We start from the raw sequence: 56051 nt of genomic DNA on the forward strand, positions 1-56051 counted from the left end.
CCCGCCGCCTTGGCCTGGTACAAGGCGCTGTCGGCCGCATGCAGCAAGGCTTCGAATCCCGGCATGCCCACGCTGGCGGCCGCAAAACCGACACTGGCCGTTACGTTGAAGTGGACCTCGTTCGCCCTCAACGCGCTGGCGGCAACACGCCGGCGAACCCGCTCCGCCACGATTCTCGCCTGATCGAGATCGGTTTCCGGCAGCAGCATGACGAACTCCTCGCCCCCGAGCCGGCCGACGATATCGGGGCTGCGCTTGCCCTCCCGGCAGGCATCGGCGACGGCGACCAGCGCTTCGTCGCCGACCGCATGTCCGTAACGGTCGTTGACCGCCTTGAAGTGATCGACGTCGATCATCAGCACCGATAGTGGCCGGTAGTAGCGCTGAAACCGGCTCCATTCCGCCGTGGCCAGCGTCCAGAAATGCCGCCTGTTGTACAGGCCCGTCATCGAATCGATGGTCGCCAGTTCTTCCATCTGCTGCGCATTGCGAACCAGATCGGTGACGTCGCAATAGGTCAGCATCCGGCCGCCATTCTTGAGAACCGCGCAATGCGCCCGGATGTTGCGGCCATCGGTGGTTCGCAGGTCCCGCAACGGCTCGCTGCCGTCGCGTACGGCGGCAACCCGGCTGGCGTAGAATGCGTCCAGTTGGTCCGCCGTCATTCCGCGATCGTTTGCATGCGGTGAATTCCTGATCAGCGACTCGTAGGACGGACGCCTGGCGGCGTGCTCCTCGGTCACACCCCAGAAGGTTCGCATCTTCTTGTTCAGGAACTGGGCGTTGAGCGTGCTGTCCAGCATGACGACGCCTTCGGAGACGTTGTCGAGCGCACCGCGCAGCACCTCCAGTTGGTCGGCATGGCGGACGATGTCGGTCACGTAGGTATAGCTGATCATCCTGCCGCCGTTCGGCAGGTTCGCGCACTGCATCCGGATCACCTCGCCATTGGTCCGGCGCAGGTCGATCGGCTTGGCGTCGCCTGCCCGCACCAGGCGGACGCGCTCGGCGACATAGGCGTCGATGGTTTTGGCGTCGATCTCGTAGGCCTTGGTGTCGCGGCCGTGATACATCAACGCGACGAATGCCGGATTTCGATCGGCGGCAGCATCCGGCAAGTCCCACATGCGACGGAACGCGCGGTTGATGAATTGCGATTTCATGTCGGCATCGAGCAGCAGCACACCGACATCGATGACATCGAGCGCCGCGCGCAGCGCCAGCAACTGACCCCGCACGATGTGTTCGCCGCCCTTCGCCTCCTCGGCGCTGTTCCGGGCGGCGTCCTCTTTGGCCGCCTCCGCCGTCTCGAACACCAGGCCGACCTGCTTGTCGGATTGCCACGCCCGTTTGCACGGCTGCGGCGGGCCTTCGCCCGGGATCAGCAAATGCAAATGCTCGGGAATGCCGAGCACGTTTTCAACCTCGATGATCGCGCCGACATCGGACATCCGGCGGACGATGCAGTCGATCGACGATTGGCCGTAGTTGGAAATGACCCTGCCGGTCAGAAACGTACGGCCGCGGGATATGGATTTCTGTTCGCTCATGGCGGCGATTCCGGTTGGGCTCCGCCCGAAATATCCAACCGGGTAATCTTAAACTGGCTTAACCGGTATGATCCAACCGGGCTCCCAGGGCCCCGGTTTTGTCCACGTCGCTAACAACACGTTAACGCGCCGACGCGCCCTGCGCTATCAAGCAAAAAGCCGGCGGTCTTGCGACACGCCGGCTCTTCGTTTTGGATTGAGGCTGCTTACGCCTTGACCAGCGGCCCCCGCGAGGCCGGCCCCTTCGAGCCGCCGCCTCCGTTCGGGCCACCCGATTTCGGCTTGCGCTTGCGGGCGCCGGGCAGTTTCTCCGGCTTCGGCGTGACCGGCCCCTCGACGAACTCGAAGCCGATCTTGTCCTTGCCGTCCGCGCTTGCCTCGTCCTTGACCAGCACGACGCGAACATGGCCGCCGCCCTTCAAGTGACCGAACAGTACTTCGTCTGCCAGCGGCTTCTTGATGTGCTCCTGGATCACGCGTGCCATCGGACGCGCGCCCATCTGCTCGTCGTAACCATGTTCGATCAGCCAGGCCTTGGCGGGCTCCGACAATTCGATGGTGACGTCGCGGTCGGCCAGCTGCGCCTCGAGCTGAAGGACGAACTTCTCCACCACCATGCCGATGACGTCGGCATTGAGGTGGGCGAACGAGACGATCGCATCCAGCCGGTTGCGGAATTCCGGTGCGAACTGGCGGTTGATCGCTTCGTGGTCGTCGCCTTCCCGCTTGTTGCGCGTGAAGCCGAAGGCCTGGCGCGCGAGATCGGCAGCGCCCGCGTTCGTGGTCATGATCAGGATCACGTTGCGGAAGTTGACCTGCTTGCCGTTGTGGTCGGTGAGCCGGCCGTGATCCATGATCTGCAGCAGCACGTTATAGAGATCCGGATGCGCCTTCTCGATTTCGTCGAGCAGCACCACGCAATGCGGGTGCTGATCCACGCCATCGGTCAACAGACCGCCCTGGTCGAAGCCGACATAGCCGGGAGGCGCGCCGATCAGGCGCGACACCGTGTGCCGCTCCATATATTCGGACATGTCGAAGCGGATCAGCTCGACGCCGAGCGATGCCGCAAGCTGTTTTGCAACCTCGGTCTTGCCGACGCCGGTCGGACCCGAAAACAAATAGGAGCCGATCGGCTTCTCCGGCTCGCGCAGGCCGGCCCGCGCCAGCTTGATCGACGCCGACAGCGCCTCGATCGCCTTGTCCTGGCCGAACACGACACGCTTCAGGGTCTGCTCGAGATGCCTGAGCACCTCGGCATCGTCCTTCGACACGCTCTTGGGCGGAATCCGCGCCATGGTCGCGATCGTGGTCTCGATCTCCTTGATGCCGATGGTCTTCTTGCGCCGGTTCTCGGCGACCAGCATCTGCGCCGCGCCCGACTCGTCGATCACATCGATTGCCTTGTCCGGCAATTTGCGGTCGTGGATGTAGCGCGACGACAATTGCACCGCCGCCTCGATCGCCTCGTTGGTGTATTTCAGCCGGTGGTAATCCTCGAAATAGGGTTTCAGGCCCTTGAGGATCGCGATGGCATCTTCCACCGTCGGCTCGTTGACGTCGATCTTCTGGAACCGGCGCACCAGCGCACGGTCCTTCTCAAAATGCTGGCGGTATTCCTTGTAGGTGGTCGAACCCATGCAGCGGATCGTGCCGGAGGCCAGCGCCGGCTTGAGCAGGTTGGACGCGTCCATCGCGCCGCCGGAGGTGGCGCCGGCGCCGATCACGGTGTGGATTTCGTCGATGAACAGGATGGCGTTGGGATGCGCCTCCAGCTCCTTCAGCACCTGCTTCAGGCGCTCCTCGAAATCGCCGCGGTAGCGCGTACCAGCGAGCAGCGTGCCCATGTCGAGCGAGAACACGGTGGCTGCCGCCAGCACTTCCGGCACTTCGGAATCGACGATGCGCTTGGCGAGCCCTTCCGCGATCGCGGTCTTGCCGACGCCGGCTTCGCCCACGAACAGCGGATTGTTCTTCTGCCGACGGCACAGCACCTGAATTGCGCGGTTGATCTCGGAATTACGCCCGATCACCGGATCGATCTTGCCGTCGCGCGCCTTCTTGTTGAGGTTGACGCAATAGGTATCGAGCGCCTCGCCCTTTTTCTTGGCGTCCTCGTTGCCCTTGGTCTCGGTCTCCTCGTCGACGCCGCGCACCGGCCGCGCCTCGGAGACGCCCGGCCGCTTGGCGATGCCGTGGCTGATATAGTTGACCGCGTCGTACCGCGTCATGTCCTGCTCCTGCAGGAAATAGGCGGCGTGGCTTTCGCGCTCCGCGAAGATCGCGATCAGCACGTTGGCCCCGGTCACTTCTTCGCGTCCCGAGGACTGCACATGAATCACTGCGCGCTGGATCACGCGCTGGAATCCGGCGGTCGGCTTGGCATCGTCGGCGCCGTCGGTCACCAGATTTTCGAATTCGGTTTCGAGATAGTTGACAAGGCTGGTGCGCAGCTTGTCGAGATCGACGCTGCAGGCACGCATCACCGCCGCCGCATCCGAGTCATCGATCAGCGACAGCAGAAGATGTTCGAGCGTCGCATACTGATGATGCCGCTCGTTTGCAATCGCCAGCGCACGATGCAGGGATTGTTCAAGGCTTTGGGAAAAAGTTGGCATTCGCGTCCTCTATGGCCCCCAGTCATCATGATCGCCATTACCCGGTCAGGCAACAACAACCTTCATCATCCCCTGTCATATAGTTACTTACGATCGTGGCGAAAGACCGGTTCCGCAAGCGTGGTTTTCCTCTAAATTCGCCGCATCCGCGGCTGCGATATGCAACCCTCCCCCGAAAAACTACCGGGAATACGATCGGCTTCCGCCAGCACTCATCGATGCAAGACCCGTTCCTTCTCTCCAGCCGGGTCATGAGCCGCGCGCGGCTATTTCTTTTCCATCACGCATTGCAGGGGATGCTGGTGCTTGCGCGCAAAATCCATCACCTGCGTGACCTTGGTCTCGGCAATCTCGTAGGTGAACACGCCGCACTCGCCGATCCCATGATGATGCACATGGAGCATGATCTTGGTGGCTGCTTCGGCGTCCTTCTGGAAGAACTTTTCCAGCACATGAACGACGAACTCCATCGGCGTGTAGTCGTCGTTCAGAATCAGGACGCGATACAGGTTCGGACGCTTGGTCTTCGGCTTGACCTTGGTGATGACCGACGTCGACGGCCCACTGGTTCCGGTATTGCGGTTCTCGTCATTGCTCATTCGGGGAGCAGAAGCAGATGACTTTGCCGGCACGGACGAACAAGCTTTGAAGGTTGGCTGCAACATGGCTCAGGCGTTCGAATTCCAAAAAGGGGTGACCGGAGAGCGCATCCCGACGCACTCGCAAACGGCTCTGGCGTGAGCCACCGCGAAGCACCCAGCAACGCTTTTTTCCAGATCGCCGCTCCCGGTCCGACCCGTTGGCCGGATCGGCACCTGGAATATGGGTCTGCCGCCGGACCGCCGCAAGCATTGACACTGCCCTGGCGCACCTCGGCAACCGGCCCGATTCCCGGCTCGGCTATCCGGGCCAAGATTAATCGTTTCTGTGCGATTTGACAAAGGACAGCGACCGGTCGTTTAGCCGCTGCTGAGGATCGGCTGTGACCCGTTTTTAGCGGAACCGGCTTTCGCGTGTTTTAGCCGCCCGACCTGTCTCTTCGATCCCCTTACGTCGACCACCATCGCGACGCACATGCGCACTGCAATAGTGCGCCAGCGGTACGGACAATGTTCTACCTTGTTACCGAGCCCAACCAGACCTCGTCGGCTTTCAATTCGATCGGGCCGCGCCGGCCAGGCTGTGCGTCGCGAAATAACAGTCCAGCCGCGCCAGGAATTCGAGCGCCAAGAGAAACGGCAACAAGATGCCGAGAAAAAACCTCAAGAAAAAGCCCGGCCGCAACGGCCGGGCTTTTTTTATTGTCGAAGTATCAGATCGCGAACAAATTAGTGCGCGGCCGGGGTGAACTTCGCGACCAGGCCTTCGTAGGGCTTGAAGGTCTGCTTGGCGAGATCGGTGTAGAGGCTCGCGATCTTTTGGGTTTCGGCGACGAAAGTCTCGTAGGAGGAGCGCGCGAATTCGGTCTGCGCTTCGATCGCCTTGTCCAGCGACTTCACGCCGGAGAGCTTTTCAACGTACGATTTGGTGTCTTCGAACGACTTCTTGGCGTAATCGCCATAGGCGGTGGCGATCGCCTGAACGCCGCTCTGCAGGTTGCTCGCGGAAGCAGCAACCGATTCGAGATGCTCTTTGCCGTAGTTCTGAATGTCTTCAACCTTGACCATCATGGAGTCCTTTCCCAGACTGCAGGTGTAAACTGATTGCCGGGAGGTCCCGGCCCCCTGACCACCGTCCTTATATGTGCACCGCACAATAAAGTCAACAAATATTGTGCGACGCACAAATGTGGCGGATTAGCGCTAAAATCCGGGGTCTTACGCAACGGTTAATTAATCTTTTGGAAACCCGCTCGGCCTAACCTGATTCTTGGACTTGTTCGCCTTCCGACAGACAGCTTGAAAGCTGTTTGCGAACAGTATCTTAGCTAGAGCAGCGACCTGATCGGCCAACCCGGCCGCGCGTAAGGGCCGGATCGGTACTTCGAACAGGGGAGCATCAGCGGTTGTTGGGCACAATTTTGCCTCACGAGCCGGTGATCAAGACAGAAATTGGGACGGGGAAGTAAATGCTTCGTACAACCTTGGCTTCCTCACGCGCTTTGCGCGTGTGCGCCCTCGGGCTCATTACCTTCACGACCACGATACTGATCAGTAGCGAGAGCGCCGAAGCGCGCCGCTACAAGCATCGTCGACACCAGCACCACGTCGTGCGCGAAAGCTACAGCCCGCAGTTCTCCTCGATCATCGTCGACGGCAACTCCGGCGCGGTGCTCTCCTCCAATAATCCCGACGGTATCCGCCGCCCGGCATCGCTGACCAAGATCATGACGCTTTATCTGCTGTTCGAGCGCCTCGACTCCGGCAAGATGAAGCTGGACACCGAGATGGAGGTCTCCGAGCACGCCTCCGAACAGGCGCCGACCAAACTCGGCCTGAAGCCCGGCCAGACGCTTAAGGTCGAGGATGCCATCAAGGGCCTGGTGACGCGTTCCGCCAACGACGCCGCCGTCGTGATCGCCGAAGCCATTGCCGGCGATGAAGACGAATTCGCCAAGCTGATGACGCGCAAGGCGCGCTCGCTCGGCATGAGCAAGACCACCTACCGCAACGCGTCGGGCCTGCCCAATGACGAGCAACTGACCACGGCGCGCGATCAGGCGACCCTCGGCCGCGCGATCCAGGATCGCTATCCGCGCTATTACCGTTATTTCGCGACCACCGTGTTCAACTATCACGGCCAGTCGATCCGCAACCACAATCGCCTGCTCGGCAATGTGGAAGGTATCGACGGCATCAAGACCGGCTACACCCGCGCCTCCGGCTTCAACCTTGTCAGCTCGATGCGTCGCGGCAACCGCCACCTCGTCGGCGTGGTGCTGGGCGGCCGCAGCGGCGGTTCGCGTGACGCGACCATGCGCAATCTGCTGGCTGAAAACCTCGAAAAGGGCGCGACCAAGCGTACCGTGGCCGCGATCAGCGAGCGCAATCCCGCGGACGGCGCCGTCGATGTGGCCGAAGCCGAGACCGCTGCGCGTCCGGCCGAAACGGGCCAGTCCGGCAGCGCTCTCGCCGCCGCCGAACCGGGCCTCGCCGCCTTGCCCACAACCCGTTCGATCGCGCCGGTAAAGCCGTCGCTGATGGCGGCCGCCGCCGCTGCCCTGCCGCCGGCCAAGATCGAGCAGAACAAATTCGAGCAGCAAGCCAAGCCCGAGCCCGCGCCATTGACCAGCGGCGTCATCCAGAGCCAGTCGATATCGGCGATCCCGGGCTCGGCTGAACCGATGAAGCCGGTCAAGGTCAAGACGGTTCAGGTCAAGGCCGGCCCGATGAAACTGGCGTCTGCCGGCCCCTCGCAGCCGGTGGCGACACCGCCGATCACCAACGCGATCCAAGCCCGCTCTGAAGTCGCCGAGACCTCCAGCGCCGTCGTTGCAAACGTCGCCGAGGCCAAGGCCGAAGCCGCCAAGGAAGCCCTCAGGGCGGCCATGCCGCAGCAGCCGGCCGGCCACGGCACCGGAAACGGCGTGCTCGGCGTGCTACCCGCGTCCAGTCTGGCACCGGCGCACGCCTCGCACGCGCAGGCGCTGGCCTATGCCGATCCGGCGCCGCGCGCCCAGCCGCTGGCCGCGCAACAGAACGACGCCGTCAAGCCGGTCGCACCGGCGGTGGTTCGCACCGGCTGGATCGTCCAGGTCGGCGCACTCGAAAGCGAAAGCGAAGCCAAGCAGCGGATCGATCTCGCCCGCACCAAAGCGAGCGCGCTGCTCAGCAAGGCCGATCCCTTCACCGAAACGATCGTGTCCAAGGACAACCGCACGCTCTACCGCGCCCGCTTCGCCGGCCTCGATCGCGATTCTGCCGAAGCTGTCTGCAAAACGCTCAAGCGCGCCGACATTTCCTGCATGACCGTTCGCAACTGATCCGGAACTTTCCTTTGAAGTTCGCAAAGCCGGCGCCGCAAGCGCCGGCTTTGTTGTTTTCCAAACACAGTCGGCGCGGCGCGCGCGCGATCACGCCCAATCGGCCCAGCGAAAACTTCTCGTCAAGCATTTGCGGTTAGGTTTCCCTGCAAGGGAAGATCGACCACGCCGGACAACGGCGGGCGATGTGGGGCGTCAGTCAGAGACACGGAAGCAACTCTCGGTTTGTAGCGTCGGTGGCGTGAGCCGGAGTTAGCTAAAGATGCGTGCGAAGAAGAATATCCTTGGCCTCGTTTACGCGGGCAGCGAGGTACGTCGAGCCCCCCTGATCGGGATGCAGTTTCTTCATAAGGGCGCGGTGCGCCCGGCTGATGTCGTCACGCCCCGCCCCCGGCTGCAGGCCAAGGATCTGATAGGCCTCCTCATCCGTCATTTTTCCACTCGCCGCCGGGCGACGCTGCCCCCCTGCCGTGTCGCCTTGCGCGTTCTGACGCCAGGCGGGAAACCGGCGGTCAAGATAGCTTTCAAGTAAGGCGACGCTCTCGGCGTCGAAGACCGATATCATCGCGATCAACTGCGGCAGGTCGAATTCGTCGAGCGAGCGCCCGGCATTCGGTCCGTCCACGATCTGGCCCGACAATGCGCCGCTGTCGTGGTCGAGACTCATATCGAGAAACTGCGAGCGAACGCGCGAGGCCTGCCCCGAAGAACGTTGCGCACCGCCGCCGAATATTCCCCCGATACTGCTGAAGCCGCCCGGCCCAAACGGTGACCAGCCGAGCAGCCCGGCGCCGAAGATGCCGAGCGGAATAGCCACCGCAAGTTCGCCGCGCAGGCCGGTGAAGGCCGCAACCGCCAGCGCCACGATGCCACCCCCGATCTTGATCCCGCGCGCGAGCACGACGGGGTTGGCCGCACGAAACATCTGCAGCAGCATATAAAGAACGACAACGGCGACGACGCCGGCAATCAGGGTTGGCATGGTTCTAATATAGCTGCATCGGCGCCGAAAAGCATGGCGCCAGGCCCGGTGGCAACCAAAGTCGTAATCACTTCATCTGGCCGATCAGCGCGGCCGCGCCGCCGGCGGTTTTCGACAGCGCCAGCAGCGCTTCGCGCCCGCCGGCGGCATAGGCTGCGGCGGCGCGCAGCAGCTCGCGCAGCTGCGCCGCCGCGCCAGGATCGAATCTGCACCATGCGCCGCCGGTGAGCCGCGCAATCTCGCCGAAGGCCTGTTCGGCTGCGGCGTCGTGGCCTTCCTGAAACATGAATACCGGCACCTTGAGCAGGCCGAGCTCGCCGGCCCTGGCGCAGAGATCGTCGACCGCCTCCTCCATGGCGTCGCCGACGAACACCACGGCGCGCACGCCGGACGCCACCGCCTCGCGGCGCGCTTCCGACAGCACCTTGCCGATCTGGGTGTTGCCGCCCTGGCAATCGATCTTGCCCATCAACCTTGCCAGTTGCGCGGAATCGGAGATCCAGCCCGTGGCGCGGCACTCGTTGAAGCCACGGTAATAGACCAGCCTTATATCGAGGCTGCCGAGCGAGGCCGCCTCGCGAAACATGTCGGCCTGCAGCGCGCAGGCCATGTCCCAGGTCGGCTGCCGGCTCATGGTGGCGTCGAGCGCAAACACCAGCCTGCCCCTGGCGCCCGGCCGATGCGGCGACATTGCGCGCGCTTTTGCCACGAAGGCGGCGATGTCGTCCGCCGCTGACGGCTTGGTCTGCGGCAACGGGCCACCCTCGCGCGCCTCGGCCTTTGCCGAGGCAACATCGCCCGCCGATTTTGGTTTGATGGGTTCGCCGGCCATGAGCGCTCGCAGTTAAGCAGCAAGCTCTATGTGGGACGGCGTTTGGCGCCGGTCAATGCGCCGGACAGTGACGCACGCCGCACGGCCGCCTAGTTCGTGATGGGCTTGTTCTTCGGCGTCGGATTGCTGGCCAACGGGACGGACAGCGGCACCGGTCCGGGGCTCTCGGTCAGAAGGTCTGGCACCCTGGTTGGCACCGGCTTCAACGCGCCGCTCCTGTCCGACTCGTCGAGGAACTTGTCGAGCATCGACTGGATCGAGGTTTTGGCGGCGTCAGGCCCGGTGTCCCGCATGTCGTTGTGCTGGAAGCCAGTGTTCACGACGGTGATCCCGGCCTGCTCGCACTGCTCGTCGTCAGGCACCACGCCGGGGTCAGGTTTGAAATGCGTGTCCTTGGAACGGAACGACAGGATCTTGAACTTGCCGTCGGTCAGGAACGGCACGCGCAGATTGTCCAGCGTCACGACTTTCTTAATCTCGTCGGGATACTGCTTGGCGAAATACATCGAGATGTCGCCGCCCATCGAATGGCCGACCATCGTCACCTTTTCATAGTCGGCGTTGGGCTGGATCTTTTTCATTTCCTGGATGGCGAAATGGATGTTGGCCACGCCGCGCTGAATCTGCGGCAGTCGGCCGACATAGGGCTCGCCGACCTTGGTCACCATCGGCGGATCGGTCGGCAAATCATGCTGCGGACTGATCGCAAGGTAACCACGCCACGCGAAGACATTGGACAGGAACGAGTACTCGGTGTTCTTGACGGTGTTGCCGTGATTGAGGATCGCGACCGGGAGTTTGATCAACCCAACATCGGCCTGTGTTTCCTTGTCGCGGCGAACGGCGATATGGACGGCGACAAGACGATTGCCGCGATCGGGATCGTGGAACGCGATCGTCTCATGCCGGATCGCCCACTTGCTCGCGGTGAAATACGCGACAGCGAGCAGCACGGAGAGTGAAAGCAGAACGAGAATTCCACGTTTCATATTCGTCCTCGGGCCCCGCTAAGGGCCATCCCTGTTCTTGAGACTCTTTCGGTCTCTTGTTGATGATATATGTCACGATGGCGTGACATAAAGGCCAAATGTTGTGTGTTGACCGCCTTATCGTTGTGCGATGCACCTATCCATTGTGCAGCCGCTCAATCCCCACAATTTGACCCCGTTTTCCCTTACGACGCCTCCTATCAAGCTTCGGTTCGATGGTTAGGTAAAATTCTAGGGAAAACCGCGTGCTGCAAGCTTGGTTCCAGGGAACCCGTCAGCCTGCAGGTGCGGCAATACCGAAATTCCCAAAAGCTTAGACGGTCGTGTAGATGACGAGCTTCAACGCCGGGTCGTCATTGGCCTGGAAGGTTGCATACTCCAGTTTGATGCGGCCCTTTTTGGGATGGATCAAGGATTTTCGTCCTGCCGCGACACCGCTGACGTCATGGGCTTCCCACCAGCCTGCAAATTCGGGACAGCCTTCCCGCAGCCGCCCCAGCAGGTCGCGGAAGGCCGGGTCGCCGGCCCACAGGTCATGTGTCGAACGGAACTGGGCGACGATGCGGCGGGCCTCATCCGCCCATGATGCGCCGAACAACCGCCGCGTCGCGGGGTTGGTCAGCACCGACAGCAGGCTGTTGCGATCGGCCTCCGCGAGCTTGCTGAACGCAAAGATTTCCTCCGCAGCCGCGTTCCAGGCAAGAATGTCCCAGCGCCGTCCGGTGACATAGGCCGGCAGGTTGAGCTGTTCGATCGTGCGCCGGATCGCGGGCGGAACGATCTCGCGGACGAAGGGGCGTCGGTCGGCATTTTGCGTCAGCTCCGTCAGATGCCGATGTTCGGCTTTGGTCAGCCGCAACGCGCGCGCCAATGCGTCGATCGTCGCCGCCGACGGACTGACGGATCGTCCCTGCTCGAGGCGGACGTACCAGTCGACGCCGATGCCGGCGAGTTCGGCGACTTCCTCCCGGCGCAGGCCGGGCGTACGCCGGCGCCGGCCCACCGGCAGGCCGACCACCTTCGGCGTCAGCTTCTGCCGCCGCGACCGCAGAAAGTCGCCGAGTTCGCTTTGCCTGGAATTCGTGCCTGATACCGCCATGCGTGCCGTGCCTTTGAGAGGGTTTCAGAGTCCTAGGATAATACCAGGTCTTGTTGGGACCTTGAAGGCTCGTGAGAATGCGGCTTCATCGAAAATGAGGAGGCCCCATGAAGGCTGCTGTTTTGAATGCTTTCGGATCGCCGTTGGCGATCGAGACCATCCCCGAACCAAGGCTTGGTACTGGCGAGGTCATCGTCGACGTCGCGGCGAGCCGCGTGCTGGCCTACGCCAACGAGGTGCTCAGCGGGGAACGAAAATACCTTTTGGAACTGCCTATCGTGCCCGGCCCCGGCGCGATCGGTCGCATCCGTGCCACCGGCCCCGACGCGACCCGGCTTCGTCCCGGCGATTGGGTCTATTGCGATCCGACCGTGCGCTCGCGCGACAATGCGCTCTCACCCGACATCGCGCTGCAGGGCCTCACCGGCGGCAGCGAGGGAGGCCTGCGCCTGCAACGCTATTTCCATGACGGCGCCTGGGCCGAACAAATGCGGCTGCCGACGGAAAACGCCGTCCCGATCGGCGACATCGCCGAGCAGGACGCCGGCCGCTGGTGCGCGCTCGGCACGCTGCTCGTGCCCTATGGCGGGTTCCTCGCCGCGAACCTGCAAGCCGGAGAAATCGCGCTGGTCAATGGCGCCACCGGCAGTTTCGGCAGCGCCGCCGTCGCCGTCGCGTTGGGAATGGGTGCGCAGTGTGTCGTCGCGACCGGACGCAACGAGCAGGCGCTGACCGCGCTGACGCGGCGGTTCGGCGCCCGAGTCCGGACCGTGCCGATGCGCGGCCACGAGGCTGACGATCGCGCCCGCATCCTGCAGGCGGCGCCCGGCCCGATCGACTGCGTGCTCGATATCCTGCCGCCCGAGGCCAATGCCTTGCAGGTGCGGACCGCCATCCTGGCGGTGCGGCCGTACGGACGGGTGGTGCTGATGGGCGGCGTCGGCATGCAAGGCGGCGCCGGCCTTGAGCTGCCCTACCCCTGGATGATGCGGAACTGCATCACGCTCCGCGGACAATGGATGTACCCGCCGCATGCGGCCACCCTGATGGCCGGCCTGATCCGCTCCGGCTTGGTCGACCTCGATCATTTCGAGGTCACCCCGTTCGGGCTCGACCGCGCCAACGAAGCGGTGGCGCATGCCGCTGCCAATGCCGGTCCTTTCAAAATGACGGTGATAGAGCCGCGATAGGCCAACGCCCAGGCACTGATAAGTCTCAGGCGCTGATGATGTCGCCGATGATGTCGTGGACCTCAAGCGGCTTGTCGACCTGGGTGAACCATTCGGCGCGGTTGGCGGCGCGGCGGCGGCCGCGCTCGTCGAGCGGCAGCTTGAGCTGGCGCAACAGGCTGGTCACTTCCTCGCGGGCCGTGACATGGCCCATGCTCGGCCGGGTTCCCAGCGTCGCCTCGTCGATGTCGTCCAGCGCCGTCAGCCCGCGCGGGAAGAATTCGCGGTAGACCACCCGTTCGGCAAATCCGTCGATCGAGCGGAAGCCGAGCCGCAGCGAAAGGTCCTTCAGGCTGTCGGCGACCAGCTGCTTGTTGCGCGAGCCGATCATCGACAGGCGGTTGCGCACCACGATCCAGTCAGTGGTGGCGCCGTCGATCTGGCGGCGCTTGCGCCTGACGTCGCGCACCATCTCCGCATAATGGCTCTCGCCGGTCACCGAATAGGTCGCGGGATCGACGGTGCCGAGCACGTCGAAATCGAGGAAGCTGTCGTTGATCGGGGTCACCAGCGTGTCGGCCATCGAATGCGCCAGACGCATCAGATAGGAGTCGGAACCCGGCGTATCGATGACGATGAAATCGAAGGCGCGCTCGATCGCGCTGACCGCCTCCATGAACTGCTGGAACTCGGCATTTTCATTGTCGGCGATCTGCATCGTCTCGCCGAGCTTGACGCAGTAGTGCACGGGGATTTCGAGGTCGAGGCCGGTGCGACGCGCCCACGCGCTCCGGTTGGCGATGTAGCGGGTGAAGCTCTGCTGGCGGCAGTCGAGATCGATGGTGGCGACGCGTTGTCCGGCCTTCAGCAGGGCGACAGCGATGTGCAGCGCGGAGGTCGATTTTCCCGATCCGCCCTTCTCGTTGCCCAGCACGACGACATGCGCCGAACCGAATTGTCCCTGACTCGCCTGAACCAACATGACTCGACCCCCGCACAATATCTTCAACCACGCGCGGCTGCGGTCAAGTGAAATGCGCGACGACGCATTCAAATCGCACGACGTGTGTCTTAATCATGAATCGCGACGGTTGCGGTGATGCTTCCGGACTCGCGTTAGCTGCCGCAGACGTGTCATTCCCAAGCAAACTTGGCGGCGATGCTCTGGCCTTATAAGGTCGGCGCGCCCGCCGAAAGACTTGGGGCCGACGGCCCCTCACCCCGTCAGAAACTGCAATAGATCGAGGCCCGATGTCGCGAAGTCCCATCGTCGTCCGTACCGTTCCAGCCTTGCGCCGCGCCGTCGAGGCCTTGCGCGCCCGAAAGGCCGCCGTCGCACTGGTGCCGACCATGGGAGCACTCCATGACGGACATGTGTCGCTGGTGCGGCTCGCCAGGCGCCGCGCCCAAAAAGTGGTCGTCTCGATCTTCGTCAACCCGACGCAGTTCGCACCGACAGAAGATTTCGGCTCATACCCGCGCACCTGGAAGGACGATGTTGCCAAACTCGCCGCCGAGAAGGTCGAGCTGATCTGGAATCCGGACGTCAAGGCGATGTACCCGGAAGGCTTCGCCACCCGGATCGTGCCGGAAGGTCCGGCCACCGCCGACCTCGAGGATCGTTTCCGGCCGCATTTCTTCGGAGGCGTCGCCACCGTGGTCGGCAAGCTGTTCACGCAAGTCCGGCCGGACGTGGCGATCTTCGGCGAGAAGGATTTTCAGCAATTGCGGGTGGTGACGCAGATGGCCGCCGATCTCGATCTCGGCGTTCGGGTGATCGGCTCGCGCACCGTGCGGGAACGCGACGGGCTGGCGATGTCCTCGCGCAACGTCTACCTCTCGCCGGAGGAACGGCAGACCGCGCCGACGCTCTACCGCGCCATGAAGGAAAGCGCCAAGCGGCTGAAAGCCGGCGAGGATTTGGCGGCCGCGATGCAAGCCGGCCGTGAACTGATCAGCGCCGCCGGCTTCGCGCTGGACTATTTCGAGGCCCGGCACGCCGAGACGCTGGCGCCGGTCACCTCGATGAAGGACGGGCCGGTGCGGATCCTCGTCGCCGCAAAACTCGGCACGACGCGCCTGATTGATAACATCGGGGTCTAGAAAGCGTTTTCAAGCGAAGTGGTGGCCGGTTCGCGTCAAGAAAACGCGTCCATCAAGAATCTGGAGCTCCGCTTCGATTTTATCGAAACGGAGCGCCAGCCGCCGGATCGTCCTGCCTTGCGCCAGCCAAATACTCGGTCGAATATCGTCCGGGGATTTCCAGCTAGGGTCGCCAAGTAGCCATGTCTCTACGCGCTGCCATTTTCGGAGCACTGATCGGCCTCATCTCGGCCGGTTGCGCGCAAGCCCAGGATCCGCACCGGCCGGCGGTCGGCGGCATCGGTTCGCCGATCAATGCCATGATCTTTTATGTCGCGCACGGTGCGGACGGCGCCTGCGGGAAAGGCTGTTCCGAGTGGATCGCCGCCGAAGGCACCGTTCAGTGGGACACCCACAAGCGGCTGATCGCCGTCCTCGACCGCCAGGTTGGACGCAAGCTTCCCGTGATCATCCATGCCTGGGGCGATTCCAATCTCAACGTCGCGGCCAGCCTCGGGCGTATCCTGCGCGACCACGGCATCGACACATCAGCGGGGACGACCGACGTCGAGGCCTGCCATGGAAAAGACGAGACGGAATGTTTCGCGCTCAAGCGTCCGGGCGGGCCCCTCGATGCCAAGGTGACCCTGACGGACACCCGCTGCGATCTCGCCTGCGTGTTGACACTGGCCGGCGGCGTGCACCGAACCCTCCCCGCCGGCACCAGGATGGTCCTGAGCGGCATGTCGATCCGCAACCGGCTGGCGCCCAATGTCTCGGAGGAACGGCGTCAGGGCCTGACCGCCGTGTTCGGCGATCAGTTCCGCCGCTACCTCAATGACATGGGTGTCGACCCTGAACTGCTCGATATCGTCGACCGGAATCCGGAAACCAGGCGCCCGATCGAAATGCCGCCATCCGAATGGCTTCGTTTGCACATCGTCACGTCAGCCGCGATGTAGCTCGGGTGAGAGCGGGCGCGTTTTCGAGCAGGCCGCGGGCCTGAACGACAGTTAGAGCAGCCCCAGATCGCGTAATTCGCGCCGCATCGGTTCCGGCATCGCGGCCACGCTGGCGGCTGAGGACTTGGTGAGATCGGCCGGCGCGGCGTCCTCGGCGAGGTAGCGCCAGCCCTGGAACGGGCGCATCGGCCGCGGCGAGACCGCAAACACCTTGGGCTGCATCACCAGGCGGCAGCGCCCGATGCCATCCTTGTCGCGGAACGGCTCGATTGCGATGATCTTTTCGCGTGCGGCGATTTCGCCCTTGATCACCCAATAAAGCGAGCCGCCGGCCAGCAGCTCGCCATCGCGCTTCGGCGTCATCCGTGTGATGTGGACATGACGAAGCGGCAGGCCCTTTTTCTTGGCGGTTGCCATGCGTTCGGCAACCCAGCCCTTGAGTTCCTTGACTGACTCGCAGCCGACGGCAAGCTTGATGAGATGAAGCGGCATGATCCCGCCGATGTAGCGGCCCGTGCGCGCTTTGAAAAGATCACTCGTTGTTATCAGCTGTGGGCGCCGCACCCGATGGCGCGAGTTGGACCGGCGCCGCGGAGGACGGCGGCTTTGGCGCCGGCGGCGGCTTCTTGGCGGCGGCCTGCGCCCGCGTCGGGGCCGGCGGTGTCGCCGCGGCCGGACGCGGCACGGCAGGCGATGCCGGCACAGCCGCAGCCGACGGCTTCGGCGCGGCGGCGAGCGGCGGCTCGGGCGTCATGATGTTGACCGCCGGGGTGGAGGCCGAGGTCGGGAATTCGGCGTTGGTGGGCTTGCCCGTGGGGAGCGACGGCGGCAGCGCCGCGATCATGCCGGTTGCAGCCTGCGGCGTGTTCCAGGACGCCGCGTAGCGCATGACCAGGCCCTCATAGACGCGGTCTTCCATGTTGGCCGCAATCTGGCGCGGCTCGGTCAGCGAGCGGAACGCGCGGCAGGCCGACGGCGTGCAACGGTCCCGCACAGTCAGCACATAGGCCATCAACCCGTAACGGTCGCGCTCGACGGCGCGGCGCAGTGCCTGCAAGTCGGAGCCGGCCCCCTTGTTCGCGGTGGCGACATCCCCGAGCGAGGTCAGCAGCGTGATCTGCGAGGCGGCGTAGGCCACGGCCGCAGCCACCGACTCGGCCGAACCGAACAGCGCCTTCTCGCACGCGGCGAGGACGACATCGCCGGCCAGTTCGTCAATGCAGGAAAGCTGCGCCAACGGCGCGGTAGCCGTCTGAACCGGACGCGCCTCGCTCGACTGAGCCACGTTGGCCACGTTGGCCGTGCCGAAGCCGCGGAAGGCCGCGGCGCCGGCGACCCCGATCGCGAGCAGCGTGATCAGCGCAAGCACGCCGTTGGCCACGGATCTCTCCGAGCGCAGCAGCGTGATCAGAACGATGATCCCGACAAATCCACCCGTCGCCAGCGTCAGGTACAATGGAATGTTCGGCGAGCTCCAGATGTGATCCAGCGAAGCAGCCCAGTCCCAGTTCATGCGCGGTATCCCTTACGCAGCATCAAGCGCGATCGAACGACGAATGCGGCTTTGTCGCATTCGCTTTTCGGCAGAATGGTTCTGCGAACGGGGCCTTTTGACGGCGATCGAAATGGAACCCCGTCAGCCGGCCGCTTGCACACAACTGTTTCAGGAAATCGCGAGCTGGCTTTCCTTGGCGACCCGTTCGAAAGCTTCGGTCGAGCTTTTGATGCGATACTGACAATCGTCGCCATCTGTCGGAAGCAGCCGGATCACCTCATAGGTGCCGCTGGCGGCAGGACGGGCAACGTTACTGGCAGTAAAATAGACAGTCTCTCCAACGGAGTACTTATGCTTCAACGCCCTCTCCATTACGCAAGAACGCCGGCCGCGCTCACGGTCCCGCTAGCTTTCGACCGACTTGAGAACCCTGTGGCAACCTAGCACAGCCGACCGCCCAAAAGCCAGCAACATCGAGGCATGGCAAATACGCAAATTCCGCATGTTTTTCAGAGCGATAAGCGGTGATTTCGACGGTTCCCGTGAATCCGGTTACCGGGTATGGAGGTCCGGTATTCCCAAAATCGGACAGCCGCTTATAATTTATCCAAAGCTGCGAGGCGCCTTGGCGCCCCGCCCCGGCTGCCGGCCCCGCATCCCAAATCAGACCGTCTCGAAGCGTTCGATCACAATCGTTTCGGCGAGACCCGCGCGGGTCCATTCCTGGAATGCCGGCAACGATATCATCGCATCGAAATAATGCCGTGCCTCACCGCCCACCTCGATCGCATAGGTGCGGAAGCGATGCACCACCGGCGCAAACATCGCATCCGCGCCGCCGAACGCGCCGAACAGGAACGGTCCGTCCTTGCCGTAACGGCGATAGCAATCGGCCCAGATATCCTGAATGCGCGTCACATTCGCGCGTGCGTCATCCGACAGATCGATCGCACCGACCGGGCGATGCAGGTTCATGCCGCATTCATTACGCAGCGGCATGAAGCCCGAATGCATTTCCGCCGAAATCGACCGCGCATGCGCCCGGCGCGCGCGGTCCTCCGGCCACAGCTTTGCTTGCGGAAATTTCTCGGCGAGATACTCGATGATCGAAAGCGAATCCCACACCGTGACGTCGCCATCGATCAGCGCCGGCACCTTGCCCGCACGGGAAAAGCTGAGGATCCGGTCCTTGTCCGCCTTGTCATTGGTGTAGAGCGGGATGAACACTTCCTCGAACGGAATGTCATTGGCGCGCAGCGCCAGCCATGGCCGCATCGACCATGACGAATAGTTCTTGTTGCCGATGACCAGTTTCAACATTTGCGGGGAAATCCTGTTGCGATCCTGATCTTGCCATAGTGCACCGCGCGCGTTCAACCTGTACATCACGAAGCCGAGCCATCACCGGGGATCTCGCCGCATGCGCGCCTATTGGGTCGATATTGCCGCCGTCGCCTTCTTCGTCGTGGAATGGCTGGCCTACGGCTTCACGCTCGAGCACACCGCTTATGGCCGCGACAGCCTGTCGGCGCGCATGAACCGCTATCGCGAGGTCTGGGTGCGCAACATGCTCGACCGCGAGGCGCGCATGGTCGACATGCAGATCATGGCCTCGCTGCAGAACGGCACCGCCTTCTTCGCCTCCACCAGCCTGATCGCGATCGGCGGCGGGCTGGCGCTGCTGCGGGCGACCAACGATGCGCTAGCCGTGCTGCGCGAACTGCCGGTCGATCTCACCCCCTCGCCCGCATTATGGGAAATCAAATGCGTCGGTCTGATCCTGATCTTCATCTACGCCTTCTTCAAATTCGCCTGGTCGTACCGCCTGTTCAACTACGTCGCGATCCTGCTCGGCGCGATGCCGCCGTCATCCCAGCGCGACACCGCGGAAGCCGAAGCCCATGTGATGCGCACGACGCGATTGTTTGAAGCCGCGGGGCGGCATTTCAACCGCGGCCAGCGCGCGTTCTTCTTCGCGCTCGGCTATCTCGGCTGGTTCGTCAGTCCCTGGGTCTTGCTGGCGACCACCGCGCTGGTCGTGATCGTGACCTGGCGGCGGCAGTTCGTCTCTAACGCGTGGCAAGCGATGGGGCACTAGCGGAAAGCATACCGAAGAGCTGCGCCGCGGCCAACGCGCCGAGCTTACTTCCGCTTTGGCAGCATAGTGGATATTGCCGCAATTGCTGCTCGCTCGACCTGGTTGCGATAGACCCAACCGGCATCCCACGGCTGCTTAACCGTTAAACGTCCTGCCGCATCCAGCGCCGCCAGGAAACTTGATCTGCGTCAAGCGGCGGTTCTCACAACGGAGCCACGCTTGAAATTACGCGCCTCCCTTTTTGCCAAGTGCGGCTTCTCAACGGGAGTTCCACCATGAAAATCCGTCAGGGTGTGTTTGCGGGCGTCAGTCTTCTGGCCCTCGGTTGCGTCTCGGTGTTGGCTCAGCAAGTTACGGGAGTCCCAGGTTCGCCCGGTGCGACTACCACGATCGACGGAAAACAACTTCCGCCGCCCCCTCCGGCATTCGGCGGGGTGATCAAGGAGAAGGCTTCGGAGTCGACGGCGTGGTGGGCGCCACGCGTCGTGCCGCCGAAGGCGGCGCCCAACGTGTTGCTCATCATGACGGACGACCAGGGTTTCGGAGCGCCGAGCACCTTCGGCGGCGTCGTCCCCACGCCTGCCATGGATCGAATCGCAGCGCAGGGCCTGCGTTACACCAATTTTCATTCCACCTCGCTCTGCTCACCGACGCGGGCGGCGCTCATCACCGGCCGCAATCATCATTCGGTGGGATTCGGAGTGGTGGGCGAAATATCGACGGGGTTCCCGGGCTACGATTCCATCATCCCGATCGAGAAGGGGACCATCGGTACCATCCTGAAGACGAACGGGTATGCCACCTCGTGGTTCGGAAAGGACCACAACACACCGTCGTTCCAGTCGAGCCAGGCAGGGCCCTTCAATCAATGGCCCAACGGCATGGGCTTCGAGTATTTTTACGGCTTCGTCGGCGGCGACGCCAGCCAGTGGCAGCCGAACCTGTTTCGCAACACAACAGCCATTTATCCGTTCCAGGACAATCCCAGTTGGAACCTGGAGACGGCCATGGCCGACGAGGCCATCCAGCACATCAAGCAACTGAAGGAAATTGCGCCTCAGAAGCCGTTCTTTGTCTACTACGTGCCAGGCGCAACCCATGCGCCGCATCATCCGACACCGGAGTGGATAAAGAAGATCAGCGATATGCACCTGTTCGATGATGGATGGAACAAGGTGCGCGAGAAGATCTTCGCCAACCAGAAACGCCTGGGCATCATGCCCGAAAACGCCAAGCTGACGCCGTGGCCGAAAGAATTACCGGAATGGGACTCGCTCGGTTTGCTGGAGAAGAAGCTCTTTATCAAGCAAGCCGATGTCTATGGAGCTTACCTTGCTTACGCCGACAACGAGATCGGTCGGGTCATCCAGGCGGTCGAAGATCTCGGAGAGCTCAACAACACCCTGATCATCTATATCGGCGGTGATAACGGCGCTAGCGCCGAAGGCATGATCAACGGCACGCCCAACGAATTCACCACCTTCAATGGCATCCCTGTGCCGGTGAAGGCTCAGTACCTCTGGTACCCGTTCTGGGGCTCGGACGCGACCTTCCCGCATTTTGCCGCACCGTGGGCGTGGGCGATGGACACCCCGTTCAAGTGGGTGAAGCAGGTGCCGTCGCATTTCGGCGGGACCGCCCAAGGCGTGGTCATGTGCTGGCCTGGCCATATCAACGACGTCGGAGGTATTCGCCGCCAGTTCCATCACGTCATCGACATCGCCCCGACCATCCTCGAAGCGACCGGCATTTCGCAGCCCGATACGATCGACGGTATCAAGCAAAGCCCCATGGAGGGGGTGAGCATGGGGTACACATGGGACAAGTCGAACGCCAACGCCAAGTCGACGCACACGACCCAATATTTCGAGATGCTCGGCAATCGCTCCATTTATCACGACGGGTGGGTGGCGGCCACTACGCCTATTACGCTTCCCTGGGAGCTGAGCAGCGCGCCACCGCCGGATGTCATCACCGGGTACAAGTGGGAGCTCTACAACGTCCAGGACGACCCCACCCAGTACAACGACCTTGCTGCCCAAATGCCGGAGAAGGTCAAGGAGTTGCAGGCTCTCTTCGATTCCGAAGCGAAGAAGTACAACGTGCTGCCGCTAGATAACACGACGCTCTTGCGCTGGAATACACCGCGCCCGAGCCTGACAGCCGGGCAGACCGTCTTCACCTATTCGGGCGAGCTTTCGGGCGTGCCGGCCAGCGCCGCGCCGAGCATCCTGAACAAGTCCTACACCATCACCGCCGAGGTCGAGATCCCCGAGGGCGGTGCAGAGGGAATGATTGTCACCGAAGGCGGGCGCTTCGGCGGCTACGGGCTGTTCCTGAGCAAGGGTGTGGCGGGCATTCGGTCTGGCAAACCCGTGTTCCTCTACAACCTTCTCAACCTCAAGCGCACGATCTGGTCGGGGCCGGAGTTGGACGCCGGCAAGCACACTATCGTCTTCGACTTCAAGTCGGATGGTCCGGGCCTCGGCAAGGGCGGCACGGGCGTGCTCTCCGTGGACGGCAAGGAAGTGGACCGGAAGTCCATTGAACACGGCACGCCGATCACTTTCCCGGAAGATGAAACTTTCGATGTCGGCCAGGACAGCCGCACGGGCGTCGCGATGATCGAGTATCGCTACGATCCTCCGTTCAAGTTTACCGGTAAGATACACAAGCTGACGTTCAAGCTCGAACCGGAGTTGAAGGACCCGGCGCAAGCCAAGGCAGAACTCGGACCTACGGCAGCGCCAGAGCCGGATCCCATTGAAGAACCGGAGCCAAAAAAAACCGACACGAACGCCGGGAAGCGATGAAAGGCGCGCTGGCATTCGCGGCCATCAGCGAGGCGGTCACGGGATTTGCGTTGATGATTGCGCCCTCGCTCGTCGGTCAGTTGTTGCTTGGCGAGCAACTTGTAGGCGTCGCCATACCGGTTGCGCGCGTGGCCGGCATCGCCCTGATTGCCTTGGGGATCGCCTGCTGGCCTGGTCCGCCGCTCCTCGGCATGCTGACCTACAGCGCACTGGTAACGCTGTATCTTGCCTATCTCGGTTTTGCAGGTGGTTTGACCGGCATCCTTCTGTGGCCGGCGGTCATCCTTCACGCGATCCTGACCGCGCTATTGACGCGAGACCGGCTTTATTGATGCCTCAAGCCATCCGTGTTATTTCTTCGACCATCATGATGATGATCCGCAATATCGCATTGGTCTTCTTCCTCAGCCGCTAAGGCTCGCCCGCGGCAGCGGGTGGAACGAGCGCGCTCGTGCCGTTTTCGGCAACTGCGCGATCCAAAGACCGAATGAACCGGCCCATCCCCGCTTCGGGAGATGATGTCGGCTGACCAAGCGATATGAGGACTTCATGCCTTCGAATACAATTCGACAGGTGCGCGCGCTCAGCGACGCACAACTAGACCAATTTGTCCAAGACGGGTTTGTCCGGCTGGACAACGCCTTCCCTCGCCGACTTGCCGAGGAAGGCCGCGCCATCCTCTGGCACGACACGGGATGCGATCCCGACGAGAGGAAAACCTGGACGCGGCCGGTTGTCCGGCTCGGACATTACGGTGAAGAACCGTTTCGCCAAGCGGTGAATACGCCGGTGCTCCACGCGGCCTTCGACCAGCTTGTCGGGAGCGGTCGCTGGCATCCGCGCGCCGACCTCGGCTCCTTTCCGGTGCGCTTCCCACACCCCGACGATCCCGGCGACACCGGCTGGCACGTCGACCTAAGCTTCCCCGGCCCATCGGACGATCCAAACGAGCGGGACGATTTCTCCACATGGCGGGTCAACGTTACGTCGCGTGGTCGCGCCCTGTTGATGCTGTTCCTGTTTTCCGATGTTGGCACACCGGATGCTCCAACCCGCATACGGGCAGGCTCGCACCTCGATATGGCGCGATTGCTCAAACCCGCGGGCGAAGCCGGCATGTCGCACCTGGTGCTCAGCGACGTAGCGGCCGACCGTCCGGAAGCCCTGGCCGTCGGAGAGGCCGGCACGGTCTATTTGTGTCATCCCTTCCTGATCCATGCCGCGCAGCCGCACCGTGGTTTGGTGCCACGCTTCATGGCGCAGCCGCCCTTGCATCAGGCCGAACCTGTCCGGCTTGAACGGGAAGATGGCGGCTATTCGCCGGTTGAAATGGCGATCCGGCGCGCCCTGATAGAAGAGTTGGGCTGACAAGCGACTGACGCCGTCCGGATCGCGAGATCTGAACCGGGCGGCGTTCGCGAGGATTGTCAGCCGCTTGTAAAATCCTGCGGCGTGAAGCTGAGATCGAGCACCTTCCATTCGCCGTAGCGGTCGGCCGGCAGCATGGCGTAGGGCTGGCAGGCCTGCAGCGCACGGATCGCGCCCTGCATCAGCAACGGCCCCTTCATCGAGGCGCTGGCCTCGATCAAGATCGGCTCGGCGGCGAGCCTGCCGTCCGGTGTCATCAGCACGCGCAGCTTGACCCTGACGTCGTCGGTGCCGGAGAGCGAGGGCGGCAGTTTCGAGCAGGCCTTGAGGTGCCGCCGGAATGCCGCGATCAGCGTGCTCGCGATATCGGCGGCGTCGGTCGCCGGCGCGTCGAAATTATCGTCACCTTTATTGGGGCCTTGCGCGGGAGCCGACGGCAACGATGGCGAGAGGTCGGGCGGCAGGCCAAGCAGCACCTGATACTTGATCGAGACATCCGGCTCGGGCGGCTTGTAGGTCGGCGTGGCCGGTGGCGGCGGCGCCACCTGCTGCGATGGCGGCGGCTGGGCCGCGCGCGGCGTGGCGAGCGCAGCCTGCTTCTGCGGCTGCGCGGCAGGCGCAGGCGGTGCCGCCGGCGGGGGTGCGGTGTCGGCAGGCGGCTTGTCGAGCCGGGAGAAATCGGGCTGTGGCGACGGCGCCGGTTCCAGCTTGTTTTCAGCAGGCGGTTCGTCGGGAGGCGTCTGCTGTTCGGCAAGCTCCTGCGGGGTCACGATCTCGACCGGTATCTGCTCGGCGGTCACTGCGCCGAACGGATGCACTTCGGAAAACAGGACAAACAACGTCAGCAGCGACACATGCGCGATGGCAGACGCCGTGATGTCAGAGGGTATGATCCGCCGCAGCTCCATCGCATCGGAACGATGTTCGATATTCCCGTATCCCGCCAGCATAGCGCCCGCCGGCGCAACTCCTCAATCCCATTTCGGCGCGAAACCGAAATCCGTGAGCCGGCCGCTGGCGCTGCCCATGGCGGAAATCTGCTGCATCTCCTCTTCTGACAGCTCGAAATCGAAGATCTCGATGTTCTCCGAGAGCCGTTCGAGTTTCGACGTTCTTGGGATAGCCGCCACGCCCTGCTGCACCAGCCAGCGCAGGCAGATTTGCGCCGCCGTCTTGCGATGGCGTTCGCCGATCCGCTGCAGCGCGCTGTCGCTCTTGATGCGGCCCCGGGCGACCGGGCTATAGGCCACCAGCGCCATGCCGTGGCGTGCGCAGGCCTCCCTCACCTTGGTCTGGTCGAGATAGGGATGGTACTCGACCTGGTCGCATACCAGCGGCTCCGCACATGAAGCCACCGCCTCCTCGATCAGGGCCACGGTGAAATTGGATACGCCGATGTGACGCGCGAGCCCCTGTTGCCTGATCCGCGCCAGCGCGCCCAGCGTCTCCACCAGCGGCACCTGCGGGTTCGGCCAGTGCAGCAGCAACAGGTCGACCTCGGTCAGGCGCAGTCGCACCAGGCTTTCCTTGGCCGAACGCTCCAGATCGTGGGGCGCGAAATGCGTGGGCCAGATCTTGGTGGTGAGGAAGACTTGATCGCGCTTCACGGCCGAGGCGCGCAGCCCCTCGCCGACCTCTCGCTCGTTCTCGTACATCTGCGCGGTGTCGATGTGGCGATAGCCGAGCCGCAACGCCTGCTCGACGATCCGCGCGCAGGCCCGTCCGCGCAAATCCCAGGTGCCCAGCCCGATCGCCGGAATTCTTGCGCCATTGGCTTCGACAAACAGCATCGGTTGTATCCGCTGACCGGCCCCATTATGGGCTGCGGAAACAGCCGTGCCAACAGATTGCGTTTACGAGCCGGCCCGATCCCGGAATGCATTCCGGATCGTGTAAGGATACGTCAACCATGAGGCTTAAGCCGGCGACGGCTCCTCGGTGGCCAGCGCGGCGAACACGGTTTCCGGCGAATGGGCGATCACGGCGAGCAAGGCCCGCGCCGGGCCGCGCGGCGCACGCTTGCCCTGCTCCCAGTTACGGATGGTTTCGACGGGCACGCCAAGCCGGGCCGCGAATTCGAGTTGCGTCAGCTGCGCCCGGCGGCGCAGGTCGCGCACCGCCGGCAAGGCCGGGGGTTCGCCTGATGTAACGTCCGGCGCTGTGGGCGAAGCGGCAGCCCTTGCAGGTGCGGGTTCGAGTCCGGGCATCGCCGGCGCGAGCGGGAACTCCTGCCCGTCCCGCAGTTCGACGATCCGTCCGTCCGCTTTCAGCCGCAAGCGCTGCATGTTGACCTCGTGAGCCAACATCATCGGCCAAGCGCGTTAAGGCCCGATTAACGATAAAAGAGGCAACAGAGGCGCAAGCTACTTCAGCCCGAACCACAGCGTGGCGATACCGAGAAACGAGAAGAAGCCGACCACGTCGGTGATGGTGGTAACGAAGGTTCCCGACGCCACCGCGGGGTCTGCGCGTACCCGTTCCAGCACCATCGGGATCAGGATGCCGCCGAGCGCCCCGGCCACCAGGTTGCAGATCATGGCAAGGCCGATCACGATCCCCAGGCCCGGAATATTGAACCAGGCAAAAGCGGCAATGCCGGTGATGACGGCAAAGGCGAGACCGTTGACGAGGCCGACCATCGCCTCGCGCATCACGACGCGAAACGCATTATTGGAACCGAGCTCGCGGGTGGCGAGCGCCCGCACCGCCACCGTCATGGTCTGGGTCGCCGCGTTGCCGCCCTGGCTAGCCACGATCGGCGCCAACACGGCGAGCGCCACCATCTTCTCGAGCTGACCTTCGAACAGGCCGAGCACGGAAGACGCCAGGAACGCGGTCGCCAGATTGACCAAGAGCCAGTTGAAGCGGGCGCGCGCAATGGTCCAAACGCTGTCGGACAGTTCTTCGTCGCTGGTGACGCCGCCGAGTGCCTTCAAATCCTCGTCGGCTTCTTCCTCGATGACGTCGACGACGTCGTCGATGGTGATGACGCCGACCAGCCGGTTGGTGGTGTCGACGACAGGGGCCGCGACCAGATTATATTTGCCGAACATCCGCGCGACCTCTTCCTGGTCGTCCAGCACGGAGACCCGACGGCGGTCTTCGTCGATCAGATCGCGGATCTGCACCGGTCGCCGCGCCCGCAGCAGCGTGTCGAGCGAGACCGCGCCCTGCCAGTGCTTTTCGGAATCCACCGCATAGATCTCGTAAAACCGGTCCGGCAGATCGGGGGTGTCGCGCATGTAGTCGATCGCCTGCCCCACGGTCCAGTCCGGCGGCACCGCGATGAACTCCGACTGCATCCGCCGGCCGGCGGAATTTTCCGGATAAAGCAGGCTCCGCTCCAGCGGCTCGCGCTCGGCCGGCGGCAGCTTTTCAAGGATCTCTTCCTGGTCGGCCTCATCGAGGCCTTCGAGCAGTTCAACGGCGTCGTCCGATTCCAGTTCGCGAACGCCCTCCGCGACCGTCTCCGGTTCGAGTTCCTCGAGGATTTCCTCGCGGACGGAATCGTCGACCTCGTTCAGCGCCGAGAAGTCGAAATCGGTGCCCGTCAGTTCGACCAGTGTGACGCGGTCGTCGGGTTCGAGCGCCGCGATCAAATCGCCGAGATCGGCCTCGTGAAGTTCCGCCACCACCTCGCACAACAACGGCCGGTCGGCGGCGTGGATGGCGCGCGTGATCCCTTCGACAAACGCGTGACGCAGTTGCCCCTCTTCATCCCGCATCAGGAGAGGGTCGAGCACGGAGCCTTGCGCAGGTTGCGCCTCGGCAACGTCGATATTCTCGGCCATGCCGCGCCTCGCCGGTTTGACAGATATGGGAACTTGTCTGAGCTACGCTGCACGCTTACCTAATCGGTAACACCCAGCGCAATGCCAAATATGTCCAATCCCAAATGACCCGAAATTTCAGCGTGGCGCTGTGCGCAGCGGTCGCAGCGTGGATGACCTTCGTTGCGACGGCTGAGGCCGCCGAATGTCCCCGCAAGGACGCGCTCGGCACCTCGCGCGTTCTCGCGGTGGATGCCGCCACCACCCCGCGCGTGGGCCTCAAGAGCTTTCCACAGACGCTCCCGCTTGATGACCACGAGGTGGTGCTGACCTTCGACGACGGACCGTGGCCCGCGACGGACCCGAAGATACTGGCCGCGCTGGCGCATGAATGCGTGCGCGCCACCTTCTTCCTGATCGGCAAGCCGGCTTCCGAACATCCCGAGCTGGTGCGGAGAATAGCGGCGCAGGGCCATACCCTCGCGCACCACACCTGGACCCATCACAATCTCAAATACATGAAGCCGGAAGCGGCGATCGACGAGATCGACAAGGGCATCGCGGCAGTCGAAATGGCGCTTCACGGAAAGGCCACCACGACCCCCAGCACGCCGTTCTTTCGCTTTCCCTTCTTTGAAATGACGCCCGCGACACTGGACGCCTTGCAAAATCGCGGCATCGTCGTGTTCGGCGCCGACCTTTGGGCCAGCGACTGGAATCCGATGAAGCCGGCACAGCAGTTGAAACTGCTCACCGAGCGGCTGCAAGTGGCCCGCAAGGGCATCATCCTGCTGCACGATCCCAAGGCCCAGACGGCTGCCATGCTGCCGGCCTTCCTGCGCTACCTCCGCGACAACAGATATCGCGTGGTCCACCTGGTGCCGGCAGGTGCCAAAACCGTGTCCGACAAAGCACATTAGATCACGATCTTTTTGGCCGCCCCGGTTCTGTGGCCTGTATCATGTCCCGAAGCGAAATTAGGTGTAGAAATCAGGTGATTAAGGCGGCATTCATGGCGACAGATATGAGCCGTTGCGTGCTCTTGGAATGAAGCCGGGGTTCTATGATCGCTAGCGTATTTGGAGGAGTTTGGCGGCGGCCTTTCACCGCCTTGTGCGTGGGATTCCTCGGGTCAGTTGCCGCGCAGGCTGCGTCGGCGGCCGATTGCCCGGGCCATCCCGATGCCATCGGCACGTCACGCACCATCGTGGTCGATCCGCGCGCCCATCCCATCATCGGCACCATGCAATATGCCAAGACCTTGCCGCTTGAAGACCATGAGGTGGTGCTGACCTTCGACGACGGTCCGCTGCCGAAATACTCCAACCAGATCCTCGACATTCTCGCCGCCCATTGCGCCAAGGCGACCTTCTTCCTGGTCGGGCGCCAGGCCAACGGCAATCCCGAAGGCGTGCGCAAGGTGCGCGACGCCGGCCATACGGTGGCCACCCACACCCAGAACCATCCGAGCGGCATGCACCGCCTGCCGCTCGACCGCTCCCTGCAGGAGATCGAGCAGGGCATCGCCTCGGTGACCGCGGCGCTGGGAGATGGGACTGCACCCGCGCCGTTCCTCCGCATTCCCGGCCTGCGCGTGAACGATGGGATGGAGGCGTACGCCGCCTCCAAGGGGCTTCAAATCTGGAGCGCTGATTTTCCGGCTGACGACTGGCGCAACGTCTCCGCCAATCGCGTCTATGATCTCGCGATCCAGCGGCTGGAAGCCAAGGGAAAAGGCATCCTGCTGCTGCACGACATTCAGCCGCGGACTGTCGCAGCGCTGCCGAGGATTCTGCACGAGCTGAAAGTGCGCGGCTATCGCATCGTCCATGTGGTGCCGGCGACGGCTGATCGTCCGGCAACGCCGACAGAGCCAGCGCAATGGCAGCTGCATCCGCCGTCGGAGGCGGTGGCAATATCGCGCTGGCCGAAGGTCCCGAAATTTGCTTCGGCCGGCCCGGCGGCCCTTCCCGTCCCGGCATTGTCGCATCTCGATTGGCACACGAGCGATCTCGGCGCACGCGCCGCGCGGCGTGGACGCGGCGTCCCCTTGCCGCCCGCGGCCCTGTGGCCGCGGCAAATGACATTACCGCCGGTCGTCACGCTGGCCGCGCTGCCGGTTCCAGCGGCGAGCCTTTTTAAAATGCCGGAATCGGCGCGCCTGACGCTGTTGGCCTCATCCACGCACCGGGCAGCGGCTGCGCAAGCCCGTTCAACGGAAGCCTCCTCCGCAAAGCTTGCCGGCAAATCTCGCCGCCACGGCCGCACGGCCGCGGCCCAGCCGCCAGAGTCTGCCGGACACGCCGAGCAGACGCCGCAAACGCAAAGCGCTGGCACCACCCCCAAGCCGGCGGCGCAAGCCAAGCGGAACGGGCGATCGGTTCGGGTCGCCGGGTTGAAGAAACGCTGATCGGCCGGTTCCGATCGAACGGATCAGGACCGTCAGCTAATCCATCTGTTTCGATGCCTTTTTCCTAAAGCCCGCAATCAGACACCGGCTCAGTTCGTCACGATCTTGGCGACACAAAGCAGGATGACGATGGCGAGGAACAGGATGTCGATATAGGCCTTTATCTCACCGGCCTGGCGCAGCGCGCTCACTTCGGTGATGACCTGCTTGCGGGTCGACGTCGAATTCGGCCCCTCGCCCAGCGCCGCCACCAATCGACGCGCCTCCAGTTCCAGCCGCTCGATGCGTTGGAAGAAGTGAAACGACCGCAGCGCGGACGCCGCATGCATGCCGGCATAGACCAGCACGAGAACCGCGACCACCACGCGGTGCTGATACTTTTCAAGGAAATTCAGAGCGAGATAAACCAGCGCCAGGAACACGAAGTTGGAGAGGAAACGATAGAGGTAGCTCAGAAACAGCATGAAGATGCTCCGGGTGGTCTTGGTAGTGTCGAACTTACTGGAAGCGCCGAACGGCGGCGAAGCCGGCAGGAGTCAGCCGCCGGCAGGCGCGCTCAGTTTACGCGAACGGTGCGACTGTAGGGGCAACAACCCGCACCCCGCAGCAAAGGATTCGCGCGCCGTGGCATTGCGGACACGCGAACACCTCACAAAACCGATTGTATTACGCTCAAACTGCAACGCAGTGGTGCGCTCGGAGGATGCCGGATCACTCAAGGATACGAAGCTGTTACGAGCGGATGCGGACCCTGATCAGCGGCTGCGGCCACCGCAGCGTCGCCTGTGAGGCTATTCTGACTGTCGGATACCGTAAAAGAGGACCCGCCATTTGCGGCGGGTGCGAGTCTAGGGAGGAAGTAACAAACTAAGCCGATTCGCGGCACCTGCCTGTACCGCAATTCACACACGCTATTGGAAAAAACAAATCTGATCGATGTTCCGGATACGCACGGCGGCTACACCTTGCCTTCGATCATCTTGAGTTTGACGGTCTCGCAGGTCTTGCGAACGTGCTCGGTAAAGATCGCGCATTCTTCGATGCGCTTGAAGATCTTCTTGGCTTCCTCACGATACGAGGTGGCGGTATCGCGCATGAAGGCAATGGCATTATGCACTTCGGCGGTCATCGCCTCGCATTTCTTCGCCGCGCTGATCAGCTCCGCGCCCATGGCTTCGATTTCCCTGGCGGCGGCTTCGTAGTCGCGTACCACGGCCTCGGCAGTCAGCGCGCCAACGCGGGTCACCCCCTCTTCATGCTCGACGTAATCCGGCATCGGTCCCGATGGTGCCGCCTTGATCGCGGGAAGACTCCCGACGACGTCTTCTTCAAGCTTGGCTAAATCCAGCGGCGCAGTTCGGTGAAGTCGTTCGATAGTGGCCATCGGCCATTCTCCATCACTCGATGAACAACCCCCAGCACGTGAGCATGGCGACCGATTCGTGGCGAAATCCTGAGTCGAAGGAAGCGGCGAGAAGGCGGGAATGTGAATACAAGTAGCGGGGTGATGGTTGACGCGCCTCTATTCACGCGAAGCTGCATAGACCTGCGCATTGACCACACGGCGCATCCGGCTGCGCGTGGCGATTAAGGCCCGTTTAACAGTTTTGCATCATTGATAGACGACCCAGCGCAACATCTTTCAAGCCGCAAGAATTGCGGGCCGCACTCAACCTCTCTAGGAGGATCCATTGAGGACGCTTCTTGTTTGCGCGCTGGCTACGACCCTGGTCGGTTGCAGCAGCCAACAACCAACGCAGCCATCATGCGTTGGCCTGAACCCATTAGCCTGCCTGACCGCGGTTCATGTGCCGATTGAACCTGAATCACATGGCAGCGATTCCGCCACAGCGGAACCCGCGTCCCTCGTCACGTGGCACGGCGACAGCCCGCCGCGACCTCACGCGCACCACGCCATCAGTCGAACGCCCAGGCCCATCAAGGTCGCGGCGAAATCCGCGGCTGCCGTTCCCATACCGGTTCCTTCTCCGCAAGCGAGCCAGCAGACGATCGGCAATGCCGTTGCTGCCGAAGGCACTCGCGCAAACGCCACCGATCCCAATTCAGCGACCGACGTCCCGCAGACCCGAACGACCCAGGAGGAGGTAGCGGCGGCCTCCGCCGTGGCGGAACGAATGTCGGTCCCGACGTTGGATGCATCGCTGGACGCGCTGGTGGCCGTCCTGGTGGCGGGTCCCGACGTCAAGTCGGTCTCCGACCTGGCCGGCAAGACAATCGCGATCGACGATCGGTATTCCGAGCAGTCGATCAGCCGCGTCAGGACCGCGATGGCGGCGGCGGGCGCGCTCCAAGTCGAACTGAGCAAAGGCCAAACCACCGCAATCAAACGGCTCGTCAGAAAAGAGGTCCCGGCCGCGGTCGTCGGGCTGGTCTCTGTCAACGCCGCGCATAGCTTTCCTGAGATCCCGCGCTTCAGGATCTTTCAAGTCCCGCTCTCGCCGCGATCGAGCCCGGCCAAGCCGTAACCGCTCGGAAAGGCCGCACCCGTGACAAGGTGCCGGCCACGGAGCCGCCCTCCCCAACGAGGTCGCAGTTTGACCCATAGCCAGACTGTTAGCCCTCCGGCACGCCGGCCAGGCGCAAACCCTCGAAGTAGCGCTGGCGCCGCGCGAGATAGATGGGATGGTCGCCCTTGGCGTTAATGCGGTAGCGGCGGATCGTGAAGGCGGGATCGAGGGCAAGTCCTGCCTCGGCAATCGATCGCGCCTCCTTCAGGTCCCCCACCAGCGCCAGCGCGGTCGCAAAGTGAAAATGAGACAGCGCGTGATTGCGGTTGACTTCAAGGCTCCGGCGAAACCAGTCGACCGCTTCGCGGTCTGCATTGATGCTCATCTTGGCCAGCCCGACAAACATGAACCACAAGAAGGCGCGCGTATCGCGTGGGGACAGCCGAAAGGCCTCCTGAATGTGTCCCTCGACCTCCTCACTATGGCCTGATGTATATTTACCGAGGCCGATGAACCCGTGTGCATCGGCGAGATTTCGATCCAGCGCCAGAGACCGCCGGCATTGGGCGATACCGTTGGCGACGCGGCCCGTCTGAATCCGCACGGCGCCGAGCAGCATGTGGGCCCTGGGATGGTTGGGAGCATGGAGCAACGCGCTGTTCAAGGCAGCCTCCGCGACGTCGAAATGCACGTTGACGTCATCGGCCATGAAGGCCGAGCCCAGGGACACATCGACCTGCGCCGCGGCGACCGCCGCTTCGATATTACCGGGATCGAGCGCCAGGGATCGCGCGAAGAAATCGCTTGCCTGCGCCAGAAGCACGCGAGTCACGCCTCTGTTCTGGAGAGCTCTGCCCTGGAAATACAGGTCCACGGCGTCCGGGCGGGGCGATCGTTCCGCGCGTCGCGCTTCGGCGGCGATGAGTTCGGCATTCAAGGTGTTGGCCAGTCGCGACACGATCTCGTCCTGCATGTCCAGGAGTTCGGCCGCCGGCTTGTCAAAGCGATCAGCCCACACATGGCTTCCGGTCTCGGTGTCGGTCAACTGGGCATTCAGGCGAAAGCGGTTGCCGCCGCGTTGTACCGAGCCTTCCAGCACATAGCGTACGTTCAGGTCACGGCCGATCTGCCTCGCGTCGACGGCTTTTCCCTTGAAGGTGAAGGCGGTGTTGCGGCCGATGACGAACGAGCCGGCGATCCGCGACAAGTCCGTCGTCAGGCTTTCGGTCACGCCATCGACGAAATAATCCTGCGCGGAATCGCCGCCGATGTTGGCGAACGGCAGGACAATGATCGACAAATGCGGCATCGAAGACGGTGCCGGCAGCTCTTCAATATTTGACGACCTCGAAGTCGCGTCGCCGGAAACGACCGTGCCGTCAGTCGGCGCACCGTTCGTGACCAACATGTAGCCGCGGCGAGGCAAGGTTTTCAGGGCCGGCCGGCCCGCGTCTCCCAGGGCGCGCCTGATGTCGCCGATGGCCTGAACGAGGGAGTCCTCCGTGACCTCGCAGTCCGACCAGACCTCGTCCATGATTTCGTCCTTGCCAACCAGCTGCCCGGCCCGTGTCGCAAGCAGGCGCAGCACCGCCCAGGCCCGCGGACGCAGGGGGACGATGTGGCCGCGTTCGTCGCGCAACGTTTCCCGGGCCAGATCCACGGTCCGGTCGCCAACAACGATGGAATGCTGCGATGACTTCAACAACGACGGCTCGTGGAACTTGCTTTCGGAAAATTTCGGCGGAGTTTCGGGACGCAGCGACGATTGTACAGCATCATCGTACAGCCCGGGATAGCAAAACGCTCCCCGTCGAAGCCGCCAATATGAGGTACGCCTCCATGAACCGGCCCCTGATCCTCGCTGCGTTGGGTCTCTCGATCGTCGGCTTTTCGCCCGTTGCGGCGGCCGACAAGAAATATGGGCCCGGTGTCAACGACACCGAAATCAAACTCGGACAGACCATGCCGTATAGCGGACCGCTTTCTTCGCTCAGCAGGTTCGGCCGGGTGGAGGCGGCTTATCTCAGAAAGATCAACGCGTCCGGCGGGATCAATGGCCGCCGGGTCACGCTGGTCTCGCTCGACGATGCGTTCGCGCCGGCCAAGACGGTCGAGCAGACGCGGAAGCTGGTGGAGAGCGATGGCGTGCTGGCGATCGTGGGATCGGTTGGGACCCCAACCAATCTTGCGATTGCGAAATATCTCAACAGCAAGGCCGTGCCGCAAATCCTCGTGCTCTCCAGCACGCCGAAGCTCGACGACCCCGAGAATCTGCCATGGACGACCACATTCATGATTCCGCAGCCGGTCGAGACCAGGATCTACGCGGAGTATCTGCTGAAGACCAAGCCTGACGCGAAGGTCGCGGTGATCTATCAGAACGACGATCTGGGCAAGGGCAACCTGGCCGGCTTCAAGGCGGCTCTGGGATCGAGAGCCTCGGCCATGGTGGTCGGAGAGGCCGCCTACGACATCCTGGATCCAACGGTCGATTCACAAATCGTGGCACTCAAGGCCTCCGGTGCCGATACGTTGTTTCATGCCTCCAACGCACGCTTTGCCGCGCAAGCCATCCGCAAGGCGCATGAGCTTGGCTGGAAGGTCCAGCATGTGCTGCTATCCGGAGTCAGCAGCATTTCGGCTGTCCTGCGTCCGGCAGGACTTGCGGCCTCGACCGGCGCGGTCAGCGCGTTCTGGCTGAAGACAACAGAGGATCCCATGTGGGATGACGATGCCGGTATGCGGGAGTATCGGGCCTTCATGAAGGAGTGGGCACCGAACGACGATATCGAGGAATCGATTTTCCCCTATGCGACCGCCCAGATGATTGTCGAGGTCCTGAAGAAGTGCGGCGACGACCTGTCGCGGGAAAACCTCATCAGGCAGGCAACCGATATTCAAGGGTTTCAGCTGGCGACGTTTCTGCCTGGCCTGACGATCAACGTCACCCCCTCGAGCCGGATCGGCTGGAGAACGGCCAGGATGGCACGTTTCAACGGCACCAGATGGGTGCCGCTCGATGATGCCATCGGCAACTGACGATTGATCGCTTCGCAAACGAACATGTTCGATGGGTGGATCGGGGCCAATGACCGACAGACTGAATATTGCCATCGTCGGCGCAGGGATTGGTGGATTGTCTGCGGCGCTCGCGTTGAGCGCGCGGGGCATGAACGTCACCGTTTTCGAAGCCGCGGAGTCCCCGCGTGAGGCCGGGGCCGGACTGTCCATCCCTCCGAATGCAGTGCTCTTGCTCAAGCGCACGCCGCTTCGCGATGACATCGAGAGGATCACCACAAGGAGCCCGGGCCTCACGCTGCGGAGTTCACGGGGAGAGCCTATCTCGTCCGGTTCTCCCGCGGTGCTGAGCTATCAGATCCACCGCGCCGAGCTCCTCGAGATGCTGCTTGGTGCGGTGAAAGGACCAGTCCGCTTCGGACATCGCTGTATTGCCGTCGATGAAGCGCCAACCGGAGCGCGGTTGAGATTTGCCAATGGTGCCGTCTGCGATGCGGATGTGGTCATCGGTGCGGATGGCATCCATTCAATCGTTCAGCGCGAGATTGGCCTGACGGCGCGCCCGACCAGCGAAGGTATCGTGGCTTACAGGGGACTCGTGCGGGCGGAACAGCTGTCGTGGGCCGGAGAACTGCGCGGCTTGAACATGTGGATGGGGGACGGCCGCAGCTTTATTTGCTTTCCGGTGTCCCAGGGGCGCCTGATCAATATTGTCGCGTTCGTGCCGAGCCCCCTCGATATGGAAGAAACCTGGTTTGCGCCGGGCGACGTCGCGACACTCGCGGGCGAGTATCGGAATTGGGATGCTCCCGTCCGGGACCTCATCGCAGGGCTCGATCACACCTTTCGCTGGGGCATCTATGACAGGCCCCCCTTGCCCTATTGGTCGAAAGGCTGTGTCACGCTTCTTGGCGACGCCGCTCACCCGATGGTCCCGCATTTCGGCCAGGGTGCCGGGCAAGCCATTGAGGACGGTTTTGCCCTTGCCGTTCTGCTCGAGCACGCACGGCGCGACGAAATTCCGGCGAGGCTGCAGGCCTACCAGAACCTGAGGCTGGAACGCACGAGCGGTGTCCAGGCCGCCTCGCGCCTCGCTGGCAGGTTCTACCGATCCGCAGCCGGAAACCCTTCCGAACAGGGGGAGCGGATGCGGGAATGGATGTCGGCCGCGGCCTGGATATTTCCGTACGACGTGGAAGAAGCTGCGGCGGCATTGCGAGGGCTCGCCCGCTCACAACGCCAACTTTTGGCCTGAGCGGCCTTGATCGCCACCACAAATGTCCGGTGGCTATGAGAGCAAATGCCGGCCAGGAGATCAAACAGCGAGGATTAGCGGAAAAGCATTCCAGAATTCGCTGCCGGCAACGACGTGGGAACAGAACGATCGCGAAAACATTTTTCGCATTAATGACTTATGCCCTTGGTGCGCTCGGAGGGACTCGAACCCCCACGATTTTACTCACTGCCACCTCAAGGCAGCGCGTCTACCAATTCCGCCACGAGCGCTTGGGATACCGGCTGGAAGGACTAGCGTCCGCCGGATCAACGGCGCCGATGTAACAAATCAGGGATGGGGGGACAAGGCAGTTTTGCGACTGAATAACTACGAATAACTACCTGACATCAGGCGATTTCGGCAGCATTTGCTTGACTTCGACCGCGATACGGTTGCGATCGACCAGCACCACGCCGGAAGCCACCGGCAGGTTGTTGGCGAGGATCTTGACCTCGTCCGCCTCGGTGGCGTCCAGTTCGATGATGGCGCCGCGGGAAAGCCGCATCACCTGGTGGATGGGCATGGTCGTGGTGCCGAGCACCACCATGAGATCGACGCTGACTTTATCGAGAGTCGCCACTACTGAACCGCCTAAAGGGGGACTAAATTGCGTGGTTCCACCTGACCACGTTATGGTTAGCCAATGGTTAATGACCGCCAAAGCCTTGATTTGACGACATTCGCGCGAGCCCAGGGCGGCGGTGAGGTCGAATGGCGGATTTCGGCTGCTCCTGTGCCCTACCCCGAGGCCGTGGCCGAGATGGAATCACGCGCGGCCGATATCGCCGAGCACAGAGCCGCCGAACTTGTCTGGCTGCTGGAGCATCCCCCGCTCTACACTTCGGGCACCAGCGGCAAGGAAGGCGACCTGCTCGATCCCCGATTCCCGCTCTTCACCACCGGCCGTGGCGGGCAACTCACCTATCACGGCCCCGGCCAGCGGGTGGCCTATGTGATGCTCGACCTCAAGCGCCGCCGGCCGGACGTGCGGGCCTATGTGGCCGGCCTTGAAGAATGGATCATCCGCACGCTCGACGCCTTCAACGTGCGCGGCGAACGGCGCGAGGACCGCGTCGGCGTCTGGGTCAGGCGGCCGGACAAGGGCGCGGGCTACGAGGACAAGATCGCCGCGATCGGCGTGCGGCTGCGGCGCTGGGTGTCGTTCCACGGCATCGCCATCAATGTCGAGCCGGAGCTTTCGCATTTTTCCGCGATCGTTCCCTGCGGCGTCGTCGATCCACGTTATGGCGTCACCTCGCTGGTGGATCTCGGCCTGCCCGTGACGATGGAAGATGTCGACGTCGCGCTGCGGCGGGCGTTTGAAGACGTGTTCGGCGCCACAGCTGCGCGCCTGCCGGAAGCGATTTAGGCCGCTTGATCACCGGAAATCCGTGAGGGCGATCCCGAACCGATTTGATCTCGATCTACCCTGTCATGTTTCCATCGGTCGGCTCTGGTCCCGCAGCAACACAAGCCCCTCAGGAAAGCGAACCCATCCAAACTTCGAATCGCACCAGGCCGCCACCTGCGGCGCAGGGAAAGATGGGTCGGCAAAGCAACCAACCGGTATGCCGATGAGGCCGGGAAAAAGTTCGAGGCTCGTGCTTACTGTCGAGCCACATCGAGGGCAAAATACACAGTGAACGTTCCCGCCTGACGCTCCTTTGCGGGTGAAGATCGAGCTATCGCCCAGGCGGTTGATTACCTGTTCGGAGGTCCATCGGGACGAGAGAGAAAATGCGCTTCCCGAACGCCGTTGGCATCGCGTGCAGTTACAGGCTGTCACCATCGCAGGTTCGCCTTCGACAGTAACGCTTAGCTGCCCACATTGGCAGGTCGCCGTGCGCATCCCCTCATACCTCTCCCGCTACCCGTCAGTGTCGGAAAATCATACGGCGTCCAGTCGCTTGGGCAAGCAGTTTTGGTTGATACGAGTTGCTCCATGAGCTCCCCGTTGCCGATCGGCACTGATATCTGATCTGTCTTTGGCCCGAGGCTTTGTTCCGCCAGCGACTTCCTCTTTTTTTGCGATTTGGCGGCGACAGATCTTCCGCCGGGCGTGAACCGGGCGCACATATTCTGAGCAAGCGGATTTGGAACAGGGGGTCGCGATGACGACGGACAGACTTCCCTTCGAAAACCGGTGGACCAACAATGCGAATGCCCTGCAATGGAATTGCGAGCTTGACCATCTGGGCGTGGCGAACGTGCGGGCCATGTTCGTGGATCACGAAACCCGGCATCCCACCCGGCGCAACGTCGTGCAGGACGTTCCGGCCGGCTTTGTCCGGGACTGGCTGGCGTTCCAGGATCGGCGCGCCGCGCGGCAACAACTGCTTTGGCGCGCAACCGTGATTGCGCTCTCGGGTGTTGCTGCGACGGCGGCCGTGCTGGGCGTACTAAGGACGTGACACGCGCTTCCCGATAAAGTTCACGCCGCAGCCTTCCGCGGCGCCACCTCCAGCTTGCCTGCGATGTAGCGGCGCTCCTGGGTGAGGCCGCCGAAGCCGTAGGCGTCTCCCTTGACCTCGTCGACATGGGCATAGCTTTCCTCGTGCAGCGGCCCGAGCAGTTCGCCCATGCGCCGGAACAGCTCGGCCAGATAGGCCGCCTTCTCGTCCTTGGTGTTGGTGCCCTCGCTGACATGGACGTCGAGCCAGAAGCTGGCGAGGCTCTGCTCGGCGAGCGACTTTCCGCCGGCGAACCAGTCGGCGGCATCGACCGACTTCACGATGATGGCCGTGACCTTGGGGTCCTTGCGCAGGATTCGAGCGGTGAGATCGCTGACGGCAGTGGCGATTTCCGCCTTCAGCGACGGCGACTTGCGGACGCTGGAATAGGTGACGGTGATGAGCGGCATGGTCGTTTCTCCTTCGATGGATCGCGCTAGCATCGCGCTCCCATTGATGTAGACCCGGGGCCATCATTTTGGTATCTTATCTCTGTTCATAACAGTGATAACATATGTTGATGATGATATGAGCACGCTGGATATCGACACCGTTCAGGCGTTCCTGCTGGTCGCCGAACTGCAGGGCTTCACCCGCGCCGCCGAGGTGCTCGGCACCACGCAAGCCGCCGTCAGCATGAAGCTGCAGCGGCTGGAGAGCGTGGTCGGCAAGCGGCTGGTCGAGCGCTCGCCGCGGGCGGTCGCCCTGACCGCCGAAGGCGCGGCGTTCCTGTCCCACGCCCGCGCGCTGATCGAAGCGCATGACCGCGCGTTATCGGGCGAGACGCCCGCGCGCCAGCAATTGTCGCTCGGCATCTCCGATCACGCCGCGGGGCCGGAACTGGTGCCGCTGCTCGAACGGTTGCACGCGATGTCGTCGCAACTGGCGCTTTCCGTGACCATCGGCTTTTCGCGCGCGATGCTGGATGCCTACGATGCCGGCGAACTCGACGCCGTGGTGGTGCGGCAGGAAGGCAGCCGTCGCGGCGGCGAGAAGCTGACCGAGGATGAGTTCGGCTGGTTCGCCGCCAAACGCCTGGCCTGGCGCCGCGGCGAGACGCTGCCTCTTGCCACGCTGGCGCCGCCCTGCGGCGTGCGCGCGCTCGCCATCCGCGCCCTCGACAAGGCCGGCATCGCATGGACCGAGCGCTTTGTGGGCGGCGGCGTCACCGCCGTGGCCGCAGCCGCATTGGCCGGCCTTGCGGTAGCGCCGCTGGCCCGGCGGATCGCGCCGCCAGGCTTGGTCGACATCGGACCGGCCGAAGGGATGCCGCGGCTTTCTTCCTCGAAGGTGATGCTGCACTCAAAGGTCAGCGACCCCGCCAAGCGCGCGGCATTGCGGACGCTGGCGGCGACGTTCAGGAGCGCGGTTGCCTAGGCGAAGCGGTCCGTTTCGCCGGCGTAACGGACCATTTCGTTAAAAAGCCGATTTTTCGGGAACCAATGCGCGCGTTGTACGTTTGCGCCACTGAAACGGACAGTCGGATGTTCAAAAAAGATCAGCAACGGCAAAGGGATCTATACGAATCCGAACGTAATTTCCGACTCCTGGTTGAAGGCGTTGCCGACTACGCGCTTTACATGCTGGACCCTGACGGCGTGGTGACGAGCTGGAACATCGGCGGCCAGCGGATCAAGGGTTACGCGCCCGACGAAATCATCGGGCAGCACTTTTCCCGTTTCTATACCGAAGTCGACCGCGCCAACGGCAAGCCGATCCGCGCCTTGCGCATTGCCCGCGAACAGGGCCGCTACGAGGAGGAAGGCTGGCGCGTCCGCAAGGACGGCACCTTCTTCTGGGCCAGCGTCATCATCGACACCATCTATGAAGACGGCAAGCTGGTCGGCTTCGCCAAGATCACCCGGGACATTACCGAACGCCGCGAAGCCCAGCTCAAGCTCGAACAGGTGCACCAGCAGCTTGCAGAATCGCAGAAGCTCGACGCACTCGGCCAGCTGACCGGCGGCGTGGCGCATGATTTCAACAACCTCTTGATGATCATCAGCGGCAGTCTTCACACGCTGAGGAAAGCCATGGACACCGATCCCAAATGCCTGCGGGCGCTGGCGGCGATCGAAGGGGCAACCAAGCGCGGCGCCTCCCTCACCAGCCAGTTGCTGACGTTCGCACGGCGGCAGAGCGTCAATCCGCAGGCGGTCGACATCGCCGAGCGCATCTATGCGGTGCGCGAAGTGCTCAACACCGGCGTCGGCAGCGCGGTGACGCTGCAATTCGAGGTCGCCCCGGGGGTCTGGCCGGTCATGGTCGACGTCGCCGAGTTCGAGACGGCGCTGGTCAATCTCGTCATCAACGCGCGCGACGCGATGACCGGCGGCGTCATCACGATATCGGCGCGTAACGACACGCTCCGCGACGAGATCAACGCCGGCGAGTATGTCGCCATTGCTGTCGAAGACAGCGGCTCCGGCATCGCGCCCGATATTCTCAGCAAGATCTTCGATCCATTCTTCACCACCAAGCCGATCGGCAAGGGCACCGGGTTGGGACTGTCTCAGGTTCATGGCTTCGCGCATCAGGCCGGCGGAACGGTCAAGGTGGCGAGCGAACTCGGCAAGGGCACCCGGGTCACGATCCTGCTGCCGCGAAAGGAAACCGCGCCCGCGGCCGAGGACGCCAATGCGGCGGAGATCAGCGGCAGCGGCATCGTGCTGCTGGTCGAGGACAATCCGGAGGTCGCATCCGTCAGCGCCGGCCTGCTCGAACAGCTCGGCTACACCGTCCGCAAGGTGGCGAATGCCGAAGCGGCCTTGCGCGAAATCGAGCTCGACGGAATAGACCTCGTCTTCTCCGACATCGTGATGCCCGGCAAAATGGACGGCCTCGGTCTGGCGCGCCACCTGAAGGCTGTCAGGCCCAGACTGCCGATCCTGCTAGCCAGCGGCTACAGCGATGCCGCGCTGAGTGTGCGCGGCGATTTTCCGATTCTGCGCAAGCCCTATGAAATCCACGAACTCAGCCAGGCGATCGCGAAGCTGCCGCGGTGACGACACCAGGCAGGACACGCCGGAAAATATCCGGAAACATCGGGAAACATTTACGACCCCTTAACCATGCTTTGAAATGGTCCGCGGCGGTAACGGTCCCTTAACCGTCGCCCAAACGGGGAACGCGAATGACCTCGATAAACACCGGACCGAATCCGTACGCCCAACTGGGCTCGGCCTATGCCCGTGCGGCTGCCACCCAACCGTCGCTGGCCAACACGCTCAACGATGCGGAGAATGGCAATCCGCCTGACAGCTCCGCGGCGACCAATTTGACGCTGTCGGCAGCGGCGCGAGCGCGGCTCGCCAGCGGGGCGGCATCGAAGGATTTTACGACAGTGACTGCCGAGGCACGCTCAGCGCTCGATGCGCTCTACGCCGCCGCCAAGGTCGAGGGGCCGATCGGCACCGACGGCAAGACGACGGTCGACCTGTCGTCGCTCGACCGACGTTCGCTGTTTGCGGTTGCGACCAACAATGGCGGCAAGTTCAGCCCCGACGAACAGAAGGCCGCCACAACCGAACTCGGCAGCCGCTTCGACAACGTGCTGGCGCCGGCCGCGGCGACGTCGAAGCTGACAGGCGACTTCAGTTCGCTTTACAAGGCAGCGCTCGACTATCTCGATGGCGCGAGCGACGAGGAGAAGGCAACGGTGACCTGGTCGGCACAGCGGGCTGCGGTGCTCAAGGGCGTCCAGGCCACGCTGCAAAATCCGGCTGTCGTGCCCGACATCGCCAACGATCCGGTCGGTGCCTATCTGTCGCAGAATGCCGCTGGCGACAGCACCGCAACCCAGAATATCTCGACCGTCGCCAGGAAAGTCCGCGCCGCGCTCGACGCGCAGGCCAAGGCCGCCACTGCCGCTGGCAAGGAGCTGGTGTACGATCCGGGCCGCAAGACCGGTCAGCAGGCGGACCTCGCTTCGCTCGACAACCGTTCGCTGGCGGCGATCTCGCTCAACCAGGATGGCTTGTTCTCGAAGCTGGAGAGCTTTGCCGCCAAGCAGTTGCTGGCTTCGCGCAGCCGTGCCAGCATTCTCGCCGCACTCAATCAGAGCCAGACCAGCGGCGACCCGTCCCAGCTCAGCCTCGGAATCCTCAACACCTACTCGTCGATGAGTTCAGAGGAACGCCAGGCCGTGAACTGGACACCGAGCTTCCGCGACCATGCGGTCGCCAGCTACAAATCGACAAGACAGATTCTGTCGATGTTGAGGGGCGGCTGATCGCAGCGCCCCTCACAGGATCGCCTCGAACGCGCTGCGCAGCGTTTCGTGACGGAATACGAAGCCGTTGCTGAGCGCCTTGTTCGGCAGTACGCGCTGGCCGCCCAACAGCAATTCATTGGCAAAGTCACCGCCGACACGGCGCAGCAAACCGCCGGGAATCCGGAAGATCGCGGGCCGGTGCAGCCGGCGGCCCAATTCCTCGGTGAACTTCGTATTGGTCACGGGAATCGGCGCGGTGGCATTGATCGGCCCAACCAGTTCAGGCTTTGCGATCACATGCGCGATCAGCCGGATCAGATCGTCGCGCTCGATCCACGACATCCACTGCCGGCCCGAGCCCAGCGGTCCGCCGAGGCCGAATTCGAACGGTGTCAGCATCCGCGTGATGAAGCCGCCATCGGTGCCGATCACGAGGCCGATCCGCAGACAGACCACGCGCACGCCGTGCGCTTCGGCCAGACCCGCCGCGTTCTCCCAGGCGTCGCAGAGTTCGTGGCTGAAGCAGGTATGGGATTTTGCCGACTCGGTCAGCACCTGGTCCTGCCACAGCCCGTACCAGCCGATCGCGGAGCCCGAGACCAGCACCGCCGGCTTGCGTTCCAGCCGCGCGATCAGGGCAACGACATCGCCTGTCATGTTGATGCGGGAGTCGAGGATTTTTCGACGCTTGGCTTCGGTCCACAGCCCGTTGCCGATCGGCTCGCCCGCGAGATTGACGATCGCATCGATATGGGTGTTCGCCGGAAGCTGATCGAGGCTCGTGATCAGCGTGATCGGCGGCGGCAACATCTCGGCTTTCGCTGGGTTGCGCACAAGCGCGATCACCTGATGGCCTGCGCCGCTCAGGCCTGCGACCAGACGGCTGCCGATGAAGCCGGTGGCGCCGGTGACCAGCACGGTCTGCCGCGCGGGCAGTTTTTCGACCAGGCCTGCGGCGGGTGCGCAGGTCATGCGCGAAAGGCGCTTTGACGCGGTAAAATCGCGCAGGCCGCACAGCGCGGCGCCCGCGGCGGCCGCCGCCGCGATCAGGCTGAGCCAGCCCGTGTAGGCCGATGTGACGCCGGTCGGCTGCATCGCCCAATCGATCAGGACCGGCAGCAGCAGCACCAGGATGGCGCCGTAATTGATCGCGAGCAGCGTGTGATTGATGCGTTCGCTGGCCGGCAATTTCCGGCTCATGTCCTCCTCGACGAAATCCATCAGCGTGATGACGATTTCGGCGGCCAGCACCGCGATGATCAGCATCGCCAGGATGCCGTGCACTTCCAGCCAGCCCAGCACCAGGAACAGCAGCGCATAAAGCATGTTGCGCAGGCTGTGGAGCTGCAGCTCGTAGCGCTGCGAGGGACGCCAGGCGAGCCGCTCGGTCAGTTCATGGTGATAGAACGTGTCGAACACACCCATCACGACCTGAATCGCGATCAGGATCCAAAGCAGCGACGTCATGATGCGGCCTCCCGGAACAATGCGGATTGACGAATGAGTTTGCCAAAGCGCGGATGAACGATATCCAGCGTGAAGCGGAACGTGCCGCCGCCGAGATCGGAATGCATCACGGTGAGGTCGCCGGGCGTGAACCGCGTGGGCAGCGGCAATCGCAACGGCCCGATCTGCAGGGAATATCCGACGCTGCGAAACACCAGCGCCTCGTGCTCGACGGAGATGCGCAGCGCCATGGCGATGCCGTAGCCGACATATTCTTCGAGCCCGGTCGGACCGGCGAAGCGTTTGGCGGAATGGATCACCTGCGGAAAGCCGTTGCTGCGCGCACAGATGCGGGTCCAGATCTGGCCGCCGCTCGCCGCATCCTCGGTCACCGTCACGACCATCGGGACGCCGGTCTCGGCCCCAGTCGGCAGCGGCCCGCCGATCAGGCGCGCAAGCTGCGCCAGCCACCAGCCGGCGCGGCTAAAACTCGCCTCCTCGATTGTGCCGACATAGACGACGGTCTCGCCATCGGCAAAACGCTTTGAAAAACGCCGCCAGATCGCCAGCGGCAGCCGGCCCCACTCCTGGTCGGGCAACAGATTGTGGAAGCGGCGGTCGTCTAGCAGGATGGTGTTCGAGGCGGGCGTTGCGGGAAGCCTTGGTACTCTTGTAGACGCCATCACACGCTCCTGCTTTGCCCCTCTGCCCTACCTGGATTTCCCCACCGGCAAGAAACTGACGATCTTCTCGCCAAGCTTGATCAGCGCGACCAGTCTCGGCCGCGGCACGTTCAGCATCTGCATGTACCAGCGGTCGACCAGTTCAGTGAACGCCAGCATTTCCTTCAGCCGCTTGCTCGCGATCGGGCTGATGGTCGGATCGTCAGCCGCGTCCGAAACGCAGGCGCGCAGCGCATCGACCGCGGGATCGATCTCGCGCTCCTTGCGGCCGGCGGCGATCCGCGCCGCCACTTCCCAGATGTCGGTCTCCGCCTCGAAATGATCGCGGCGGTCGCCGAGGATCGGCACCCGGCGGATCAGATTCCAGGCCAGCAATTCCTTGATCGAGTTGGAGACGTTGGACCGCGCCATGCCGAGCGTCTCGGCGATGTCCTCGGCGGTCATCGGCACCTCGGCGAGATACAGCAGGCCGTGGATCTGGCTGACGGAGCGGTTGACGCCCCACTCGTCCCCCATGTCGCCCCAGTGCAGGATGAACCGCTCGACGGCGGCCGGGAGTTTCTTTTTATCGGTTGTTTCTGTCATAACAGAAATATCTGACGGAACTGCCTGAATGTCAAGTCCCGCGCGCAGCGCCAGTGTCGCGGTCGGAAACTTGCGTTGGAATGACCTCCTGCCCCCGGCTTTCGGGTTCCGGCCACGGAACCCGAACGAAATTCCGGTTCCGTCGTTTCCCGGGTCAATTCGTTAACCCTTTGGCACCGGCCGCCTCTTAGATTCCCCTCACGCATTGCCGGCAACGAGGTCTGGCACGGCCATCAAGGCGGAAGATGCCCGATCGAAACTTCCCAGGCCCCGGCAGGCTGCTGCGCCGGATATCTCCCGTAGCGGCGGTGATCGCCTTTGCGCTGGCGATGACCGCCTGTGTTCTGGGCGTCGTGATCTGGAAATCGCTCGAGGCCAAGGCGACCGCGCTCGCGGGCGGCCAGACCGACATTCAGAACCTCACGCACTCGTTGGCCGAGCACGCATCGCATACCATCCGATCAGCCGATATCGCGATGGCCGGAATGGTCGATTTGCTTAAGTATCGGGATCCGCTGCCGGAGCGGTTCAACCCATACCTGGCAGAGACGGTCAGTTCGCTGCCTCAGCTTCGCGAGATCGGCGTGCTCGATGTCGACGGCAAATGGCGATATTCGTCGTTGCCGGAAACACCAGGGCACAGTAATTCCGACCGAAGCTACTTCATCCATCATCGGGACACACCGGGAGGCGCACTGCGCATCAACGAACCGCTTCAGTCACGCTTGACCGGACGGTCCACGATCATCCTTTCGAAACGCATCGACAGGCAGGACGGCAGCTTCGCCGGTGTCCTCACCGCCGCAATCGACAGCGACTACTTCAATCGCTTCTACAAGACCTTCCAGCTCGGTCCCGACGGCAGCATCAGCCTGTTACGGAATGACGGCGCCGTCCTGATCCGCTGGCCGTTCTCCGACAGAAGTACGAATCTTTCCGGGACCGATCTGTTTTCGAGGTACCTGAAGCTCAGTTCCGTCGGGTACTACAAGATCATCTCCCCGTTCGACGGTATCGTGAAATATTTCGGCTATGAGGAAACACCGCATTATCCGACGATCGTCACCCTGGCAATGTCGGAAGACTGGCTGCTGGCGGATTGGCGGAGAACGCTACGAACCGACGCCATCGTTGCCGGCGCGCTGCTGTGCATGATCGTTCTGCTGGCCGCGCTGCTCTCCCTGCAACTGCGCTCCCGAATAAAGGCTGTGCGTGCATTGCGCCAGAGTGAGGCCCATTACCGCCTGCTCGCGGACAACATCGCCGACATCATCATCCTGATCGATGCCCGCGGCCTGTTGCGCTATGTTTCGCGGTCGGCCGAATCGGTGCTGGGATTCCGCCCGAAGGATATTGTCGGCAAATCGTGCTTCGACCTGGTGCATCCCGACGACAGGGAGAGCATCAAATCGGCGACCGCGGGGATCAATAGCGTCGACAGTGTCAGCACCGTCGTGTTCCGACACTATCGCGGCGACGGCACGCTGGCGTGGGTGGAAAGCAAGTTCAAGCTGGCGACGGAACCGGGCGATCCCACCCGGACGGAATTCCTCTGCGTCATCCGCGACGTCACCGAACGCAAGCGCATGGAAGACGAGCTGACCCAGCTCAACCGCCGCCTCACCCAGCTCGCTGCAACCGACGGACTGACCGGGCTCACCAACCGCCGCACCTTCGACGGCTTCCTGCGGCGCGAATACGAATCCTGCGACGAGATTGCGGTATTGCTGTTCGATATTGACAATTTCAAGGGTTACAACGACACCAACGGACACCAGGCCGGCGACCGTTGCCTGCAGGCGGTCGCAAAGGCGATCGGCGATACGACCTCGAATACGTCGGGCCTGTCGGCACGCTATGGCGGCGAGGAATTCGCCGTCGTGCTGCCGAATACCACGGAAAGCGCCGCCCTGAAGGTCGCCGAAAGCATTCGGCTGACGGTTCGGGCGCTGGGCATTCCGAACACGGCCTCCAGCCGCGGATACATCACCATCAGCGCGGGCGTCGCCGCCAGAAACCGCTCGACGATCGACGAGGCCGCGTTGGTGGGAGAAGCCGACACCGCGCTCTATCAAGCCAAGCGTCTCGGCCGGAATCGCAGCATCCTGTATTCCTCCCTCGACCTGCACTATGTCGAGAGCGAATCGATCCAGCACGACGGCGAGTTCACGCCGGGCGAACGGACGCGTTAGTGCAATTTCCGGCGAAAGCGCCTGCCCCCGACTTGACCCGGGTGTAAGCCCCCGTTCGCGTCAAGAAATTCCGGCGACCATTTGGCCGACTGGTGAGCCAGCTCACATTCATGCACAGCCCTCCGCGCTATCAATGCACGGGCGCCGACGCATGGAGGTCACGGATGACTGCTATCGAACGAGCGCTTTCACGCGCCATTGTCAGCATTAACGGCAACGAGGTTCTCAAACAGATCGTGCTTCTCTGCGCAGCCGGCCTGCTCGTTTCCCTGCTGATGCTGACTTACGGTGTGGATCTAAGCCCGGGGTTCTTCTAGCGCCCTCCGGATCCTATCGCGGTCCAGGCCGCCACGAGAGGTCGTCAGACAGCACATAGATCATGATCGCGGCCAGGCACATCACGACACCGATCCAGAAGATCGGGGAATGATGGATCCGTCTCCAGTCCCGTCCAGGGTGTTGCGGCGTCATTTGGTCACCTCGTGGGTGCGTATCAGCCTGTCAGGGCGGTCAGACGGTCCGCAGCACCGAGAACCGCTCGCTCGCCTCCCGCAAGTTCAGCATGTCGGGATTGCCGGATTCATCCCGCAGCGCCTCCACTCGCGCCGATGATGGCCCGCGCCGGCATGCCGCGATCATGGCGGTTACGGCTTCCGCGGGGCCTGAGAACACCGCCTCGACGCTGCCATCCCGGCGATTGCGCACCCAGCCTTCGAGATCACGCGACCGCGCCTCGTGTTCGACAAAGTAGCGATAGCCGACGCCCTGAACCCGCCCGCTGATCGTGACATGGCGGATCGCGGCGCTCACGGCTTCTTCAATCCGAGGAATGCGCCACTGCGCGCCTTCACGTCCGCCTCGCGCATCGCCCTGCCGGTCAGTTCGGACGACGCCATACCCTTCAGGTTCTTCGGCGAACCTCCCTCACGCAACGCCTTCAGCGTGTCATAGACGGCCTGGGTGGCGGCGGCGAACGGCGCGTGGCCCTGCAATGCGATCCGCACGCGCTGGCTTGCGAGATAATCGAGCGCGGTCATGTCATCGGGCGCGCCGCCGAGCACGATCGGCAACCGGGTGGCGGCGGAAATGGCTTCGAGTTCGCCGCGGTTCTTGATGCCGGTGAAGAACAGCGCATCGACGCCGGTGGCCTCATACGCCTTCGCGCGCGCAATGGCGTCATCAAGACCGGTGACGGATACGGCGCCGGTGCGGCCGATCACGACCAGCGTGGGATCGCTGCGGCCATCGAGCGCGGCCTTCATTTTGCCGACGCCCTCCTCCAGCGGGATCAGTTGCGTCCCTGACTGCGCGAACGCCTGCGGCAGCAGCGTATCCTCGATCGTCAGGCCGGCGGCGCCAGCCGTCTCCAGCTCCTGCACGGTGCGGCGGACGTTAAGCGCGTTGCCATAGCCATGGTCGGCATCGACCAGCACCGGCAGGGTCGAGGCGCGCGACATCCGGCGCATTTGCTCAGCCAACTCCGTCAACGTGATCAGCGCAATATCGGGATCGCCGAGCACCACCAGCGAGGCCACGGAGCCGCCGAACATGCCGAGTTCAAAGCCGAGGTCTTCGGCAATGCGGATCGATGTCGCGTCATAGACCGACCCGGGCCGGATGCAGGTGGGGCCGGCAAGGATCGCGCGCAGGACTTCGCGGCGTTGGCGAAAGGCCATTACAAAGGCTCCCTCTTTCGTCATTGCGAGCGCAGCGAAGCAATCCATGCTTCCGCGGCGACGCTATGGATTGCTTCGCTGCGCTCGCAACGACGGTTACGCAAATTCCAGGATCAGCGCGTCGACCGCCAGCGTGGCGCCGGCCGCCGCATGGATCTTCTTCACCGTGCCGTCGCGCTCGGCGCGCAGCACGTTCTGCATCTTCATTGCCTCGACCACGGCCAGCGTCTCGCCGGACTTGACCTCCTGCCCTTCGCTCACGGCAATCGACACCACGAGCCCCGGCATCGGACACAGCAGCTTCTTGCCGGTGTCGGCGGCCGATGTCACCGGCATCAGCCGGGCGGCCGCGGCCTCACTTTCGGTGAAGACGTTGACCGCGACGTCAAAGCCCTGATGCGCCAGGCGGATGCCGTTCGGGATCGCGCGCACCTGCATCGCCACGAAGTGGCCGTCGATGGTGCCCTGCCAGACCGGCTCGCCGGGCGTCCAGTTGGAAGCCAGATTGTGCGGATTGCCGGGCAGACCATCGGCGCCGATGAAGCGCACCGCGATGCCGTCAGCCTCGCGTGCCACGTCGAGCCCGATTTCGTCGCGATCGAGCCATACGGCGCGACGCCGCTCGCGTTGCACCAGGCGCCCGGTCAACTGTCCGGAAATCTGCCGCTTGCGTTCGCCGAGCACGTGGTCGATGGCAGCACCGACCGCAGCCAGCCGCCGCGCGACCTCACCTTCCGGCGGACGCGCGGAAAAGCCTTTCGGAAACTCCTCGGCAATGAAACCGGTGGAAAGCTTGCCCTCGCGCCAGCGCGGATGGTTCATCAGCGCCGACAGGAACGGAATGTTATGCCTGATGCCGTCGACGTAAAACGCGTCCAGCGCGGTCGATTGCGCCTCGATCGCAGCGGCGCGCGACGGCGCATGCGTGACGAGCTTTGCGATCATCGGATCGTAGTGGATCGAGATTTCGCCGCCTTCCTGCACGCCGGTGTCGTTGCGGATCGTAATGCCGTCATAGCTCGCTTCGGCCGGCGGCCGGTATTTCACCAGCCGGCCAATGGAGGGGAGAAAATTGCGGAACGGATCCTCGGCATAGACGCGGGATTCCACCGCCCAGCCGGTCAGCGTGACGTCCTTCTGCGCAATCGAGAGCTTCTCGCCGGCCGCGACCCGGATCATCTGCTCGACGAGGTCGATGCCGGTGATCAGTTCGGTGACGGGATGTTCGACCTGCAGGCGGGTATTCATCTCCAGGAAATAAAAACTCTTGTCCTGGCCGGCGACGAATTCGACCGTGCCTGCGGAATCGTAATTCACCGCTTTTGCCAACGACACCGCCTGCTCGCCCATCTTGCGGCGGGTGGTCTCGTCGAGCAGCGGCGACGGCGCCTCCTCGATGACCTTCTGGTTGCGGCGCTGGATCGAACATTCGCGCTCGCCGAGATAGATCACGTTGCCATGCTTGTCGCCCAGCACCTGGATCTCGATATGGCGGGGATCGACGATGAACTTTTCGATGAAGACGCGGTCGTCGCCGAACGACGATTTTGCCTCGGCCTTGGCGAGGTTGAAACCTTCGGCGACTTCCGATTTCGAATGCGCGATCCGCATCCCCTTGCCACCGCCGCCGGCGGAGGCCTTGATCATCACGGGGTAGCCGATCTCGTCGGCGATCTTCACCGCGTGCTTTTCGTCCTCGATGACGCCGAGATGTCCCGGCACCGTCGAAACTTTTGCCTTCGCCGCGGCCTTCTTGGATTCGATCTTGTCGCCCATCGCGGCAATGGCGCCTGGATTGGGACCGATGAAGACGATACCCGCCTTGGCGAGCTCGCGCGGAAACGCCTCGCGCTCGGACAGGAAGCCATAGCCGGGATGCACGGCCTCCGCGCCGGTCTTGCGGCAGGCCTCGACGATCTTGTCGATCAGCAGGTAACTCTCGCTTGCTGCCGGCGGGCCGATCAGCACGGCGTCATCGGCCATTTCGACATGGAGCGCATCACGGTCGGCCTCGGAATACACGGCCACCGTCTCGATCCCCATCCGGCGCGCAGTCTTGATGACCCGGCAGGCGATCTCGCCGCGATTTGCGATCAAAATTCTCTTGAACATGTTCTTCTTGCTTGAGCTTTGGGCAGGATCCTCACCCGCAATGTGACATGCGGGGACGCGGGTAACAAACCCGTCGTACAGCAAAAATCGATGGAGGCAACGGGTCTCGTATCGGCCGATGGCGCCAGGCGGCGGCAATTTATCCGGAATAGGCGTTGAAGCGCCCCCGCGCATAGGCGCGGGATACCGCCTTCATCAGCTCGCCGACCTCGGATTCCAGATATTCATTGGCGACAATCAGCGCACGGATCGTCGCCCTCGTGTCGCCGCCGCAGGCTGAAATCGCTTGATCCACCGCGGTTTCCAGCCCGTCGTCCTCTTCGAATTTCGGCTGCGAAGAGGACGTCATGGCAAATATTCCGTGTTGAGCGACGGCGCTAATGTTCCTATTTTGTTCTTACGAAGTCAATGGGCCATTCGGTAGGTGGCCACGGCGGCGCTGACAATTTTCCCCAACCTGCTTCGATGCGCGATTAGCGCGAGCGCCTTGGTTCAATCACCTCACCTTATGCTAGAAGGCGCACGCGGGTGTGGAATTGATTTGAAATGAAACAGATGCGGTTACGAATTTTTCTGGTTGCAGCGCTGCTATCGATACTTCCGGCCAGCCAGAGTTCGGCCGCCACCGCCATCGTCCGCGATGGCGGCACGCTTCAGCTTGGCAACCTCACCTACCGGCTCGACGGCATCGATGTCCCGACCGTCGACCAGCTCTGCATCGACGAGCACGCCGATAGCTGGACCTGCGGGATCGAGGCGCGCGATCAACTGACCAAATTGATCGGCGGCAGGCAGGTCCGCTGCGACGATCTCGGCCCCGATCCCGCCTTCAAGAAACGGCACATTGGCGTCTGCAAGGTCGAGGGCGAAACCACAAGTCTCAGCCAGTTGCTGGTCCGCAACGGCTTTGCCCTGAATGTCGAAGCCTCCGCCACCGGACGCTTCCAGGTGGACGAGGCCCGCGCCAAGGAAAACCGCCAGGGATTATGGAAAGGCTGCTTCGCCGCGCCGCGCGAGTTCCGCGTTGCGAAGAAGGACGGCGCCCTGCTCGGCGCCGCGTGCCGGACCGACCGCGACCGCGAAATCCGCGAGGCCTTGTTCCCGGAGGATCTGGTGATGCCGGCTGCCTGCAACATCAAGGGCAAATACGCCGTCCGCGCGCGCGTCACCGGGAACCTCGGCATCTATCATCTGCAGGCGTGCCGCTCCTATCCGGGGCTGACCAATCCGGATCGCTGGTTTTGTTCCGAGGAAGACGCGCAGGCCGCCGGGTTCCGCAGGGCCTATAACTGCCGATCAACCACAAAGAGCAAATGAAGCTGGCAAAACCGCCGCTTCCTGTGTGAAAGTACCGGCAAAGGTTGCCGGTACGCATGACCCATTCGGACACTTCGAGCGTCTCGCCTGAAATCGCCGCCGCCGAGCGCCTGCGGCAACATCTGCAGGAAATCGCCAACGAGCGCGACAGTGCGCACCGCGCGCTGCAGGAGCGCGAGGCGGAACTGGCGCGGATCCAGCGCATCGCCGGCGTCGGCGGTCTCGAAATCGACTTCCGCGGCGGCGTCAAGAATCGCCGCTCTCCCGAATATCTGCTGGTTCACGGCCTGCCGCCCGAATCGGCCAACGAGACCTACGGGGAATGGGTCGAACGAATCCATCCTGAGGACCGCGAGCGAACGATCCGGCATCTGGTTCGCACGCTGAAAGGCAAGAGCGAGGATTATTCGGCCGAATACCGCATCATCAGGCCGAATGACGGCGCGACCCGCTGGATTCGCGTCGTCGGCAAGGTCGAGCGTGACGCTAGCGGCCGCGCGCAGCGCCTGGTCGGCGCCGATTGCGACGTCACCCCCCAGGCGCTGGCGCAGGCCACGTTGCGCGAAAGTGAGGAGCGCTTTCGCCTGATCGCCGACAGCGCGCCGGTGCCGGTCTGGGTTACCAAGCTCGACCGCACGCGTTCCTTCGCCAACCAGGCCTATCTCGATTTCCTCGGGCTGCCGTTCGAGGAAGCCATCGTGTTCGACTGGCGCAAGCGGCTGCATCCGGACGACCAGCAACGCGTCGTGCAGGAATCAATCGCCGGCGAGGCTTCGCTCAAGCCATTCGTGCTGGAAGCCCGCTACCAGCGCGCCGACGGCGAATGGCGGTGGTTGCGCTCCGAATCCCAGCCGCGCTGGGACCCGACCGGAGGCCACATCGGCTTCATCGGCGTCGCTCACGACATCACGGCAGCCAAGCAGGCCGAGCACGATCTGCGCCGGCTGAACGAAATTCTCGAAATGCGGATCACCGAGCGGACGGCGCAGCTCGAATCCAGCGAAGCCCAGATGCGGGCAATCTTCGAAACCAGCCATCAGTATCAGAGCCTGCTCAACCTGCACGGCGACGTGCTGTATGCCAACAAGACGGCGCTCGCCGGAATCAGCACCGACGCCCGTGAAGTGATCGGCCAGCCGTTCTGGGAAACGCCGTGGTTTTCCGCGACGCCTGGCATGCGCGACACCGTCCGCGACGCCTTTATCGCCGTCATGCGGGGCGAAGAAATCCAGACCGAGATGATGCTGCATCTGCCAATTGGCGATCGCTATTTCGACTTCGCGATGCGCCCGCTGCACAACCAGCACGGCGCGGTGATCGGCGCGGTACCGGAGGCCATCGACGTCACCGAACGCCGCCAGGGCGAGGAAGCGCTGCGCCAGTCGCAGAAGATGGAAGCGGTCGGACAATTGACCGGCGGCGTCGCGCACGATTTCAACAATCTCTTGACCATCATCCGCTCCGCGACCGATTTCCTGCGCCGCCGCGAACTCCCCGAGGAGCGCCGCCGGCGTTATATCGACGCGATAGCCGAGACGGTGGAGCGCGCCTCCAAGCTGACCGGACAATTGCTGGCATTCGCCCGCAGGCAGCCCTTGAAGCCGCAGGTATTCAATGTCGGCACCCAGGTCGAGGCAGTCGCGCAACTGATCCGCCCGCTGGTCGGCGCCCGGATCAGGATCGACGTCGACATTGCCGCCACCAATTGTTTCGCGATCGCCGATATCGCGCAGTTCGAAACCGCGCTGATGAATCTTGCCGTCAACAGCCGCGATGCCATGAACAGCGAGGGCCGGCTGAACATCCGCGTCCGCAAGGTGGATGCCATTCCGCCGCTGCGCGCCCAGCCCGCCCGCAGCGGCGACTTCGTCGCCATCACCGTGACCGACACCGGCAGCGGCATCGCGCCCGCTTTGCTCGAGACCATCTTCGAGCCGTTCTTCACCACCAAGGAAGTCGGCAAGGGCACCGGCCTCGGCCTCAGCCAGGCGTTCGGCTTTGCCAAGCAATCCGACGGCGACATCGCGGTCGCGAGTGAGCACGGCCAAGGCGCGACGTTCACGATCTACCTGCCGCAGGCGGCTGTCCCGGCCGATGCCGTCGAGGCCGCCGCCACGGGGAGCGAACCCGCCGCGCGCGGCCGCGGCTACCGCGTGCTCGTGGTCGAGGACAATGACGACGTCGGACAGTTCTCTACCGAGCTGTTGGAAGATCTCGGCTACACGGTCCGCCGCGTCGCCAGCGCGGATGCCGCGCTCGCGATCCTTGCCCAGGACGAGTTTTCCGCTGATCTCGTGTTTTCCGACGTCATCATGCCCGGGATGAACGGCGTCGAACTCGCCGGCATCGTGCGCGAGCGCTATCCCGGCCTGCCCGTGGTCCTGACCAGCGGCTACAGCAACGTGCTGGCGGAGAATGCCCACCGCGGCTTCGAGCTGATCCAGAAACCCTATTCA

General features: G+C 63.2%; 52 protein-coding genes and 1 tRNA gene (2 of these 53 only partly in view). 22 read left to right on the forward strand and 31 right to left on the reverse strand.

The features are described from left to right. The 4 genes from ACPPVP_RS26905 to ACPPVP_RS26920 form a co-directional block, all read right to left on the reverse strand. On the reverse strand, positions 1–1550 hold the 5' portion of the coding sequence (locus ACPPVP_RS26905; protein ID WP_426526081.1) for a diguanylate cyclase. Its footprint begins 58 nt before the window's first position; the window shows 1550 of its 1608 coding nt (coding positions 1–1550); its start codon is at positions 1548–1550; its stop codon lies off the left edge, out of view. Between the two features lie 206 nt (positions 1551–1756). Further along, a complete protein-coding gene (gene clpA, locus ACPPVP_RS26910; RefSeq protein ID WP_426526083.1) occupies positions 1757–4168 on the reverse strand; it encodes an ATP-dependent Clp protease ATP-binding subunit ClpA in 2412 nt (803 codons plus the stop codon). Positions 4169–4434: 266 nt separating this feature from the next. Then, positions 4435–4767, reverse strand: coding sequence for an ATP-dependent Clp protease adapter ClpS (gene clpS / locus ACPPVP_RS26915; protein ID WP_247518623.1), 333 nt, complete (start codon positions 4765–4767; stop codon positions 4435–4437). A gap of 729 nt (positions 4768–5496) precedes the next feature. Continuing rightward, positions 5497–5835 (reverse strand): phasin family protein, encoded by a 339-nt coding sequence (locus ACPPVP_RS26920; protein WP_426538080.1) that lies wholly within the window; start codon positions 5833–5835, stop codon positions 5497–5499. A gap of 401 nt (positions 5836–6236) precedes the next feature. Between ACPPVP_RS26920 and ACPPVP_RS26925 the strand changes: the two genes are divergently transcribed. Beyond that, complete coding sequence (locus ACPPVP_RS26925) at positions 6237–8090, forward strand: serine hydrolase (RefSeq protein ID WP_426526086.1); 1854 nt, start codon at positions 6237–6239, stop codon at positions 8088–8090. Positions 8091–8346: 256 nt separating this feature from the next. Here ACPPVP_RS26925 and ACPPVP_RS26930 read toward each other — a convergent pair whose 3' ends face one another. The 4 genes from ACPPVP_RS26930 to ACPPVP_RS26945 form a co-directional block, all read right to left on the reverse strand. Beyond that, a complete protein-coding gene (locus tag ACPPVP_RS26930) occupies positions 8347–9072 on the reverse strand; it encodes a DnaJ domain-containing protein (RefSeq protein ID WP_426526088.1) in 726 nt (241 codons plus the stop codon). 67 nt (positions 9073–9139) lie between these two features. Next, complete coding sequence (locus ACPPVP_RS26935) at positions 9140–9904, reverse strand: VWA domain-containing protein (RefSeq protein ID WP_426526090.1); 765 nt, start codon at positions 9902–9904, stop codon at positions 9140–9142. Positions 9905–9993: 89 nt separating this feature from the next. Beyond that, entirely contained in the window at positions 9994–10893 is a 900-nt protein-coding gene (locus tag ACPPVP_RS26940; protein ID WP_426526092.1) for an alpha/beta fold hydrolase, read from the reverse strand. A gap of 313 nt (positions 10894–11206) precedes the next feature. Continuing rightward, entirely contained in the window at positions 11207–11992 is a 786-nt protein-coding gene (locus ACPPVP_RS26945; RefSeq protein WP_426526094.1) for a helix-turn-helix transcriptional regulator, read from the reverse strand. 107 nt (positions 11993–12099) lie between these two features. Here ACPPVP_RS26945 and ACPPVP_RS26950 point away from each other — a divergent pair, with 107 nt between their 5' ends. Further along, positions 12100–13182: a zinc-binding dehydrogenase gene (locus tag ACPPVP_RS26950; protein ID WP_426526096.1), complete on the forward strand. Its 1083-nt coding sequence runs from the start codon at positions 12100–12102 to the stop codon at positions 13180–13182. A gap of 25 nt (positions 13183–13207) precedes the next feature. Here ACPPVP_RS26950 and ACPPVP_RS26955 read toward each other — a convergent pair whose 3' ends face one another. Beyond that, positions 13208–14143: a division plane positioning ATPase MipZ gene (locus tag ACPPVP_RS26955; RefSeq protein ID WP_426526098.1), complete on the reverse strand. Its 936-nt coding sequence runs from the start codon at positions 14141–14143 to the stop codon at positions 13208–13210. A 269-nt stretch (positions 14144–14412) separates the two neighbouring features. On the opposite strand from ACPPVP_RS26955, the gene panC reads away from it, so the two are divergent. Further along, the gene (panC, locus tag ACPPVP_RS26960) at positions 14413–15264 is read left to right on the forward strand and encodes a pantoate--beta-alanine ligase (RefSeq protein ID WP_426526100.1); all 852 of its coding nucleotides are present in this window, start codon (positions 14413–14415) and stop codon (positions 15262–15264) included. A 182-nt stretch (positions 15265–15446) separates the two neighbouring features. Next, positions 15447–16205, forward strand: coding sequence for a hypothetical protein (locus tag ACPPVP_RS26965; protein WP_426526102.1), 759 nt, complete (start codon positions 15447–15449; stop codon positions 16203–16205). 51 nt (positions 16206–16256) lie between these two features. On the opposite strand, the gene ACPPVP_RS26970 is transcribed toward ACPPVP_RS26965, so the two are convergent. The 4 genes from ACPPVP_RS26970 to ACPPVP_RS26985 form a co-directional block, all read right to left on the reverse strand. Continuing rightward, entirely contained in the window at positions 16257–16697 is a 441-nt protein-coding gene (locus ACPPVP_RS26970; protein ID WP_426526104.1) for a DUF1489 family protein, read from the reverse strand. A gap of 40 nt (positions 16698–16737) precedes the next feature. Beyond that, positions 16738–17718, reverse strand: coding sequence for a hypothetical protein (locus tag ACPPVP_RS26975; protein ID WP_426526106.1), 981 nt, complete (start codon positions 17716–17718; stop codon positions 16738–16740). A 150-nt stretch (positions 17719–17868) separates the two neighbouring features. After that, the gene (locus ACPPVP_RS26980; RefSeq protein ID WP_108517906.1) at positions 17869–18072 is read right to left on the reverse strand and encodes a hypothetical protein; all 204 of its coding nucleotides are present in this window, start codon (positions 18070–18072) and stop codon (positions 17869–17871) included. A 291-nt stretch (positions 18073–18363) separates the two neighbouring features. Continuing rightward, positions 18364–19020 carry a glutathione S-transferase family protein gene (locus ACPPVP_RS26985; protein ID WP_426526108.1) on the reverse strand — a complete coding sequence of 219 codons (657 nt, stop codon included), beginning with the start codon at positions 19018–19020 and terminating at the stop codon, positions 18364–18366. Between the two features lie 100 nt (positions 19021–19120). On the opposite strand from ACPPVP_RS26985, the gene ACPPVP_RS26990 reads away from it, so the two are divergent. From ACPPVP_RS26990 to ACPPVP_RS27005, 4 genes are all read left to right on the forward strand, one after another. Beyond that, positions 19121–19798 carry a DUF599 domain-containing protein gene (locus ACPPVP_RS26990; protein ID WP_426526110.1) on the forward strand — a complete coding sequence of 226 codons (678 nt, stop codon included), beginning with the start codon at positions 19121–19123 and terminating at the stop codon, positions 19796–19798. Positions 19799–20073: 275 nt separating this feature from the next. Further along, positions 20074–22611 carry an arylsulfatase gene (locus ACPPVP_RS26995; protein ID WP_426526112.1) on the forward strand — a complete coding sequence of 846 codons (2538 nt, stop codon included), beginning with the start codon at positions 20074–20076 and terminating at the stop codon, positions 22609–22611. Then, positions 22608–22943 (forward strand): hypothetical protein, encoded by a 336-nt coding sequence (locus ACPPVP_RS27000; protein WP_426526114.1) that lies wholly within the window; start codon positions 22608–22610, stop codon positions 22941–22943. Before ACPPVP_RS26995 ends, ACPPVP_RS27000 begins: the two co-directional genes overlap by 4 nt. 217 nt (positions 22944–23160) lie before the next feature. Further along, on the forward strand, positions 23161–23979 hold the full coding sequence (locus ACPPVP_RS27005; RefSeq protein ID WP_426526116.1) for a phytanoyl-CoA dioxygenase: 819 nt from the start codon (positions 23161–23163) through the stop codon (positions 23977–23979). A 59-nt stretch (positions 23980–24038) separates the two neighbouring features. Here ACPPVP_RS27005 and ACPPVP_RS27010 read toward each other — a convergent pair whose 3' ends face one another. The 4 genes from ACPPVP_RS27010 to mgtE form a co-directional block, all read right to left on the reverse strand. Continuing rightward, entirely contained in the window at positions 24039–24929 is an 891-nt protein-coding gene (locus ACPPVP_RS27010) for a hypothetical protein (protein ID WP_426526118.1), read from the reverse strand. Between the two features lie 21 nt (positions 24930–24950). After that, complete coding sequence (locus ACPPVP_RS27015; RefSeq protein ID WP_426526119.1) at positions 24951–25769, reverse strand: aldo/keto reductase; 819 nt, start codon at positions 25767–25769, stop codon at positions 24951–24953. A 126-nt stretch (positions 25770–25895) separates the two neighbouring features. After that, positions 25896–26264, reverse strand: a complete 369-nt coding sequence (locus tag ACPPVP_RS27020; RefSeq protein WP_426538082.1) for a helix-turn-helix domain-containing protein — start codon at positions 26262–26264, stop codon at positions 25896–25898. A 78-nt stretch (positions 26265–26342) separates the two neighbouring features. Then, complete coding sequence (gene mgtE / locus ACPPVP_RS27025; protein ID WP_426526121.1) at positions 26343–27770, reverse strand: magnesium transporter; 1428 nt, start codon at positions 27768–27770, stop codon at positions 26343–26345. Between the two features lie 104 nt (positions 27771–27874). On the opposite strand from mgtE, the gene ACPPVP_RS27030 reads away from it, so the two are divergent. Both ACPPVP_RS27030 and ACPPVP_RS27035 read left to right on the forward strand, forming a co-directional pair. After that, the gene (locus tag ACPPVP_RS27030; RefSeq protein ID WP_426526123.1) at positions 27875–28669 is read left to right on the forward strand and encodes a polysaccharide deacetylase family protein; all 795 of its coding nucleotides are present in this window, start codon (positions 27875–27877) and stop codon (positions 28667–28669) included. Positions 28670–28812: 143 nt separating this feature from the next. Then, positions 28813–30159, forward strand: coding sequence for a polysaccharide deacetylase family protein (locus ACPPVP_RS27035; protein WP_426526125.1), 1347 nt, complete (start codon positions 28813–28815; stop codon positions 30157–30159). Positions 30160–30248: 89 nt separating this feature from the next. Here the strand turns inward: ACPPVP_RS27035 and ACPPVP_RS27040 are convergent, their stop codons facing one another. Beyond that, positions 30249–30623: a hypothetical protein gene (locus ACPPVP_RS27040; RefSeq protein WP_426526127.1), complete on the reverse strand. Its 375-nt coding sequence runs from the start codon at positions 30621–30623 to the stop codon at positions 30249–30251. A 494-nt stretch (positions 30624–31117) separates the two neighbouring features. Then, positions 31118–31543 (reverse strand): hypothetical protein, encoded by a 426-nt coding sequence (locus ACPPVP_RS27045; protein WP_426526131.1) that lies wholly within the window; start codon positions 31541–31543, stop codon positions 31118–31120. A gap of 751 nt (positions 31544–32294) precedes the next feature. Here ACPPVP_RS27045 and ACPPVP_RS27050 point away from each other — a divergent pair. After that, complete coding sequence (locus tag ACPPVP_RS27050) at positions 32295–32645, forward strand: hypothetical protein (RefSeq protein ID WP_426526133.1); 351 nt, start codon at positions 32295–32297, stop codon at positions 32643–32645. An 88-nt stretch (positions 32646–32733) separates the two neighbouring features. On the opposite strand, the gene ACPPVP_RS27055 is transcribed toward ACPPVP_RS27050, so the two are convergent. Continuing rightward, entirely contained in the window at positions 32734–34329 is a 1596-nt protein-coding gene (locus ACPPVP_RS27055; protein WP_426526135.1) for a winged helix-turn-helix domain-containing protein, read from the reverse strand. A gap of 137 nt (positions 34330–34466) precedes the next feature. Here ACPPVP_RS27055 and ACPPVP_RS27060 point away from each other — a divergent pair, with 137 nt between their 5' ends. Both ACPPVP_RS27060 and ACPPVP_RS27065 read left to right on the forward strand, forming a co-directional pair. Beyond that, positions 34467–35666 carry an ABC transporter substrate-binding protein gene (locus ACPPVP_RS27060; protein ID WP_426526137.1) on the forward strand — a complete coding sequence of 400 codons (1200 nt, stop codon included), beginning with the start codon at positions 34467–34469 and terminating at the stop codon, positions 35664–35666. A gap of 49 nt (positions 35667–35715) precedes the next feature. Further along, positions 35716–36900 carry an FAD-dependent oxidoreductase gene (locus ACPPVP_RS27065; RefSeq protein ID WP_426526139.1) on the forward strand — a complete coding sequence of 395 codons (1185 nt, stop codon included), beginning with the start codon at positions 35716–35718 and terminating at the stop codon, positions 36898–36900. A 166-nt stretch (positions 36901–37066) separates the two neighbouring features. Here ACPPVP_RS27065 and ACPPVP_RS27070 read toward each other — a convergent pair. Together ACPPVP_RS27070 and ACPPVP_RS27075 are read right to left on the reverse strand one after the other, a co-directional pair. Then, positions 37067–37151, reverse strand: a tRNA-Leu gene (locus tag ACPPVP_RS27070). A 107-nt stretch (positions 37152–37258) separates the two neighbouring features. Then, positions 37259–37501 carry a FliM/FliN family flagellar motor switch protein gene (locus ACPPVP_RS27075; protein WP_066505938.1) on the reverse strand — a complete coding sequence of 81 codons (243 nt, stop codon included), beginning with the start codon at positions 37499–37501 and terminating at the stop codon, positions 37259–37261. A 63-nt stretch (positions 37502–37564) separates the two neighbouring features. Between ACPPVP_RS27075 and lipB the strand changes: the two genes are divergently transcribed. Continuing rightward, positions 37565–38290, forward strand: coding sequence for a lipoyl(octanoyl) transferase LipB (gene lipB / locus ACPPVP_RS27080; protein ID WP_426526141.1), 726 nt, complete (start codon positions 37565–37567; stop codon positions 38288–38290). A 63-nt stretch (positions 38291–38353) separates the two neighbouring features. Here lipB and ACPPVP_RS27085 read toward each other — a convergent pair whose 3' ends face one another. After that, a complete protein-coding gene (locus ACPPVP_RS27085; protein WP_426526143.1) occupies positions 38354–38770 on the reverse strand; it encodes a GFA family protein in 417 nt (138 codons plus the stop codon). Between the two features lie 262 nt (positions 38771–39032). On the opposite strand from ACPPVP_RS27085, the gene ACPPVP_RS27090 reads away from it, so the two are divergent. After that, complete coding sequence (locus tag ACPPVP_RS27090) at positions 39033–39332, forward strand: hypothetical protein (protein ID WP_426526145.1); 300 nt, start codon at positions 39033–39035, stop codon at positions 39330–39332. A 20-nt stretch (positions 39333–39352) separates the two neighbouring features. Here the strand turns inward: ACPPVP_RS27090 and ACPPVP_RS27095 are convergent, their stop codons facing one another. Next, entirely contained in the window at positions 39353–39781 is a 429-nt protein-coding gene (locus ACPPVP_RS27095; RefSeq protein WP_426526147.1) for a tautomerase family protein, read from the reverse strand. A 118-nt stretch (positions 39782–39899) separates the two neighbouring features. On the opposite strand from ACPPVP_RS27095, the gene ACPPVP_RS27100 reads away from it, so the two are divergent. From ACPPVP_RS27100 to ACPPVP_RS27110, 3 genes are all read left to right on the forward strand, one after another. Continuing rightward, entirely contained in the window at positions 39900–40748 is an 849-nt protein-coding gene (locus tag ACPPVP_RS27100) for a LysR family transcriptional regulator (RefSeq protein WP_426526149.1), read from the forward strand. Positions 40749–40855: 107 nt separating this feature from the next. After that, a complete protein-coding gene (locus tag ACPPVP_RS27105; protein ID WP_426526151.1) occupies positions 40856–42376 on the forward strand; it encodes an ATP-binding protein in 1521 nt (506 codons plus the stop codon). A gap of 128 nt (positions 42377–42504) precedes the next feature. Next, the gene (locus ACPPVP_RS27110; RefSeq protein WP_426526153.1) at positions 42505–43602 is read left to right on the forward strand and encodes a hypothetical protein; all 1098 of its coding nucleotides are present in this window, start codon (positions 42505–42507) and stop codon (positions 43600–43602) included. 12 nt (positions 43603–43614) lie between these two features. Here the strand turns inward: ACPPVP_RS27110 and ACPPVP_RS27115 are convergent, their stop codons facing one another. The 3 genes from ACPPVP_RS27115 to ACPPVP_RS27125 are packed head-to-tail and all read right to left on the reverse strand — an operon-like array spanning position 43615 to position 46298. Beyond that, positions 43615–45051 carry a TIGR01777 family oxidoreductase gene (locus ACPPVP_RS27115; RefSeq protein ID WP_426526155.1) on the reverse strand — a complete coding sequence of 479 codons (1437 nt, stop codon included), beginning with the start codon at positions 45049–45051 and terminating at the stop codon, positions 43615–43617. Continuing rightward, on the reverse strand, positions 45048–45713 hold the full coding sequence (locus tag ACPPVP_RS27120; protein ID WP_426526157.1) for a DUF4166 domain-containing protein: 666 nt from the start codon (positions 45711–45713) through the stop codon (positions 45048–45050). The genes ACPPVP_RS27115 and ACPPVP_RS27120 overlap by 4 nt, the downstream gene beginning before the upstream one ends. A 27-nt stretch (positions 45714–45740) precedes the next feature. Further along, positions 45741–46298: a GbsR/MarR family transcriptional regulator gene (locus tag ACPPVP_RS27125; protein WP_426526159.1), complete on the reverse strand. Its 558-nt coding sequence runs from the start codon at positions 46296–46298 to the stop codon at positions 45741–45743. Positions 46299–46543: 245 nt separating this feature from the next. On the opposite strand from ACPPVP_RS27125, the gene ACPPVP_RS27130 reads away from it, so the two are divergent. Together ACPPVP_RS27130 and ACPPVP_RS27135 are read left to right on the forward strand one after the other, a co-directional pair. Beyond that, entirely contained in the window at positions 46544–48490 is a 1947-nt protein-coding gene (locus ACPPVP_RS27130; RefSeq protein ID WP_426526162.1) for a diguanylate cyclase domain-containing protein, read from the forward strand. A gap of 164 nt (positions 48491–48654) precedes the next feature. Next, on the forward strand, positions 48655–48807 hold the full coding sequence (locus ACPPVP_RS27135; protein ID WP_426526164.1) for a hypothetical protein: 153 nt from the start codon (positions 48655–48657) through the stop codon (positions 48805–48807). A 193-nt stretch (positions 48808–49000) separates the two neighbouring features. Here the strand turns inward: ACPPVP_RS27135 and ACPPVP_RS27140 are convergent, their stop codons facing one another. The 4 genes from ACPPVP_RS27140 to ACPPVP_RS27155 all read right to left on the reverse strand — a co-directional run bounded on the left by ACPPVP_RS27140 (position 49001) and on the right by ACPPVP_RS27155 (position 52627). Further along, a complete protein-coding gene (locus ACPPVP_RS27140) occupies positions 49001–49300 on the reverse strand; it encodes an acylphosphatase (protein WP_426526165.1) in 300 nt (99 codons plus the stop codon). After that, the gene (locus ACPPVP_RS27145; protein ID WP_426526167.1) at positions 49297–50166 is read right to left on the reverse strand and encodes an isocitrate lyase/PEP mutase family protein; all 870 of its coding nucleotides are present in this window, start codon (positions 50164–50166) and stop codon (positions 49297–49299) included. The genes ACPPVP_RS27140 and ACPPVP_RS27145 overlap by 4 nt, the downstream gene beginning before the upstream one ends. A 96-nt stretch (positions 50167–50262) precedes the next feature. After that, complete coding sequence (locus tag ACPPVP_RS27150) at positions 50263–52278, reverse strand: acetyl-CoA carboxylase biotin carboxylase subunit (RefSeq protein ID WP_426526169.1); 2016 nt, start codon at positions 52276–52278, stop codon at positions 50263–50265. A 139-nt stretch (positions 52279–52417) separates the two neighbouring features. After that, positions 52418–52627 (reverse strand): hypothetical protein, encoded by a 210-nt coding sequence (locus tag ACPPVP_RS27155; protein WP_426526171.1) that lies wholly within the window; start codon positions 52625–52627, stop codon positions 52418–52420. 206 nt (positions 52628–52833) lie between these two features. Here ACPPVP_RS27155 and ACPPVP_RS27160 point away from each other — a divergent pair, with 206 nt between their 5' ends. Both ACPPVP_RS27160 and ACPPVP_RS27165 read left to right on the forward strand, forming a co-directional pair. Continuing rightward, the gene (locus tag ACPPVP_RS27160; RefSeq protein WP_426526173.1) at positions 52834–53595 is read left to right on the forward strand and encodes a thermonuclease family protein; all 762 of its coding nucleotides are present in this window, start codon (positions 52834–52836) and stop codon (positions 53593–53595) included. A 56-nt stretch (positions 53596–53651) separates the two neighbouring features. Next, positions 53652–56051: the 5' portion of a PAS domain S-box protein gene (locus tag ACPPVP_RS27165; RefSeq protein ID WP_426526175.1), read on the forward strand. It continues 54 nt past the right edge of the window; only the first 2400 of its 2454 coding nucleotides appear in the window; it begins with the start codon at positions 53652–53654; its stop codon lies beyond the right edge, outside the window.

Source organism: Bradyrhizobium sp. McL0615, from assembly GCF_049993905.1.
Lineage (GTDB): Bacteria > Pseudomonadota > Alphaproteobacteria > Rhizobiales > Xanthobacteraceae > Bradyrhizobium.

Bases quoted from the DNA above. Each gene is read 5' to 3' on its own strand.
- ACPPVP_RS27095 (WP_426526147.1), bottom strand. From the start codon at position 39,781: ATGCCGCTCATCACCGTCACCTATTCCAGCGTCCGCAAGTCGCCGTCG.
- ACPPVP_RS27005 (WP_426526116.1), top strand. From the start codon at position 23,161: ATGCCTTCGAATACAATTCGACAGGTGCGCGCGCTCAGCGACGCACAA.
- ACPPVP_RS27160 (WP_426526173.1), top strand. From the start codon at position 52,834: ATGCGGTTACGAATTTTTCTGGTTGCAGCGCTGCTATCGATACTTCCG.
- ACPPVP_RS26935 (WP_426526090.1), bottom strand. From the start codon at position 9,904: ATGGCCGGCGAACCCATCAAACCAAAATCGGCGGGCGATGTTGCCTCG.
- ACPPVP_RS26925 (WP_426526086.1), top strand. From the start codon at position 6,237: ATGCTTCGTACAACCTTGGCTTCCTCACGCGCTTTGCGCGTGTGCGCC.
- ACPPVP_RS26990 (WP_426526110.1), top strand. From the start codon at position 19,121: ATGCGCGCCTATTGGGTCGATATTGCCGCCGTCGCCTTCTTCGTCGTG.
- ACPPVP_RS27150 (WP_426526169.1), bottom strand. From the start codon at position 52,278: ATGTTCAAGAGAATTTTGATCGCAAATCGCGGCGAGATCGCCTGCCGG.
- ACPPVP_RS27135 (WP_426526164.1), top strand. From the start codon at position 48,655: ATGACTGCTATCGAACGAGCGCTTTCACGCGCCATTGTCAGCATTAAC.
- ACPPVP_RS27090 (WP_426526145.1), top strand. From the start codon at position 39,033: ATGACGACGGACAGACTTCCCTTCGAAAACCGGTGGACCAACAATGCG.
- ACPPVP_RS27015 (WP_426526119.1), bottom strand. From the start codon at position 25,769: ATGCTGTTTGTCGAAGCCAATGGCGCAAGAATTCCGGCGATCGGGCTG.
- ACPPVP_RS26970 (WP_426526104.1), bottom strand. From the start codon at position 16,697: ATGCCGCTTCATCTCATCAAGCTTGCCGTCGGCTGCGAGTCAGTCAAG.
- ACPPVP_RS27115 (WP_426526155.1), bottom strand. From the start codon at position 45,051: ATGACGTCGCTGCTTTGGATCCTGATCGCGATTCAGGTCGTGATGGGT.
- ACPPVP_RS27035 (WP_426526125.1), top strand. From the start codon at position 28,813: ATGATCGCTAGCGTATTTGGAGGAGTTTGGCGGCGGCCTTTCACCGCC.
- ACPPVP_RS26940 (WP_426526092.1), bottom strand. From the start codon at position 10,893: ATGAAACGTGGAATTCTCGTTCTGCTTTCACTCTCCGTGCTGCTCGCT.
- ACPPVP_RS27125 (WP_426526159.1), bottom strand. From the start codon at position 46,298: ATGACAGAAACAACCGATAAAAAGAAACTCCCGGCCGCCGTCGAGCGG.
- ACPPVP_RS27030 (WP_426526123.1), top strand. From the start codon at position 27,875: ATGACCCGAAATTTCAGCGTGGCGCTGTGCGCAGCGGTCGCAGCGTGG.
- ACPPVP_RS27130 (WP_426526162.1), top strand. From the start codon at position 46,544: ATGCCCGATCGAAACTTCCCAGGCCCCGGCAGGCTGCTGCGCCGGATA.
- ACPPVP_RS27065 (WP_426526139.1), top strand. From the start codon at position 35,716: ATGACCGACAGACTGAATATTGCCATCGTCGGCGCAGGGATTGGTGGA.
- panC (WP_426526100.1), top strand. From the start codon at position 14,413: ATGTCGCGAAGTCCCATCGTCGTCCGTACCGTTCCAGCCTTGCGCCGC.
- ACPPVP_RS27040 (WP_426526127.1), bottom strand. From the start codon at position 30,623: ATGCTGTTTCTGAGCTACCTCTATCGTTTCCTCTCCAACTTCGTGTTC.
- ACPPVP_RS27100 (WP_426526149.1), top strand. From the start codon at position 39,900: ATGAGCACGCTGGATATCGACACCGTTCAGGCGTTCCTGCTGGTCGCC.
- ACPPVP_RS26965 (WP_426526102.1), top strand. From the start codon at position 15,447: ATGTCTCTACGCGCTGCCATTTTCGGAGCACTGATCGGCCTCATCTCG.
- ACPPVP_RS27145 (WP_426526167.1), bottom strand. From the start codon at position 50,166: ATGGCCTTTCGCCAACGCCGCGAAGTCCTGCGCGCGATCCTTGCCGGC.
- ACPPVP_RS26975 (WP_426526106.1), bottom strand. From the start codon at position 17,718: ATGAACTGGGACTGGGCTGCTTCGCTGGATCACATCTGGAGCTCGCCG.
- ACPPVP_RS26995 (WP_426526112.1), top strand. From the start codon at position 20,074: ATGAAAATCCGTCAGGGTGTGTTTGCGGGCGTCAGTCTTCTGGCCCTC.
- ACPPVP_RS27020 (WP_426538082.1), bottom strand. From the start codon at position 26,264: ATGCAGCGCTTGCGGCTGAAAGCGGACGGACGGATCGTCGAACTGCGG.
- ACPPVP_RS27105 (WP_426526151.1), top strand. From the start codon at position 40,856: ATGTTCAAAAAAGATCAGCAACGGCAAAGGGATCTATACGAATCCGAA.
- ACPPVP_RS26920 (WP_426538080.1), bottom strand. From the start codon at position 5,835: ATGGTCAAGGTTGAAGACATTCAGAACTACGGCAAAGAGCATCTCGAA.
- ACPPVP_RS26950 (WP_426526096.1), top strand. From the start codon at position 12,100: ATGAAGGCTGCTGTTTTGAATGCTTTCGGATCGCCGTTGGCGATCGAG.
- mgtE (WP_426526121.1), bottom strand. From the start codon at position 27,770: ATGGCCGAGAATATCGACGTTGCCGAGGCGCAACCTGCGCAAGGCTCC.
- clpS (WP_247518623.1), bottom strand. From the start codon at position 4,767: ATGAGCAATGACGAGAACCGCAATACCGGAACCAGTGGGCCGTCGACG.
- ACPPVP_RS26955 (WP_426526098.1), bottom strand. From the start codon at position 14,143: ATGTTGGTTCAGGCGAGTCAGGGACAATTCGGTTCGGCGCATGTCGTC.
- ACPPVP_RS26945 (WP_426526094.1), bottom strand. From the start codon at position 11,992: ATGGCGGTATCAGGCACGAATTCCAGGCAAAGCGAACTCGGCGACTTT.
- ACPPVP_RS27060 (WP_426526137.1), top strand. From the start codon at position 34,467: ATGAACCGGCCCCTGATCCTCGCTGCGTTGGGTCTCTCGATCGTCGGC.
- ACPPVP_RS27085 (WP_426526143.1), bottom strand. From the start codon at position 38,770: ATGCGCACGGCGACCTGCCAATGTGGGCAGCTAAGCGTTACTGTCGAA.
- ACPPVP_RS27050 (WP_426526133.1), top strand. From the start codon at position 32,295: ATGTCGGTCCCGACGTTGGATGCATCGCTGGACGCGCTGGTGGCCGTC.
- ACPPVP_RS26930 (WP_426526088.1), bottom strand. From the start codon at position 9,072: ATGCCAACCCTGATTGCCGGCGTCGTCGCCGTTGTCGTTCTTTATATG.
- clpA (WP_426526083.1), bottom strand. From the start codon at position 4,168: ATGCCAACTTTTTCCCAAAGCCTTGAACAATCCCTGCATCGTGCGCTG.
- ACPPVP_RS26980 (WP_108517906.1), bottom strand. From the start codon at position 18,072: ATGGAGAGGGCGTTGAAGCATAAGTACTCCGTTGGAGAGACTGTCTAT.
- ACPPVP_RS27155 (WP_426526171.1), bottom strand. From the start codon at position 52,627: ATGACGTCCTCTTCGCAGCCGAAATTCGAAGAGGACGACGGGCTGGAA.
- ACPPVP_RS26985 (WP_426526108.1), bottom strand. From the start codon at position 19,020: ATGTTGAAACTGGTCATCGGCAACAAGAACTATTCGTCATGGTCGATG.
- ACPPVP_RS27110 (WP_426526153.1), top strand. From the start codon at position 42,505: ATGACCTCGATAAACACCGGACCGAATCCGTACGCCCAACTGGGCTCG.
- ACPPVP_RS27010 (WP_426526118.1), bottom strand. From the start codon at position 24,929: ATGCTGGCGGGATACGGGAATATCGAACATCGTTCCGATGCGATGGAG.
- lipB (WP_426526141.1), top strand. From the start codon at position 37,565: ATGGTTAATGACCGCCAAAGCCTTGATTTGACGACATTCGCGCGAGCC.
- ACPPVP_RS27000 (WP_426526114.1), top strand. From the start codon at position 22,608: ATGAAAGGCGCGCTGGCATTCGCGGCCATCAGCGAGGCGGTCACGGGA.
- ACPPVP_RS27120 (WP_426526157.1), bottom strand. From the start codon at position 45,713: ATGGCGTCTACAAGAGTACCAAGGCTTCCCGCAACGCCCGCCTCGAAC.
- ACPPVP_RS27045 (WP_426526131.1), bottom strand. From the start codon at position 31,543: ATGGCCACTATCGAACGACTTCACCGAACTGCGCCGCTGGATTTAGCC.